This is a genomic window from Pseudomonas sp. OA65 (assembly GCF_017498305.1).
GTDB classification, from domain to species: Bacteria; Pseudomonadota; Gammaproteobacteria; order Pseudomonadales; family Pseudomonadaceae; genus Aquipseudomonas; species Aquipseudomonas zanjanensis.
This window is the reverse complement of sequence record NZ_JAGDEZ010000012.1, coordinates 55329-112044: the sequence shown is the minus strand read 5'-3', so window position 1 is coordinate 112044 and position 56716 is coordinate 55329. Positions and strand designations below refer to the sequence as shown.

Annotated in this window: 56 protein-coding genes and 1 tRNA gene (2 of these 57 only partly in view); 28 read left to right on the top strand and 29 right to left on the bottom strand. The window is 61.0% G+C overall.

All coding sequences use genetic code 11. From position 1 onward, the window contains the following. Both J3361_RS13135 and J3361_RS13130 read left to right on the top strand, forming a co-directional pair. Positions 1 to 386, top strand: partial view of an HIT domain-containing protein gene (locus J3361_RS13135; protein ID WP_207964940.1) — the 3' portion only. 40 nt of this gene lie to the left of the window's left edge; the window shows 386 of its 426 coding nt (coding positions 41-426); its start codon lies off the left edge, out of view; it ends in the stop codon at positions 384 to 386. A 3-nt stretch (positions 387 to 389) separates the two neighbouring features. Continuing rightward, positions 390 to 596 carry a SlyX family protein gene (locus tag J3361_RS13130; protein WP_060740896.1) on the top strand — a complete coding sequence of 69 codons (207 nt, stop codon included), beginning with the start codon at positions 390 to 392 and terminating at the stop codon, positions 594 to 596. A gap of 70 nt (positions 597 to 666) precedes the next feature. Here the strand turns inward: J3361_RS13130 and J3361_RS29705 are convergent, their stop codons facing one another. Further along, the gene (locus tag J3361_RS29705; RefSeq protein WP_207964939.1) at positions 667 to 1272 is read right to left on the bottom strand and encodes a cold-shock protein; all 606 of its coding nucleotides are present in this window, start codon (positions 1270 to 1272) and stop codon (positions 667 to 669) included. A gap of 396 nt (positions 1273 to 1668) precedes the next feature. Here J3361_RS29705 and J3361_RS13120 point away from each other — a divergent pair, with 396 nt between their 5' ends. From J3361_RS13120 to J3361_RS13035, 18 genes are all read left to right on the top strand, one after another. Further along, positions 1669 to 2142: a Dps family protein gene (locus tag J3361_RS13120; protein WP_207964938.1), complete on the top strand. Its 474-nt coding sequence runs from the start codon at positions 1669 to 1671 to the stop codon at positions 2140 to 2142. Positions 2143 to 2345: 203 nt separating this feature from the next. Beyond that, positions 2346 to 2687: a ribbon-helix-helix domain-containing protein gene (locus J3361_RS13115; protein WP_207964937.1), complete on the top strand. Its 342-nt coding sequence runs from the start codon at positions 2346 to 2348 to the stop codon at positions 2685 to 2687. Between the two features lie 286 nt (positions 2688 to 2973). Then, positions 2974 to 3195, top strand: a complete 222-nt coding sequence (locus tag J3361_RS13110) for a zinc ribbon domain-containing protein (RefSeq protein WP_003178589.1) — start codon at positions 2974 to 2976, stop codon at positions 3193 to 3195. 75 nt (positions 3196 to 3270) lie between these two features. Further along, a complete protein-coding gene (gene aspS / locus J3361_RS13105; RefSeq protein WP_207964936.1) occupies positions 3271 to 5046 on the top strand; it encodes an aspartate--tRNA ligase in 1776 nt (591 codons plus the stop codon). Positions 5047 to 5166: 120 nt separating this feature from the next. After that, positions 5167 to 5913 (top strand): YebC/PmpR family DNA-binding transcriptional regulator, encoded by a 747-nt coding sequence (locus J3361_RS13100; protein ID WP_018614256.1) that lies wholly within the window; start codon positions 5167 to 5169, stop codon positions 5911 to 5913. A gap of 172 nt (positions 5914 to 6085) precedes the next feature. Next, positions 6086 to 6610: a crossover junction endodeoxyribonuclease RuvC gene (ruvC, locus tag J3361_RS13095; RefSeq protein WP_014339919.1), complete on the top strand. Its 525-nt coding sequence runs from the start codon at positions 6086 to 6088 to the stop codon at positions 6608 to 6610. Between the two features lie 113 nt (positions 6611 to 6723). After that, a complete protein-coding gene (gene ruvA / locus J3361_RS13090; RefSeq protein WP_053124616.1) occupies positions 6724 to 7332 on the top strand; it encodes a Holliday junction branch migration protein RuvA in 609 nt (202 codons plus the stop codon). After that, entirely contained in the window at positions 7333 to 8394 is a 1062-nt protein-coding gene (gene ruvB, locus J3361_RS13085; RefSeq protein WP_003178599.1) for a Holliday junction branch migration DNA helicase RuvB, read from the top strand. A gap of 127 nt (positions 8395 to 8521) precedes the next feature. Next, on the top strand, positions 8522 to 8989 hold the full coding sequence (ybgC, locus tag J3361_RS13080) for a tol-pal system-associated acyl-CoA thioesterase (protein WP_186706354.1): 468 nt from the start codon (positions 8522 to 8524) through the stop codon (positions 8987 to 8989). Further along, positions 8979 to 9674 (top strand): protein TolQ, encoded by a 696-nt coding sequence (gene tolQ, locus J3361_RS13075; RefSeq protein ID WP_014339916.1) that lies wholly within the window; start codon positions 8979 to 8981, stop codon positions 9672 to 9674. The genes ybgC and tolQ overlap by 11 nt, the downstream gene beginning before the upstream one ends. A 23-nt stretch (positions 9675 to 9697) precedes the next feature. Beyond that, the gene (tolR, locus tag J3361_RS13070) at positions 9698 to 10150 is read left to right on the top strand and encodes a protein TolR (protein ID WP_162277330.1); all 453 of its coding nucleotides are present in this window, start codon (positions 9698 to 9700) and stop codon (positions 10148 to 10150) included. Next, entirely contained in the window at positions 10150 to 11229 is a 1080-nt protein-coding gene (gene tolA / locus J3361_RS13065; protein WP_207964935.1) for a cell envelope integrity protein TolA, read from the top strand. The genes tolR and tolA overlap by 1 nt, the downstream gene beginning before the upstream one ends. A gap of 17 nt (positions 11230 to 11246) precedes the next feature. Continuing rightward, positions 11247 to 12527 (top strand): Tol-Pal system beta propeller repeat protein TolB, encoded by a 1281-nt coding sequence (gene tolB, locus J3361_RS13060; RefSeq protein WP_014339915.1) that lies wholly within the window; start codon positions 11247 to 11249, stop codon positions 12525 to 12527. 52 nt (positions 12528 to 12579) lie between these two features. Beyond that, complete coding sequence (gene pal / locus J3361_RS13055) at positions 12580 to 13077, top strand: peptidoglycan-associated lipoprotein Pal (RefSeq protein ID WP_003205029.1); 498 nt, start codon at positions 12580 to 12582, stop codon at positions 13075 to 13077. A gap of 6 nt (positions 13078 to 13083) precedes the next feature. Beyond that, positions 13084 to 13917 (top strand): tol-pal system protein YbgF, encoded by an 834-nt coding sequence (ybgF, locus tag J3361_RS13050; RefSeq protein ID WP_186706352.1) that lies wholly within the window; start codon positions 13084 to 13086, stop codon positions 13915 to 13917. A 166-nt stretch (positions 13918 to 14083) separates the two neighbouring features. Beyond that, complete coding sequence (gene queE / locus J3361_RS13045; protein WP_053124607.1) at positions 14084 to 14731, top strand: 7-carboxy-7-deazaguanine synthase QueE; 648 nt, start codon at positions 14084 to 14086, stop codon at positions 14729 to 14731. Positions 14732 to 14750: 19 nt separating this feature from the next. After that, positions 14751 to 15425: a 7-cyano-7-deazaguanine synthase QueC gene (queC, locus tag J3361_RS13040; RefSeq protein ID WP_207964980.1), complete on the top strand. Its 675-nt coding sequence runs from the start codon at positions 14751 to 14753 to the stop codon at positions 15423 to 15425. Between the two features lie 63 nt (positions 15426 to 15488). Next, positions 15489 to 15564 (top strand) — tRNA-Lys (locus J3361_RS13035). Between the two features lie 302 nt (positions 15565 to 15866). Here the strand turns inward: J3361_RS13035 and J3361_RS13030 are convergent. The 6 genes from J3361_RS13030 to J3361_RS13005 all read right to left on the bottom strand — a co-directional run bounded on the left by J3361_RS13030 (position 15867) and on the right by J3361_RS13005 (position 22491). Then, complete coding sequence (locus tag J3361_RS13030) at positions 15867 to 16802, bottom strand: LysR family transcriptional regulator (protein WP_207964934.1); 936 nt, start codon at positions 16800 to 16802, stop codon at positions 15867 to 15869. Between the two features lie 116 nt (positions 16803 to 16918). Next, a complete protein-coding gene (locus J3361_RS13025; RefSeq protein WP_207964933.1) occupies positions 16919 to 18106 on the bottom strand; it encodes a cyanate transporter in 1188 nt (395 codons plus the stop codon). A gap of 332 nt (positions 18107 to 18438) precedes the next feature. Further along, positions 18439 to 19350 carry a copper homeostasis membrane protein CopD gene (gene copD, locus J3361_RS13020; RefSeq protein ID WP_207964932.1) on the bottom strand — a complete coding sequence of 304 codons (912 nt, stop codon included), beginning with the start codon at positions 19348 to 19350 and terminating at the stop codon, positions 18439 to 18441. A gap of 4 nt (positions 19351 to 19354) precedes the next feature. Beyond that, positions 19355 to 19741, bottom strand: a complete 387-nt coding sequence (gene copC / locus J3361_RS13015; RefSeq protein ID WP_207964931.1) for a copper homeostasis periplasmic binding protein CopC — start codon at positions 19739 to 19741, stop codon at positions 19355 to 19357. Positions 19742 to 19793: 52 nt separating this feature from the next. Continuing rightward, positions 19794 to 20672: a copper resistance protein B gene (locus J3361_RS13010; RefSeq protein ID WP_207964930.1), complete on the bottom strand. Its 879-nt coding sequence runs from the start codon at positions 20670 to 20672 to the stop codon at positions 19794 to 19796. Positions 20673 to 20682: 10 nt separating this feature from the next. Continuing rightward, on the bottom strand, positions 20683 to 22491 hold the full coding sequence (locus J3361_RS13005) for a copper resistance system multicopper oxidase (protein ID WP_207964929.1): 1809 nt from the start codon (positions 22489 to 22491) through the stop codon (positions 20683 to 20685). 456 nt (positions 22492 to 22947) lie between these two features. Between J3361_RS13005 and nadA the strand changes: the two genes are divergently transcribed. Further along, positions 22948 to 24006 (top strand): quinolinate synthase NadA, encoded by a 1059-nt coding sequence (nadA, locus tag J3361_RS13000; RefSeq protein ID WP_003205010.1) that lies wholly within the window; start codon positions 22948 to 22950, stop codon positions 24004 to 24006. Between the two features lie 75 nt (positions 24007 to 24081). Here nadA and J3361_RS12995 read toward each other — a convergent pair whose 3' ends face one another. The 8 genes from J3361_RS12995 to J3361_RS12960 form a co-directional block, all read right to left on the bottom strand. After that, positions 24082 to 24570 (bottom strand): RDD family protein, encoded by a 489-nt coding sequence (locus tag J3361_RS12995; protein WP_207964928.1) that lies wholly within the window; start codon positions 24568 to 24570, stop codon positions 24082 to 24084. A 93-nt stretch (positions 24571 to 24663) separates the two neighbouring features. Further along, positions 24664 to 24876 (bottom strand): cold shock domain-containing protein, encoded by a 213-nt coding sequence (locus tag J3361_RS12990; RefSeq protein WP_003175786.1) that lies wholly within the window; start codon positions 24874 to 24876, stop codon positions 24664 to 24666. Between the two features lie 394 nt (positions 24877 to 25270). Next, on the bottom strand, positions 25271 to 26395 hold the full coding sequence (gene gcvT, locus J3361_RS12985; protein ID WP_207964927.1) for a glycine cleavage system aminomethyltransferase GcvT: 1125 nt from the start codon (positions 26393 to 26395) through the stop codon (positions 25271 to 25273). Between the two features lie 31 nt (positions 26396 to 26426). Beyond that, entirely contained in the window at positions 26427 to 27803 is a 1377-nt protein-coding gene (locus tag J3361_RS12980; protein ID WP_207964926.1) for an L-serine ammonia-lyase, read from the bottom strand. Positions 27804 to 27990: 187 nt separating this feature from the next. Further along, positions 27991 to 30840 carry an aminomethyl-transferring glycine dehydrogenase gene (gene gcvP, locus J3361_RS12975; protein ID WP_207964925.1) on the bottom strand — a complete coding sequence of 950 codons (2850 nt, stop codon included), beginning with the start codon at positions 30838 to 30840 and terminating at the stop codon, positions 27991 to 27993. Between the two features lie 10 nt (positions 30841 to 30850). Then, complete coding sequence (gene gcvH / locus J3361_RS12970) at positions 30851 to 31234, bottom strand: glycine cleavage system protein GcvH (protein ID WP_207964924.1); 384 nt, start codon at positions 31232 to 31234, stop codon at positions 30851 to 30853. A gap of 428 nt (positions 31235 to 31662) precedes the next feature. After that, the gene (locus J3361_RS12965) at positions 31663 to 33171 is read right to left on the bottom strand and encodes a sigma-54-dependent transcriptional regulator (protein WP_207964923.1); all 1509 of its coding nucleotides are present in this window, start codon (positions 33169 to 33171) and stop codon (positions 31663 to 31665) included. 219 nt (positions 33172 to 33390) lie between these two features. After that, positions 33391 to 34296, bottom strand: coding sequence for a LysR family transcriptional regulator (locus tag J3361_RS12960; protein WP_207964922.1), 906 nt, complete (start codon positions 34294 to 34296; stop codon positions 33391 to 33393). A gap of 113 nt (positions 34297 to 34409) precedes the next feature. On the opposite strand from J3361_RS12960, the gene J3361_RS12955 reads away from it, so the two are divergent. Both J3361_RS12955 and J3361_RS12950 read left to right on the top strand, forming a co-directional pair. Then, complete coding sequence (locus J3361_RS12955; RefSeq protein ID WP_207964921.1) at positions 34410 to 35288, top strand: MBL fold metallo-hydrolase; 879 nt, start codon at positions 34410 to 34412, stop codon at positions 35286 to 35288. A gap of 194 nt (positions 35289 to 35482) precedes the next feature. After that, positions 35483 to 36097: an NAD(P)-dependent oxidoreductase gene (locus tag J3361_RS12950; RefSeq protein WP_207964920.1), complete on the top strand. Its 615-nt coding sequence runs from the start codon at positions 35483 to 35485 to the stop codon at positions 36095 to 36097. 9 nt (positions 36098 to 36106) lie between these two features. Here the strand turns inward: J3361_RS12950 and J3361_RS12945 are convergent, their stop codons facing one another. From J3361_RS12945 to J3361_RS12890, 12 genes are all read right to left on the bottom strand, one after another. Next, positions 36107 to 36436 (bottom strand): GlpM family protein, encoded by a 330-nt coding sequence (locus J3361_RS12945; protein WP_167352841.1) that lies wholly within the window; start codon positions 36434 to 36436, stop codon positions 36107 to 36109. A 25-nt stretch (positions 36437 to 36461) separates the two neighbouring features. Continuing rightward, positions 36462 to 37790 carry a sigma-54 dependent transcriptional regulator gene (locus J3361_RS12940; protein WP_207964919.1) on the bottom strand — a complete coding sequence of 443 codons (1329 nt, stop codon included), beginning with the start codon at positions 37788 to 37790 and terminating at the stop codon, positions 36462 to 36464. Beyond that, on the bottom strand, positions 37787 to 39688 hold the full coding sequence (locus J3361_RS12935) for an ATP-binding protein (RefSeq protein ID WP_207964918.1): 1902 nt from the start codon (positions 39686 to 39688) through the stop codon (positions 37787 to 37789). The genes J3361_RS12940 and J3361_RS12935 overlap by 4 nt, the downstream gene beginning before the upstream one ends. Before the next feature lie 216 nt (positions 39689 to 39904). Then, positions 39905 to 40639 (bottom strand): amino acid ABC transporter ATP-binding protein, encoded by a 735-nt coding sequence (locus tag J3361_RS12930; protein ID WP_072395058.1) that lies wholly within the window; start codon positions 40637 to 40639, stop codon positions 39905 to 39907. Next, the gene (locus J3361_RS12925) at positions 40636 to 41307 is read right to left on the bottom strand and encodes an ABC transporter permease subunit (protein WP_014339892.1); all 672 of its coding nucleotides are present in this window, start codon (positions 41305 to 41307) and stop codon (positions 40636 to 40638) included. Before J3361_RS12925 ends, J3361_RS12930 begins: the two co-directional genes overlap by 4 nt. Next, on the bottom strand, positions 41307 to 42053 hold the full coding sequence (locus J3361_RS12920) for an amino acid ABC transporter permease (RefSeq protein WP_018614191.1): 747 nt from the start codon (positions 42051 to 42053) through the stop codon (positions 41307 to 41309). Before J3361_RS12920 ends, J3361_RS12925 begins: the two co-directional genes overlap by 1 nt. 190 nt (positions 42054 to 42243) lie before the next feature. Next, a complete protein-coding gene (locus J3361_RS12915; RefSeq protein WP_207964917.1) occupies positions 42244 to 43158 on the bottom strand; it encodes a glutamate/aspartate ABC transporter substrate-binding protein in 915 nt (304 codons plus the stop codon). A gap of 357 nt (positions 43159 to 43515) precedes the next feature. Then, the gene (gene glpD / locus J3361_RS12910; protein ID WP_207964916.1) at positions 43516 to 45054 is read right to left on the bottom strand and encodes a glycerol-3-phosphate dehydrogenase; all 1539 of its coding nucleotides are present in this window, start codon (positions 45052 to 45054) and stop codon (positions 43516 to 43518) included. 263 nt (positions 45055 to 45317) lie between these two features. Beyond that, entirely contained in the window at positions 45318 to 46040 is a 723-nt protein-coding gene (locus J3361_RS12905) for a hypothetical protein (protein WP_207964915.1), read from the bottom strand. A 228-nt stretch (positions 46041 to 46268) separates the two neighbouring features. Beyond that, positions 46269 to 47024, bottom strand: coding sequence for a DeoR/GlpR family transcriptional regulator (locus tag J3361_RS12900; protein WP_207964914.1), 756 nt, complete (start codon positions 47022 to 47024; stop codon positions 46269 to 46271). A gap of 85 nt (positions 47025 to 47109) precedes the next feature. Next, positions 47110 to 48615: a glycerol kinase GlpK gene (glpK, locus tag J3361_RS12895; RefSeq protein ID WP_207964913.1), complete on the bottom strand. Its 1506-nt coding sequence runs from the start codon at positions 48613 to 48615 to the stop codon at positions 47110 to 47112. Between the two features lie 73 nt (positions 48616 to 48688). Further along, a complete protein-coding gene (locus J3361_RS12890; RefSeq protein ID WP_207964912.1) occupies positions 48689 to 49540 on the bottom strand; it encodes an MIP/aquaporin family protein in 852 nt (283 codons plus the stop codon). 323 nt (positions 49541 to 49863) lie between these two features. Here J3361_RS12890 and ybaK point away from each other — a divergent pair, with 323 nt between their 5' ends. Together ybaK and J3361_RS12880 are read left to right on the top strand one after the other, a co-directional pair. Next, positions 49864 to 50334 (top strand): Cys-tRNA(Pro) deacylase, encoded by a 471-nt coding sequence (ybaK, locus tag J3361_RS12885; RefSeq protein ID WP_053124560.1) that lies wholly within the window; start codon positions 49864 to 49866, stop codon positions 50332 to 50334. Between the two features lie 166 nt (positions 50335 to 50500). Beyond that, a complete protein-coding gene (locus tag J3361_RS12880; RefSeq protein WP_186706327.1) occupies positions 50501 to 51289 on the top strand; it encodes a PhzF family phenazine biosynthesis protein in 789 nt (262 codons plus the stop codon). Positions 51290 to 51396: 107 nt separating this feature from the next. Here the strand turns inward: J3361_RS12880 and J3361_RS12875 are convergent, their stop codons facing one another. After that, positions 51397 to 52506 (bottom strand): ABC transporter ATP-binding protein, encoded by a 1110-nt coding sequence (locus tag J3361_RS12875; RefSeq protein WP_207964911.1) that lies wholly within the window; start codon positions 52504 to 52506, stop codon positions 51397 to 51399. Then, positions 52503 to 53423: an ornithine carbamoyltransferase gene (gene argF, locus J3361_RS12870; protein ID WP_186706325.1), complete on the bottom strand. Its 921-nt coding sequence runs from the start codon at positions 53421 to 53423 to the stop codon at positions 52503 to 52505. The genes J3361_RS12875 and argF overlap by 4 nt, the downstream gene beginning before the upstream one ends. Before the next feature lie 402 nt (positions 53424 to 53825). Between argF and J3361_RS12865 the strand changes: the two genes are divergently transcribed. The 3 genes from J3361_RS12865 to grxD all read left to right on the top strand — a co-directional run. Then, entirely contained in the window at positions 53826 to 54113 is a 288-nt protein-coding gene (locus J3361_RS12865) for a hypothetical protein (protein WP_053124551.1), read from the top strand. A 131-nt stretch (positions 54114 to 54244) separates the two neighbouring features. After that, a complete protein-coding gene (locus tag J3361_RS12860; protein ID WP_207964910.1) occupies positions 54245 to 56353 on the top strand; it encodes a molybdopterin oxidoreductase family protein in 2109 nt (702 codons plus the stop codon). A gap of 89 nt (positions 56354 to 56442) precedes the next feature. Continuing rightward, on the top strand, positions 56443 to 56716 hold the 5' portion of the coding sequence (gene grxD, locus J3361_RS12855; protein ID WP_003204956.1) for a Grx4 family monothiol glutaredoxin. It continues 68 nt past the right edge of the window; only the first 274 of its 342 coding nucleotides appear in the window; its start codon is at positions 56443 to 56445; the stop codon falls past the right edge of the window.

Here is a 56716-nt window from a genome sequence, read left to right as displayed (position 1 = left end):
CTATCGGCGATTTCCCGTTGTGCCGTTTGCTCTTGTCCAACGACTCCAACTACCCGTGGTTCATCCTCGTGCCGCGGCGGGAAGATATCAGCGAATTATTTCAATTGGATGACGCTGATCAACAACAACTGTGGAAAGAAACCACGTCGCTGGCCGAAACCCTCAAGGATTCGTTCGATGCGGATAAGATGAACGTTGCAACCTTGGGTAACGTCGTCAGTCAATTGCACATGCATGTCATCGTGCGCAAGCGCGATGATGCCGCCTGGCCTGCGCCGGTCTGGGGCAAGCATCCGGCCCAGCCTTATAATGCGGGGCAGGTCGCGGCCATTCGCGAACGGTTGCGAGTGGCCCTGGCCGATGATTTCAAGTTTCTGGAGGGCTGAACCATGAACCTCGAAGAACGCGTAACCGATCTGGAAAGCCGCCTGGCGTTCCAGGATGACACCATCCAGGCATTGAACGATGTGCTGGTGGCGCAGCAGCGGGTGGTCGAGCGTCTGCAGCTGCAAATGGCGGCGTTGCTCAAGCGCCAGGAAGAAATGGCCGGGCAATTCGAGTCGTTCGAGGAAGAAGCGCCGCCGCCTCACTACTGACGTGGGCCGATTTCCAGGCATTAAAAAACCGCGAGCAGCCAGGCTGCATCGCGGTTTTTTTACGCTTGGATCAGCGGCGCGGCAGCGCGGCGATCACATCTTCGGCTTGCAGGCCCTTGTCGCGGTTCATCACGGAGAACTCCACGCGCTGGCCTTCCACCAGGACGCGATGGCCTTCGCCACGAATGGCCCGGAAATGCACGAAAATGTCATCGCCGGAGTCGCGGGAGATGAAGCCGAAACCCTTGGACGTGTTGAACCACTTCACCGTGCCGGTATCGCGGTTGGACATGTCGTAGTTCTGCGCAGCGGCGGCCGGCGACGACTTCTTGTAGAAGCTGACGGCCAGGTGCAGTGCCACGGCGAACAGCGCCGCGGCCAGGCTGAACAGGATGGCCGGTTGGCCGCCGATTTCCGGCATGGGTGCCAACAGGGCCAGGGTTTGCAAGGCAACGGCCAGCACCAGCAGGGCGCTGACAAGGTTTTGCAGTTGGTGACGTGGACCTTTGTTCCAGTAAGGGATGACAGGCGCAAGGGTCAGGTTGAGCAGGCCGAAAAAGGCCAGGTACAGTGCATCGGGATGTTGCAGGTAAGGTGTGGCTTCGGAACCCAGGCTAGGGATGAAGGACAGCAGCAGGGCAGCTGCGCCCATTAGCAAGTGGACGATTTTCAACATTTTGATTGGCTCACGGTTAAGACAGATCACAAGGAAGAGCGGGTCGGGGACGGTTCGCTTCGAAACAATGAGAGGCGTTGGACACGTACCCGAATCAGCCTATGCGCTACGCTCGGGAAAATAAGCGTAGCGACACACTGCCTATTTAACAGCAAAGCTGGAGCCTTCTCAAACCCGTTACGGGCGCGCACCGCGCTGTTCGTCGGCCAGAAAAGCTTTGCCGATGTTCGAGGGTGCCAGGCAAGCGGCGTCGAATTGCGCAAGGTGTCGGAACCGTGAGTCGCCCTGGCTTGTCGGTTCTGGAGGGCTGGCGATCTGTCGCAGGCCGCAGGCGGCCAAAACCACTAGAGTGGGTAGGGCTGTTGTCGAATTCATCACCCTCGGGAGATCAAGCAAATGGCAATTGATATCGGTATCAGTGAAGAAGACCGCAAGTCCATCGTCGACGGGCTGTCGCGCCTGCTGTCGGACACCTACGTGCTGTACCTCAAGACCCACAATTTCCACTGGAACGTCACAGGGCCGATGTTTCGGACCCTGCACCTGATGTTCGAGGAGCAATACAACGAGCTGGCCCTGGCGGTGGACCTGATTGCCGAGCGAATCCGCGCCCTGGGCTTCCCGGCTCCGGGCGCTTACTCAGTGTATGCGCGCTTGTCCTCCATTAAAGAAGAGGAGGGCGTGCCGGCCGCCGAAGACATGATCCGGCAACTGGTGGAGGGCCAGGAAGCGGTAACACGTACGGCCCGTGGCATCTTTCCTTTATTGGACAAGGTCAGTGACGAGCCCACCGCTGACCTGTTGACCCAGCGCATGCAGGTTCACGAAAAGACCGCGTGGATGCTGCGCGCGTTGATCGAAGGCCAATAATCGAGCGGATGATGACCGGGCGTGGGGCGCATTGCCTGCATCTGCTGTGTAGGACCGCGTAATTCGTCGCCGGCCAGCTGTTGGCTTGTCCTACGTCCATGGTCATAAAGTCGTCTAGAACTGGCGATGCCGTTGAGCTTCTATAGAGCCACGGATGGGTTGTTCCAACCCAGAGGCTCGTATGGCAAAGGAGTGTCAACGGTATGATTCAAGGAAAAGACCCCGGAGAGGCGCGGCGGGGGCGTTTTCAGCCCATCAGCGTCGACCCGTTCGTCCAAGGGTTCGATATGCAACTGGCCCGGCCCCTGGCCCGATCCATTCGTCTGAACGGGTTCGCCACCTGTCTGCGGCTGGAACAGGTCTATTGGGAGATCCTCGGCGACATGGCCGAGCTCAACCGCTGCTCCATCAGCACATTGCTGTCCCATGTGGACAGGGAAGTGCACCTGCGGCATGGCGGGGTACGCAATTTCAGCGGGTTGGTGCGTGTGGTCTGCGTGGTGCACAGCTTGAAAGAGGCGGGAATGGATCATCGTGTGGTCTAGCCCCGTCAATGGTTGCGAGCGCGGTGTCCCCCAGGGGAATGAGTTCATTCGTGGCGAGGGAGCTTGCTCCCGCTGGGCTGCGCAGCAGCCCTCTTTGTGAGCGCTTCGCACTCAAGCGGGAGCAAGCTCCCTCGCCAGGATGAGTCGCGCAAGCCGTTAATGAACAAAAGGATCGGCAATGACTGTGCGGTCTTACGGCTGCACAGGCCGCATTTAATGGATATAATCCCGCTCTTTGCCGCAAAGCCTGCCTTTGCGCGTGTAACCTGATCGCCGAGACAACCCCATGCCGATGTACGACTATCAATGTGCTTCCTGTGGTCATCAGATGGAAGCCATTCAAAAGATCAGCGCGGCACCGCTGGTCGACTGCCCTGCCTGCCAGGCGCCGGAGCTGAAGAAGATGCTGTCCATGCCAGGTTTCCGCCTCGGTGGTACCGGCTGGTATGAAACCGACTTCAAGACCGGCGCCAAGAAAAACCTGGCCGGTGGCGACAAAGCTGATTGAGTTGAATACGCGCGAGTTCTTGCACGGGCAGGGCCTCCAACCGAATGTCGAATTACGAGAAGTGAAACCACTACCATGATGCGCAGCCATTATTGCGGCCAACTGAACGAAAGCCTGGAAGGTCAGGAAGTTACTCTTTGCGGATGGGTCCATCGTCGCCGTGACCATGGCGGGGTGATTTTCCTCGATATCCGTGATCGTGAAGGCCTGGCCCAGGTGGTGTTCGATCCGGACCGCGCTGAAACCTTCGCCACCGCCGACCGCGTGCGCAGCGAATACGTCGTGAAGATCACCGGCAAGGTGCGCCTGCGCCCGGCCGGCGCCGGCAACGCCAACATGGCGTCGGGCATGATCGAAGTGCTGGGCTACGAGCTGGAAGTGCTCAACGAAGCGGAAACCCCGCCGTTCCCGCTCAACGAATACTCCGACGTGGGCGAGGAAACCCGCCTGCGCTACCGCTTCATCGACCTGCGTCGCCCGGAAATGGCCGAGAAGCTGCGCCTGCGTTCGCGCATGACCACCAGCATCCGTCGTTACCTGGACGAGAACGGCTTCCTCGACGTCGAGACGCCGATCCTGACTCGCGCCACGCCGGAAGGCGCCCGCGACTACCTGGTGCCGAGCCGTACCCACCCTGGCAGCTTCTTCGCCTTGCCGCAATCGCCACAGCTGTTCAAGCAACTGCTGATGGTGGCTGGGTTCGATCGCTACTACCAGATCGCCAAGTGCTTCCGCGACGAAGACCTGCGTGCCGACCGTCAGCCTGAGTTCACTCAGATCGACATCGAGACCAGCTTCCTCGACGAAAAAGACATCATGGGCCTGACCGAGGGCATGATCCGCAACCTGTTCAAGGAAGTGCTGGGCCTGGAGTTCGGCGAGTTCCCGCACATGACCTTCGAAGAGGCCATGCGTCGCTACGGTTCCGACAAGCCGGACCTGCGTAACCCGCTGGAACTGGTGGACGTGGCCGACCAGCTCAAGGACGTCGAATTCAAGGTGTTCAGCGGCCCGGCCAACGACCCGAAATGCCGTATCGCCGCCCTGCGTGTTCCAGGCGGCGCGAGCATGCCGCGCAAGCAGATCGACGACTACACCAAGTTCGTCGGCATCTACGGTGCCAAGGGCCTGGCGTACATCAAGGTCAACGAGCGCGCCGCCGGTGTCGATGGCTTGCAATCGCCGATCGTGAAGAACATTCCGGAAGCCAACCTCAACGTGATCCTCGATCGCGTCGGTGCGGTTGACGGCGACATCGTCTTCTTCGGCGCCGACAAGGCCAAGATCGTCAGCGAAGCCCTGGGCGCGCTGCGGATCAAACTGGGCCACGACCTCAAGCTGCTGACCTGCGAGTGGGCACCGATGTGGGTCGTTGACTTCCCGATGTTCGAAGAAAACGACGACGGCAGCTTCTCTGCGCTGCACCACCCGTTCACCGCGCCGAAGTGCTCGCCGCAAGAGCTGGAGGCCAACCCGGCCACCGCGCTGTCGCGCGCCTACGACATGGTCCTGAACGGCACCGAGCTGGGTGGCGGTTCGATCCGTATCCATCGCAAGGAAATGCAACAGGCGGTGTTCCGCCTGCTGGGCATCAGCGAAGCGGAGCAGGAAGAGAAGTTCGGCTTCCTGCTCGATGCCCTGAAATACGGCGCGCCGCCCCACGGTGGCCTGGCCTTCGGCCTGGACCGCCTGGTGATGCTGATGACCGGCGCCCAGTCGATCCGTGAAGTGATCGCGTTCCCGAAAACCCAGAGCGCGGCCGATGTCATGACCCAGGCGCCGGGCGTGGTGGACGCCAAGGCGTTGCGCGAGTTGCACATCCGCCTGCGTGAACAGCCAAAGGCTGAGTAAGGCTGGCACCTGAGAGGGCGCATCTTCGGATGCGCCTTTTCATTGGTGTCGATATTTCTGATTGCCGGCCACTGCGTGCGCGCAGGGCGGGCAATGTTCCAAAAAGAAACGGAGCGAGTTATGGCAGGTCATTCCAAGTGGGCGAACATCAAGCACCGCAAAGAACGTCAGGATGCCAAGAGAGGCAAGATCTTCACCAAGTGGATCCGTGAGCTGACGGTCGCGGCCCGCCAGGGCGGCGGCGATCCGGGTTCCAACCCGCGCCTGCGCCTGGCCCTGGACAAGGCCTTGGGTGCCAACATGAGTCGCGACATCATCGACCGGGCCATTGCCCGTGGCGCCGGTGCAACCGAGGCGGATAACGTTGAAGAGCTGACCTACGAAGGTTACGGCCCGGGCGGCGTGGCGGTGATGGTCGAATGCATGACCGACAACCGCAACCGTACCGCCGCCGCCGTGCGTCATGCATTCAGCAAATGCGGTGGCAACCTAGGCACCGATGGCTCGGTGGCCTATCTGTTCGAACGCAAGGGGCAGATCAGCTTCGCCCCGGGCCTCGATGAGGATGCCCTGACGGAGGCGGCCCTGGAGGCCGATGCCGATGATGTGGTCAGCCATGAAGACGGTTCGTTCGACGTGTTCACGTCGTTCGCCAGCTTCTATGCCGTGCGCAACGCCCTGGAGGCGGCCGGCTTCAAGCCAGCCGACGCGGAAATCGTCATGCAGCCGACCACCAGTGCCGAACTGGACCTGGAAGGTGCTGAAAAGGTGTTGAAGCTGATCGACATGCTGGAAGACCTGGATGACGTGCAGAACGTTTATTCCAACGCTGATATTCCGGAGTCGGTGGCTGAACAGCTGGGCTGATAGCGTTGTGGGAACAACGATCTCGTTCGGTTATGCGTAGGTGCTTTATGTGGGAGCGAGCCTGCTCGCGATAGCGTTGGTCCAGCTTGCAAAAATGTTTGCAGTGATACCGCTATCGCGAGCAGGCTCGCTCCCACAGGTTCAAACAACTCCCCTTCAAACCGCAGGCGCTATGACTTTAATCCTTGGTATCGACCCTGGTTCGCGCATCACCGGCTACGGTGTGGTTCGCGATACCGGGCGCGGCTGCGTGTACGTTGCGTCGGGTTGCATCCGCACCGGTGCAGGTGAACTGCACGAGCGTTTGCAGATCGTTTATCGCGGCGTGCGCGAAGTCATCCAGACCTACGGCCCGGTGACCATGGGCATCGAACGGGTCTTCATGGCGCGCAACGCCGATTCGGCCCTGAAGCTGGGGCAGGCCCGGGGCGCGGCCATTGTGGCGGGCGCCGAAGAGAACCTGGAGATCGCCGAGTACACCGCGACCCAGGTCAAGCAGGCCGTCGTCGGCACGGGTGCGGCGAACAAGGAGCAGGTGCAGATGATGGTGATGCACTTGTTGAAACTGGTCAGCAAGCCACAGATCGATGCTTCCGACGCCCTGGCCATCGCCATTTGCCATGCCCACACCCGTTCCAGCCTGTTGCCCCATGGCTTGGGAACCGCACGCAGTCGTGGCGGGCGCCTGCGTCTCTGATAGCATCAGCGCTTCATTCATGAACCCGAGCCCGTTGCGCCTGTATCGTCGGCCTGAATGCTCGTGTTGTTACTCGCCAGCCCGCGGGCTGGCTAAGCCCAAGGATCTGAAACGTGATTGGACGCTTGCGCGGCACCCTGGCTGAAAAACAGCCGCCGCACCTGATTCTGGATGTAAACGGCCTGGGCTATGAGCTGGAAGTGCCCATGACCACGCTGTATCGCTTGCCGTCGGTCGGCGAGCCGCTGACCCTGCACACCCATTTGGTCGTGCGCGAGGATGCGCAGTTACTCTATGGTTTCGTCGGCAAGCGCGAGCGGGATTTTTTCCGCGAGCTGATCCGCCTCAATGGCGTCGGCCCGAAACTGGCCCTGGCCTTGATGTCGAGCCTGGAAGTCGATGAACTGGTGCGCTGCGTGCAGTCCCAGGACACCTCGGCCCTGACCAAGGTCCCGGGGGTGGGCAAGAAAACCGCCGAGCGCCTGCTGGTCGAACTCAAGGACCGCTTCAAGGCCTGGGAGGCGGTGCCGGCCATGTTCGCCCTGGTGCCGAACCAGCCGGATGCGCCGGTGCCGGCGGTCAGCGCCGAAAACGATGCGGTCACCGCGCTGATCTCCCTGGGCTACAAGCCTCAGGAAGCCAGCAAGGCGATTTCCGCCATCAAGGAAAAAGGCCTGAGCACTGAAGACATGATTCGCCGTGCCCTGAAGGGAATGATTTAAGTGATTGAAGCTGACCGTCTGATCGCCGCCACGGGCGCGCCCCGTGACCGCGAGGAAATCCAGGATCGCGCGATTCGTCCTGTCAGCCTGGCCGACTACATCGGCCAGCCGACCGTGCGCGAGCAGATGGAGCTGTTCATCCAGGCTGCCCGTGGGCGTAGCGAATCGCTGGACCACACCCTGATCTTCGGCCCGCCGGGCCTGGGCAAGACCACCCTGGCCAACATCATTGCCCAGGAAATGGGCGTCTCGATCAAGAGCACATCGGGGCCGGTGCTCGAGCGGCCGGGCGACCTGGCGGCGCTGCTGACCAACCTTGAGCCCCATGACGTGTTGTTCATCGACGAAATCCATCGGTTGTCGCCGATCGTCGAAGAAGTGCTGTACCCGGCGATGGAAGACTTCCAGCTCGACATCATGATCGGCGAAGGACCGGCGGCGCGCTCCATCAAGCTCGACCTGCCACCGTTCACCCTGGTGGGCGCCACCACCCGCGCCGGCATGCTGACCAACCCGCTGCGGGACCGTTTCGGTATCGTCCAGCGCCTGGAGTTCTATAACAACGCCGACTTGGCGACGATCGTCAGCCGCTCGGCGGGCATTCTCGGGTTACCGCTGGACCCCGACGGTGCCTATGAGATTGCCCGGCGTGCCCGGGGCACGCCGCGGATCGCCAACCGCCTGCTGCGCCGGGTCCGGGATTTTGCCGAAGTCCGGGCCAAGGGCCACATCACCAAGCCGATTGCCGACCTGGCGTTGAACCTGCTGGACATCGACGAGCGAGGCTTCGACCATCAGGACCGGCGCCTGCTGCTGACCATGATCGAGAAGTTTGACGGTGGCCCAGTGGGCGTGGACAGCCTGGCGGCGGCCATCAGCGAAGAACGCCACACCATTGAGGATGTGTTGGAGCCTTACCTGATCCAGCAGGGCTACATCATGCGCACCCCACGCGGGCGCGTGGTGACCCGCCATGCCTACCTGCACTTTGGCTTAAACATCCCGACACGAATGGGCGAGATGCCGGTGGTAGACGAATTCCTCGATGCCGTGGACGATTGAACGCGCTCTGTACGCCGACTTTTTTCCGGTTCGTGCTGTCCCAGACGACGCCTGGAGCGTCAATGCGTTCGAGAATGAAAAAACAGTTGCCTGGCCGATTGGCAACCTGAGGAGTAAGCACTAGAGTATGCGCGCGCAAAACGGGCTGGAGTCGTTCGCACATCGCTGTCGCGTTTATTACGAGGACACCGATGCTGGCGGCATCGTCTACTACGTCAATTACCTCAAGTTTATGGAACGGGCTCGAACCGAACGGCTGCGGGAACTGGGTTTTGCCCAATCCGCGCTGGCAGGGGAGGACCTGTTATTCGTCGTGCATTCCAGCGAAGCGCGCTACCACGCGCCGGCGCGACTGGACGACGAGCTGATGGTAAGTGCCGATGTCATCGAATTGAACCGTGTCAGCCTGCGTTTCAAGCAGCAGGTCAGGCGGGCTACGGATAACGTGCTGCTCTGTGAAGGGCAGTTTTTGGTGGCCTGTGTGCGCACCCATAGTTTGAAACCCCGGGCCATTCCCGAAGCTCTACGCGCGGCCTTTGCCGGCGTGAGCGGCGCGGGTACACACTCAGAGCAGGAGATAAAGCGTGGAAGCTAACGTCGTCGACCATTCCTCCATGTGGAGCCTGGTCAGCAATGCCAGCGTCGTGGTGCAACTGGTAATGCTGACCCTGGTAGCCGCATCGGTGACCTCATGGATCATGATCTTTCAGCGCAGCAACATGCTGCGCGCCGGTCGCCGTGCCCTGGAGAGCTTCGAAGAGCGCTTCTGGTCCGGCATCGACCTGTCCAAGCTGTATCGCCAGGCCGGCAGCAACCCGGACCCGGATTCGGGCGTCGAGCAGATCTTCCGTGCCGGTTTCAAGGAGTTCTCGCGCCTGCGCCAGCAGCCGGGTGTCGACCCTGAAGCGGTGATGGAAGGTGTGGCCCGTGCCATGCGCGTCGCCATTTCCCGCGAGGAAGAAAAACTCGAACAGGGCCTGTCGTTCCTGGCCACCGTCGGTTCGGTCAGCCCGTACATCGGTCTGTTCGGTACCGTGTGGGGGATCATGAACTCCTTCCGCGGCCTGGCTTCCGCCCAGCAAGCGACCCTGGCCACCGTGGCCCCGGGCATCGCCGAGGCACTGATCGCCACCGCCATCGGTCTGTTCGCGGCCATCCCGGCCGTTATCGCCTACAACCGCTTCGCTGCCCGCAGCGAAATGCTGACCGGCCGTTACTACACCTTCGCCGATGAATTCCAGGCGATCCTGCACCGCAAAGTGCACACCAGCGAAGAATAAGCAGGTATTTCCCAATGGCTTTAATCGCTCGAGCCCGAAAAAAGCGCAAGCCGGTTGCCGAGATGAACGTGGTGCCCTACATCGACGTGATGTTGGTGCTGCTGGTCATCTTCATGGTGACCGCGCCCATGCTCAATCAGGGCGTGAAGGTCGATCTGCCCAAGGTTTCCAGCGAAGCCTTGCCGCAGGACAACAACACCCAGGTACTGACCATTTCGATCAAGGCTGACAAGACCTATTACTGGAACCTTGGCAGCGAAGTCGATACCGAGAAGCAGCAGGACCGGGCCATGACCTTGCCGCAGATGACCGACGCGGTGACCAAGATCATCAATGCCGGCAACAGCAACGGCAAGCGCACCCAGGTCTTCATTCGCGGCGACAAGACCGTCGACTACGGTGCCGTGATGGGCGCCATGGGCGGCCTGCAGAAAGCCGGGGTCGGTAATGTTGGCTTGATCACCGAGGCCCCCTGATGCAGCAACAGCGAGAGCCGTCCGCCTCGGAAAGCTACTTCTGGCCCAGTGTCCTGGCCATCGGCCTGCATGTGCTGGTGTTCGGCATGCTGTTCGTCAGTTTTGCCATGACCCCGGAGCTGCCGCCGGCCAAGCCGATCGTGCAGGCGACGTTGTACCAGCTCAAGTCGAAAAGCCAGGCCACTACGCAGACCAACCAGAAGCTTGCCGGTGAGGCGAAGAAATCCGCCGCGCGCCAGACCGAAGTCGAGCAGATGGAACAGAAGAAGGTCGAGCAGGAAGCGATAAAGGCCGCGGAACAAAAGAAAGAGGAAGCGGCTCAAAAGGCCGAGGAAGCCAAGAAGGCCGATGAAGCGAAGAAAGCGGACGAGGCGAAAAAGGCTGACGAAGCCAAGAAAGCCGACGACGCGAAGAAAGCCGCCGAGGCCAAGAAGGCAGAAGAGAAACAATTGGCTGATATAGCCAAGAAGAAAGCCGAAGAAGAAGCCAAGAAAGCCGCTGAAGAAGAGGCCAAGAAAGCGGCCGCTGAAGAAGCGAAGAAAAAGATCGTCGAGGACGCCAAGAAGAAAGCGGCCGAAGACGCCAAGAAGAAAGCTGAAGCTGACGAGGCGAAAAAGAAAGTCGCCGAAGACGCGAAGAAGAAAGCCGCCGCCGACGCCGCCAAGAAAAAGGCCCAGGACGCAGCGCGTAAATCCGCCGAAGACAAAAAGGCCCAGGCCTTGGCAGATTTGCTTTCCGACACGCCTGAGCGCCAGCAGGCCTTGGCCGACGAACAGGGCGATGAAGTCGCCGGCAGCTACGATGATCTGATTCGCGCCCGAGCGGCGGAAGGCTGGGCTCGTCCACCTTCGGCGCGCAAAGGCATGACGGTAGTATTGCAAATCGGCATGTTGCCCGACGGTACGGTTACCTCGGTCAGCGTCGCCAAGTCCAGTGGTGACGGTCCGTTCGATGCTTCGGCGGTCGCAGCGGTCAAGAACATTGGGCGTTTGACGGAAATGCAAGGAATGAAGCCGAGCGACTTTGCTCCCTATCGTTCATTCAAGATGACATTCACACCTGAGGATCTAGCCTTGTGAGAAACCTTCTTCGATCAATGCTGGTCGTTATCTGCTGCCTGGCAGGGATAGCGGTAGCAGAGGAAAAGAACATCCTGGTCACCAGCGGCAGCGACCGGGCCACCCCGATCGCCGTCGTACCGTTCGGCTGGCAGGGCGGTAGCGTCCTGCCGGACGACATGGCGGAAATCATCGGCAACGACCTGCGCAACTCGGGTTACTACGCGCCGATTCCGAAGCAGAACATGATCAGCCTGCCAACCCAGGCCAGCGAAGTCATCTACCGTGACTGGAAGGCCCTGGGCGCCCAGTACATCATGGTCGGTAGCATCGTTCCGGCCGGCGGCCGCCTGCAGGTGCAGTACGCCCTGTTCAACGTCGCCACCGAGCAGCAAGTGCTGACCGGCAGCGTGTCGGGCAGCGTCGATCAGTTGCGCGACATGGCGCACTACATCGCCGACCAGTCGTTCGAGAAACTCACCGGCATCAAGGGCGCGTTCTCCACCCGCATGCTCTACGTGACGGCCGAGCGCTTCTCCGAGAACAACACCCGCTACACCCTGCAGCGTTCCGACTATGACGGCGCGCGTGCGGTGACCCTGCTGCAATCGCGCGAGCCGATCCTGTCGCCGCGCTTTGCCCCCGATGGCAAGCGCATCGCCTATGTCTCGTTCGAGCAGAAGCGTCCGCGCATTTTCGTGCAGCACATCGACACCGGTCGTCGTGAGCAGATCACCAACTTCGAAGGCCTGAACGGCGCGCCAGCCTGGTCGCCGGACGGTTCGCGCCTGGCGTTCGTGCTGTCCAAGGACGGCAACCCGGACATCTACGTGATGAACCTGGCTTCGCGTTCGATCTCCCGCGTTACCAACGGCCCGGGCATCAACACCGAACCGTTCTGGGGCAAGGATGGCTCGACCATCTACTTCACCTCCGACCGCGGCGGCAAGCCACAGATCTACAAGACCAGTGCCGGTGGCGGCGGTGCCGAACGCGTAACTTTCGTCGGTAACTACAACGCCAACCCTAAACTGTCGGCGGACGAAAAGACCCTGGTCATGATCCATCGCCAGGATGGCTTCACCAATTTCAAGGTGGCGGCCCAGGATTTGCAGCGCGGTAGCGTAAAAATCCTCACTGATAGCACTCTGGACGAGTCACCTACTGTTGCGCCCAACGGCACCATGGTAATCTACGCCACCCGCCAGCAGGGCCGGGGAGTCTTGATGCTCGTGTCCATTAATGGACGCGTGAGGCTCCCGCTTCCTACCGCTCAAGGCGAAGTCAGAGAACCGTCCTGGTCCCCTTACCTGAACTGACGCGGCGCAATACGTTTTACTTAACACACTGGGGTTCATTAGGAGTTTCACGATGGAAATGCTGAAGTTTGGTAAATTTGCTGCGCTGGCTCTGGCCATGGCTGTAGCTGTAGGTTGCTCGTCCAAAGGCGGCGACAATGCCGGTGAAGGCGCTGTTGATCCAAACGCTGGTTACGGCGCTAACACCGGTGCAGTTGACGGCTCCCTGAGCGAAGAAGCTGCTCTGCGCGCAATCACCACCTTCTACTTCGAATACGACAGCTCGGACCTGAAGCCAGAAGCCATGCGCGCTCTGGACGTTCACGCCAAAGACCTGAAGTCGAACGGCGCTCGCGTTGTTCTGGAAGGCAACACCGACGAACGTGGTACTCGTGAGTACAACATGGCACTGGGCGAGCGTCGTGCGAAAGCCGTTCAACGCTACCTGGTACTGCAAGGTGTTTCCCCAGCTCAGCTGGAACTGGTTTCCTACGGCGAAGAGCGTCCAGTTGCTACCGGCAACGACGAGCAGTCCTGGGCTCAAAACCGTCGCGTCGAACTGCGTAAGTAATTCGTCATGCGAACGTGCCGTCGTGCTGTAACTGTTCTGGCTCTCAGCCTCGCGCCGCTTGCGGCGTGGGCTGCGGTTCCTGTGGTCGATAACGATGCCGGCTATAACAATAGCGGGAGCAGTTATCCGCCTGCAGGTTACGGTACGAACGGCGCCTATGCCGGGGGAGGGGTTTCGACCCCTGTCTCGGCACAGGGCCAGCTGTTCAACCAACTGCAGCAAATGCAGGATCAGATCTCGCGCCAACAAGGTGTGATCGAAGAACTGCAAAATGATATCTCGCGCATGAAGCAGGAAAGCCTGGAGCGATACCAGGATCTTGATCGGCGCATAGGAACCGGCGTTGCACCTGCCGCGACTCCTGAAAATTCTCCTGCCGGTGGCGACTTGAACGCCCCCGGTGCAGCCGCAGGCGCGGGGGCAGCCGCTCCGGCAGCACCTGCCGCCGGTGGCGAACCGGCTGATCCGGCGAAGGAAAAGCTCTATTACGATGCTGCCTTCGACCTGATCAAGGCCAAGGATTTCGACAAGGCCAGCCAGGCCTTTGCCGCTTTCCTGCGCAAATACCCAAACAGCCAGTACGCGGGCAATGCCCAATACTGGCTGGGCGAAGTGAACCTGGCCAAGGGCGACCTGCAAGGTGCCGGCCAGGCGTTCGCCAAGGTGTCGCAACTGTATCCCAAGCACGCCAAGGTGCCGGATTCGCTGTACAAGCTGGCTGACGTAGAGCGCCGCCTCGGTCACACCGACAAGGTGAAAGGCATTCTGCAGCAGGTGGTGGCCCAATACCCGGGTACATCCGCCGCCCAGCTGGCCCAGCGCGATCTGCAACGCATGTAAGCCGGCTTGAGCTGTTTTGAAGAAACCCGCGCCTGTCGCGGGTTTTTTCGTTAGAATTCACGCCCTTTTTATGAAACACGCTTTTTGGGATCTGCGCGTTGGCGGGGTTCCTTGAAGTGCCTGACGGAGGCGGACAGCCTGTTTAGCTGTTACGCCCGTGGCGACTATGCAAGACACATTGAGAATCACCGAAGTTTTTTACTCGTTGCAGGGTGAAACGCGAACGGCTGGGCTGCCCACGGTATTCGTGCGCCTCACCGGTTGTCCGCTGCGTTGCCAATACTGTGACAGCGCCTACGCCTTCAGTGGCGGCACCGTGCGAACCCTCGACGATATCCTGGAACAAGTGGCCGGTTATCGTCCGCGTTATGTCTGTGTCACGGGCGGCGAGCCCTTGGCGCAACCCAACGCTATCCCCTTGCTCAAGCAGTTGTGCGATGCCGGTTACGAGGTTTCGCTGGAAACCAGCGGCGCCCTGGATATCTCGGCCGTCGACCCGCGCGTCAGCCGCGTTGTGGACCTGAAAACCCCAGGCTCCAAGGAAGCGCATCGCAACCGCTATGAAAATATCGAACTGCTGACGCCCAACGACCAGGTCAAGTTCGTGATCTGTTCGCGGGAGGATTACGACTGGGCTGTGTCCAAGTTAATCCAGTACGGGCTCGATCAGCGGGCCGGCGAAGTGTTGCTATCGCCGAGCCACCACGATTTGAGCGCCCGGGACCTGGCGGATTGGGTGGTGGCGGATAACTTGCCGGTGCGCCTGCAATTGCAGCTGCATAAATATCTTTGGAATGACGAGCCGGGGCGCTGAGATGACTGAACATACGAACATGGCTGAAAAACGTGCGGTCATCCTGTTGTCCGGTGGCCTGGATTCGGCCACGGTCGTGGCCATGGCCCGTGCCGAGGGTTATCGCTGCTACACCATGAGTTTCGACTATGGCCAGCGCCACCGCGCCGAGCTGCACGCCGCCGAACGGGTGGCCCGGGACTTGGGCGCAGTGGAACACAAAGTCATCGGCTTGAACCTCAACGGTATCGGCGGTTCGGCCCTGACCGACAGCTCCATCGACGTGCCCGAGGCTCCAAGTGAAGGCATTCCGGTGACCTATGTGCCGGCGCGTAACACGGTGTTCCTGTCCTTGGCGCTGGGCTGGGCCGAAGTGCTGGGCGCCCGCGACATTTTCATTGGCGTCAATGCCGTGGATTACTCCGGCTACCCGGACTGCCGCCCGGAGTTCGTCGAAGCGTTCGAACGCATGGCCAACCTGGCGACCAAGGCCGGCGTGGAAGGGCAGGGTTTCCGCATCCAGGCGCCGTTGCAGAATCTCAGCAAGGCCGACATCGTCAAGGCGGGCGTGAAGCTTGGCGTGGACTACGGGCTTACCGTTTCCTGCTATCAGGCCGACGATCAGGGCCGCGCATGCGGCAAATGCGACAGCTGCCGCCTGCGTGCAGAAGGCTTTGCGGCGGCGGATGTGAGCGATCCAACCCGTTATTTTTGATTTATTTCAAATTAAGTGTTGAATAGTCCTTAGAAATCAGTATTATACGCGCCACCACACAGCGGGTCGTTAGCTCAGTTGGTAGAGCAGTTGGCTTTTAACCAATTGGTCGTAGGTTCGAATCCCACACGACCCACCATTTTTTGCTGTTTTAAAAGTCTGGAAGGCCCACGAAAGTGAGGATTTCCGGATTTTTTTTTGCCCATGAAAAAGCCCACCCTCCGAAGTCAATGCCGTTCACTTAAGGCAATCGGCAAACCCGTGGCGAGGGAGCTTGCTCCCGCTGGGCCGCGAAGCGGCCCCAAAACCTGCCAAGTGCGGCGTATCAGACACCGCACCCGCCGGTTTACGACTGCTTCGCAGCCGAGCGGGAGCAAGCTCCCTCGCCACAGGGTCATCATTTTTCTTAAGTGAACGGCATTGCACCCTCCGAAGGGGGGCTCAGAGCAGGCCCTCCTCGGCGCATACTTTCATGATCTGCTCGCGAAGCCAGATGTTGGCGCTGTTCTGGTTCGCTTTTTCGCTCCATATCATGTCCAGGGTAAAGTTCGGTAAGCCCGTGGGTGGCTGGCGTTCGCCGAATCGTTCTTGATCGCAGATCAATGCCTGGATGCGTCGGGGCAGTGTCAGGATAAAGTCGGTTCCAACGATCAGGTTCAACGCTGCTACGTAGCTGTTGGCTCTTGCGACTATCTTTCGGCTGTAACCCTGTTGAGCGAGCCAGCCATCGATCATGTTGGTGTCAGACGTCCAAGGTGTTGGAAATACGTGCTGGCGGGCGACAAACGCTTCCAGGCTGAAACTTTCTTGCGGCGCTGGGAAATTTTTATCGAGCACGCACACCAACTCGTCTTCGAGCAGCACCTGCGAGCGCAGACCCTTGACGTCGCCATGGAAGTGCGGCCCGAAACAGACGACAAGATCGAAGCGATCCTCTCGCAGTGCATCAACTGGAATATCCCGATGAAATTTCGTCGTGTTGATGACCACCGCAAAGCGCTTGCCGATGAAGCGTTTGACCAATTTGGGCAGGATCAGCAGTTCGAAGTATTCCGGCGCACAGAGGTTGAAGGTGATTTCTTCCTGATTCGGATCGAATGTCTGGAAACCGGAATGGCATTGATTGATTGCCTCTAGAACCCCCAGTATCTGGCCATACATGGCGGTGGCTTTATGAGTGGGGCGCATGCCGGAGCGGCTATTGATGAACAGCTCGTCTTCGAAACTGGTGCGCAGTTTCCTCAGGCAGTAGCTCACGGTTGACTGACTGACGCATAAGGCCTCGGCGACCTGGGTGACGCTGCCCTGTTCGTACACCGCCACAAAAACCGTCAGGTCTTGCATGTCCAGCTTTCTGAGTTGGTTACTGACCAGCATCAGCTCTTCTCGGCGTCATCCCTGCGTCTCTCTTTGTCCTGATGAAAGTCTCCATTTATACAGGAGCCTGGGGCTTTTATCCTTCAAGCAGGTGCTGGGCTCGCGACAAGCGCTGCTTAGTCGATATGCCGCGCGTATTGCTTGGGGTTGAAGCGCAGGACCATCAGCAGCATCAACGCCATGACGGCAGTGAGTGACCACCAGGCCCATTCGAAGCTGCCCAACTGATCGCGAATCATCCCGGCAATCAATGGCGAGAGCCCGGCGATCAGGTAGCCGATGCCCTGCACGAATGCGGTCAAGCCACCGGCCCGTCGTGGGTTGTCCAGGTGGTCGAGGGAGACGATCAAACTCATTGGGAACAGGCCGCCGATGCCCAGGCCCAAGAGGCAAGGCCACAACAGGCTAAAGCGTTCCGGGCTGAGGATCAGGCCGCAGAAGCCGCCGATGATCAGGGCCAGCAGGACGCTGAGGACCAGGCGTTTATCCCGGCTACGGTTGGCAATCGCCGGGGTGACGAGGCCGGACAGCACTTCCATGGCCGTGAGGAACCCCAGCAGCAGGCCCGCGTGTTGCTCGCTCCAGCCCTTCTCCACATAGTAAGGGGCCAGCCAGGCCAGTACACAGGTGTAGGAGGCGGTGCCCAGGCCGAAGAAAATCGCCAGCAGCCAAGCTCGGGAATTGCTGAAGAATGACGCTTGCTGCCGCACAGGCGCTCCGGGCAACGGGGTCACGGCTGCACGCTGGGCGTACCAGCAACCCAGTGCGATCAATGCCAACAGTGCCCAGATCGCCAGGCCGATGCGCCAGCTGCCAGTTTGCGACAGGACAAACGGCGAAAACGATGCGGCAAGCGCTGCCCCGCCCATGATCGACGTGACATACAAACCCATGAACAGCGAGACGTTGTCGGCGTAGCGCGACTTGATCAGCGCTGGCATCACCGCCTGGATCAACGCGATGCCGAGCCCGGCCAACACTGCGCTGACGATCAGCTCGGCGGCGCTGTCCAGGTACAAGCGCGATGCGGTGGCGATACCAATAATCAACAGCGACAGCACGATGGTGCGGTGCTCGCCGATGCGCAGGGCGATGCGCATGCCCAGGAACATCGCCAGGCCCATCGCCATGACCGGCAGCATGGTCAACAGCGAGGCGGTGCTGAAGCTCAGGGGGACCTCGCCGCGAATGGCGGATAACAGCGGCCCGACGGCGGCCATCGAGGGCCGCAGGTTCAGCGCTACCAACACGATGCTGACCATTAGCCAGACGGCATGGGTGCTTGAGGTTCGAACGTTTTCCATGACAGGGCCTTGGCTGGATAAAGCTTCATTTAGGCCAGGGCACCTAGCGATGGGCAAACTGAAAACTGGCAGGGCTTATCGAATAATTAAATGCCACCACCCGGCCTTTGTGGCGAAGGCGCTTGCTCCCGCTGGGCTGCATGTAGGAGCTATGCAGAAGCTATGCAGGAGCTATGCAGAAGCTGTGTGGAGCTGTCGAGTGCAACGAGGCTGCGATCTTTTCCCAGGCACTTGAGTCCCAAGCGAAAGATCAAGATCAAAAGATCGCAGGCTTCGCCAGCTCCTACAGAAGCCCGCGGGAGCAAGCTCCCTCGCCACGGATTGAGTGCCGGTCATTCCATCCCGGGGCTCAACGTCCCCAACCAAGCCACCAACCCCAGGATGACCACCGCCACGGAAAACTCCAGAACCATGCTGCGCCGCAGGGCATTCACCGCAACCCGGTGTTCGCCGCTCTGCCGGGCATTTTCCAGGAGTGGGCTCAGGTGAAAACGGTTCAACGCAGCGAACACCAGCATGGCCGTGAACAAGATAAGTTTGAGTGCCAGCAACTGACCATAAAGGCTGTCGAGCACCTCGACGATACTGGGGCCAACGATGAACAAATAATTGACCACCCCCGTCACGCCGATAACCACCACGATCACCGCTCCGGCGGTTTCAAATCCGGTCAATGTCCTGGCCAGTACCGCCAACTGCGGTTCGACCTGGCGGAGCAGCAGGGCAAACGCGGCCAAGGCACCGACCCAGCCACCGGCCGCCCACAAGTGCAGGAAGTCGGTGATGAAGTGCCAGCTACGGCGGCTGCCTTCGTCCATGGCGCCGTGGCCGGCCCAGGCCAACGTCGCCAGCGCCAGGGCCCCGCACAGTGTGACCAGGCCGAGGCTGACGGTCGGCCAACGCTGATTGAGTGTCACGGCGAAACCGGCCAGCACCAGCGCCGCCATGCGCAGTATCCAGGTCCAGCCGACATCGGTCTCCAGCACCATCATTTCAATGTGCGGCCACAGTTCGGCCCACTCCGAAACACCGCTCATGGCCCAGGCCATGCACGCCATGGCCGCCAGGGAAAGCAACCCACCGAGCACTGCCGTGGTCACCAGCAGCGGTGCGAAAGGCAACTGGGTACCCGACACCCGCTCCTGGCCTCGCAGGCTATAGAGGCCAAACGCGGCCAGGCCGAACAGCAACATCAGATCCAGGTACAGGGCAAAGCGCAGGGCAATGTTGATTGAGTCGCTCATCAACTCACTTCACCTTGAACGTGACGTTACCGGTGATAGGGTGAGTGTCGGACGACACCGCGCGCCACTGGACCTGATAAGTGCCGGCGGTGAGGGGCGAGTTCGGTGTGATGACCATGGTTTTCGGGTCGTCGCTGCCGGACACCTTGGCCGGCATCGGCATGGGCGCATGCGCCGCCATGCCGGGCATCGCGGTCATCATCAGCTTGGCGCCGGAAAACTTGGTCAGCAGGGTTTCGGAGAAATGCAGCTCGATCTTTGCCGGTGCCGCCCCTTCGGCGCCTTCGGCGGGTGTAGAGGACAGCAGTTTCGGGTGGGCCTGGGCCAGGCCACTGACCAGCAGGCCGGCGGACAAGGCAACGGCGACAACAGCGTTTTTGATGAATGACATGCAAGGACTCCTACAGCTTGGTTTTTAGTTTTTTAGTGAAGCAGGTCAGCGGTCAGAACCACATGCGCACGCCCAGTACCAGGCGCGCTTCGCTGCGGTCTTCGCCTTCTTCCCGGGCGTAGTCGGCAGTGTTGCCGTAGACCCGATTCCAGGTGACGCCAATGTAGGGTGCGAATTCGCGGCGTATTTCGTAGCGCAGCCGCACGCCCAATTCGGTGTCCGACAACCCTGAACCAATGCCACGGGCAGGATCGTTCTTGCCATAAAAGTTGGCTTCAGCGGTGGGCTGCAGGATCAACCGATTGGTTAACAAGATGTCGTAGTCGCCTTCCAGTCGCGCCGCGCTTTGGCCGCCTTCACCAAGGAACGCGGTGGCCTCCGCTTCGAAGTTGTACAGGGCCATGCCTTGTACGCCGAAGGCAGCCCAGGTTTGCGAGTCGCCCGGCTTGAAGTCTTGGCGTACACCGGCCACCACGTCCCACCAAGGACTGATGGCGTGGCCCCACAGGGCTTGAAGCTCCGCCTCTTCGGTCTTGCCGTTGAGGCGTTCACCTTCGGAGCGCAACCACAAACGGTCGATGTCGCCGCCGATCCAGCCGGAAGCGTCCCAGCTCAGGGCGCTCCCGTCATCGGCGTCCTGCCATTCCAGTTGGTCGATGAGGAAAAACGAATGGATGGCGCTGTCATGCACCGCGTGTCCGCCATGATCCTCGTAGACGGCGGCGCGGTCGGCGGCGGTCAGCTCCGGGATCGGCGTGCGGCTGCTGGTCGGCGCTGATTGCATGGGTTCCATGCCCTGCATCGAGTCCATGCCTTGCATCTGGCTATGGTCCATCCCGGGCATGTCATTGCTCGCGGCCCAGGCCGAGAGGCTGCTGCCAAAAGCAAGAATGGCCAGGGGCAGGGCGGGGTATTTCACGATAGGGGTCATGGTCGCTTCCTCATTCCTGCACCCGAACTTCACGGAACATGCCCATCTCCATGTGATACAGCAGATGACAGTGGTACGCCCAGCGCCCGAGGGCATCGGCGGTGACGCGGTAACTGCGCTTGGCGCCCGGTGGCACGTCGATGGTGTGCTTGCGGACCATGAACTGGCCGTTCTCGTCCTCCAGGTCGCTCCACATGCCGTGCAGGTGGATGGGGTGGGTCATCATGGTGTCGTTGATCAGCACGATGCGCAGTCGTTCGCCGTACTTGAGCAGCAGTGGCGCGGCGTCGGAGAATTTCACGCCGTTGAACGACCAGGCGAATTTCTCCATGTGCCCGGTCAGGTGCAGCTCGATCGTACGGCCCGGCTCGCGGCCGTCGGGGTCGGGGAAGGTGCTGCGCAGGTCGGCGTAAGTCAGCACTTTGCGGCCATTGTTGCGCAGCCCCATGCCCGGGTCGTCGAGCTTGGGCTTGACGCTCATGGCTTGCATGTCCACCAGGGGGTTGTCGTTCTCGGTGTCGGGATGCGACTGCATGCCGTCCATGCCTTGCATGGCACCGTGATCCATACCGGCCATGTCACCCATGCCCTGCATCTGGCTGTGATCCATGCCTTGCATCACGCTGTCGTCCATCCCGGCCATGCCCTGCATCGAGCCGTGGTCCATGCCTTTCATTTCGCCCATGCCGCCGTGATCCATGCCACCCATGCCCATGTCGTCCATGGTTACCAATGGCCGCGGGTCCAGGGGTGGCACCGGTGCCGACAACCCGGCCCTGGTCGCGAGGGTGCCGCGGGCGTAGCCGGTGCGGTCCATGGACTGGGCGAACAGGGTGTAGGCCTCCTGGGTCGGTTCGACGATGACGTCATAGGTTTCGGCCACGGCGATCCGCAACTCGTCGACGCTCACCGGTTTGACGTATTGGCCGTCGGACGCCACCACTGTCATCTTCAAGCCGGGAATGCGCACGTCGAAATAGCTCATGGCCGAGCCGTTGATGAAGCGCAGGCGTAGACGTTCGCCTGGCTTGAACAGACCGGTCCAGTTCATGTCCGGCGCCTGGCCGTTCATCAGGTAGGTGTAGGTGGCACCGCTGACGTCGGCCAGGTCGGTGGGGTTCATCTTCATCTCGGCCCACATCTTGCGATCGGCCACGGTACTGGCCCAGCCGTTCTTGCCCACATCGTCGATGAAGTCGCCGACGGTGCGTTTGTTGTAGTTGTAGTAGTCCGACTGTTTCTTGAGCTTGCGAAGGATGGCGCCGGGGTCTTCGTCGGTCCAGTCGGTGAGCATCACCACGTAGTCCCGTTCGTACTGGAAGGGTTCGGGTTCCTTGGCATCGATCACCAGCGGGCCGTAGACCCCGGACTGTTCCTGGAAACCGGAATGGCTGTGGTACCAATAGGTGCCGTTCTGCCGGACCTTGAACTGATACACGTACATACCGTCAGGCTCGATGCCCTTGAAGCTCAGCCCCGGAACGCCGTCCATGTTGGCGGGCAGCAGGATGCCGTGCCAGTGGATGGAGGTGGTGTCCTTCAAGCGATTGCGTACCCGCAGGGTCACGGTGTCGCCTTCACGCCAGCGCAACAGCGGGCCGGGGATGCCGCCGTTGATGGTCTGGGCGGTGCGGGGGCTGCCGGTGAAATTGACCGGACTTTCGCCGATGAACAGGTCGAACTCGGTGTCGGTCAATACGCTGGGCAGGCCCGAGCCGGTGACTGCCCAGACCGGCGCACGCCACAAGCCCAGGCCGCCGAGGATGCCGCCGGCAGTCAGGCCCTTTACGAAGGTTCGCCGGGAAGTTTTTGTTTGCATGGGATGAAAATCCGTCTGTCGATTCGCAGTGAGCACCGGTTCCCCAGTGTCGCGTTGAAAAGAAGATGACATAAGCCGGCGGAGCGGGTGATTACATTTCAGTCAGCTTGCCGGACGTGAATGCAGGGGCGCTTTTGTGGCGAGGGAGCTTGCTCCCGCTGGGCCGCGAAGCGGCCCCGAGATCTGCCATCCTAATCTGCCAGTCTGTTGTTCCCGGCCTTTTTGGGGCCGCTTCGCAGCCCAGCGGGAGCAAGCTCCCTCGCCACGGGGGGCTGCGTCCTGGCTTGTGGGCTGACACAGGTCAGAATGATCTTTTGCATCGACGGGATATTCTGTAGCCTTGCCGGCTTCACGCTGTCCCGTGCCTGATACCCACTTTCCCGGCGGTACCCGAGTGGTCCGGAGCCGGGTGTATACTCGACTTTCGCGCTAAACGCGCTTGCAGGTCTTGCGAACATGACGCAAATTTCCGAACGCCTTCTGGTCCAGGCCCACCTCGACGCCAAGCAGCCCAAGCCGCTGACGGCCGAGCAAGAGGCCTGGTATCGCGCCGCCATCGCCGCTGAGCTCAAGGCTCAGGACGCGGTGCTGGTCGCGCACTTCTACTGCGACCCGATCATCCAGGCCCTGGCCGAAGAAACCGGGGGCTGTGTCTCCGATTCCCTGGAAATGGCCCGCTTCGGTAATGCCCATCCGGCCAAGACCGTGGTGGTGGCCGGGGTCAAGTTCATGGGCGAGACCGCCAAGATCCTCAACCCCGAAAAACGCGTGTTGATGCCGACCCTGGAGGCCACCTGCTCCCTGGATCTGGGTTGCCCGGTGGACGAGTTCTCGGCGTTCTGCGACCAGCATCCGGAGCGCACCGTGGTGGTTTATGCCAACACCTCGGCGGCGGTCAAGGCCCGTGCCGACTGGGTGGTGACGTCCAGTTGCGCGCTGGAAATCGTCGAAAGCCTGATGGACAACGGCGAGACGATCATCTGGGGCCCGGACAAGCACTTGGGTACTTACATCCAGCGCAAGACCGGCGCCGACATGCTGCTCTGGGACGGTGCCTGCATCGTCCATGAGGAGTTCAAGTCCAAGCAGTTGGAAGACATGAAGGCGCTGTACCCGGACGCCGCGATCCTGGTGCACCCGGAGTCGCCGACCTCGGTGATCGAACTGGCGGATGCCGTGGGCTCCACCAGCCAGTTGATCGCCGCGGCCCAGACCCTGCCGAACAAGACGCTGATCGTCGCCACCGACCGGGGCATTTTCTACAAGATGCAGCAGCTGTGCCCGGACAAGGTCTTCATCGAGGCCCCAACCGCTGGTAACGGCGCGGCATGCCGCAGTTGCGCGCATTGCCCATGGATGGCGATGAATACACTGGAACGGACGCTCAAGAGCTTGCAGGAAGGCGCCAACGAGATCTTCGTCGACCCGGCACTGATTCCCCAGGCGATTCGTCCGCTCAAGCGCATGCTGGACTTCACCCAGGCGGCGCGGATGAAGTTGGCGGGTAATGCTTAAAGGCAGCTTCGAGCTGCGAGCCGTAAGCTGCAAGCTAGGTCACAATCGCTTAGCTTGTAGCTTGTAGCTTGTAGCTTATTTTTTGCTTTTTGGAATCCGCACCAGCTGCGTATCCGAGTAGATGTCATGCCAGCTGCGCTGGCGCTTGTCGAACAGCGCCCAAATGAAGCCCAGCCCCACCAGCAGCAATGACGCAATCGACACCACGAACCGCAACAGCGCCTGCCACAGACTGATGGCGGTGCCGTCGGCATTTTGCACACGGATGCACCACACCTGCATGCCCAGGGTCTGGCCGTTGTGGGTCCAGAATTTGGCGAAGAAGCCGAACAGCACGAACAGCAGCACGGTAGACAGCAGCGGATCGCCGTCCAGGGCACCGGCTTCGGTCAGGGCGCGCATTTTTTCTTCGCCGATGATCGCCATCTGGATCATTTTGTAGGCACCGCTGGTGACGATCAGCAGCGCTGTGCACAGCAAGAAGTCATAAAACATCGCAGCCAGACGACGGCCCAGGCCGGCGGGAGGAAAGTCACCTTGAGGGGTGAGCAAGTGTTTCGACATGACGGCCTCGAACAAAAAAGAAGCCATTTTACGGATTTACGCCCATAAAAAAGCCCCTGATATCAATCAGGGGCTTTTTAGTTCGCGAAAGCCTTAGGCTTCGGCTTGAACCTCGTCAGCCTGCATGCCTTTCTGGCCTTGCACGGCAACGAAAGTGACTTTCTGGCCTTCTTTCAGGCTCTTGAAGCCGTTGCCCTGGATGGCACGGAAATGCACGAACAGATCCGGACCGCTTTCAGGTGTGATAAAACCAAAACCCTTCTCGTCGTTGAACCACTTGACGGTACCGCTCTGACGTTGAGACATTTTCTTATTTCCTTTGACGCTAAAATTGATGACAGCCTCTTTCACATGAAAGAGTACTGGGGCTGGGTTGCAGGAAAGTAAGAGACGTCGAACGGGATGTAGCGAACTTCATAAGCTACTGCCCAGGTCACGATTCCAAGCGACCCATGCAAACACAGTGACCAAACTCTACGCCAACTTCGAATGAAAAAACAACCCCCCGGAAGGCCCTGTATTTGCTCAGCTTGCCAGCATTTACGCCGCTTGCGCAGCGGGGGTTATTCGATAGGCTAGTTCAATTGTTTGCCCACGTTATAAAGATCGATCCCCTCTAAAGATATGCACCTTTTTATGGCGATTGCGTTACACATTAGTGCACGTATAACGCAATCGCGTTACTTATAGAAACAACCAATCAGCCGCGGTAGTAGCGCTGTGGAACGAATGGCATTTTGCTTACAAGCAAAGGCACCTTTTTCCCACGCACGATGGCCCAGACGGGCGTATCCAGGGCCACATAGGCACTGTCGAGGTAACCCATCGCCAACGGAGCGCCCAAGGTCGGACCGAAACCGCCGCTGCACACAGAGCCGATAGTGTCGCCGGCTTCGTTAACGATCTCCGCACCTTCACGCACCGGTGTGCGTTCCTGGGGCAGCAGGCCGACGCGTTTGCGGCTCACGCCGCCCTGTTGTTGGGCGAACACCGTCTCGGCCCCGGGGAAACCACCGGCGCGGGCACCATCGGCACGGCGCACTTTGGAAATCGCCCACAGTAGGCTGGCTTCGATCGGTGTCGTCTCGGTGTTCATGTCGTGGCCGTAGAGGCACAGGCCGGCTTCCAGGCGCAGGGAATCACGGGCGCCAAGGCCGATAGCCGCGACTTCCGGCTCAGCCAGCAGGGCGCGGGCCAGTTTTTCCGCATCCGCGGCGGGTACCGAAATTTCGAAACCGTCTTCGCCGGTGTAGCCCGAACGGCTGACAAAGCAGTCCACGCCCAACAGCGTGACGCGCTGGAACTGCATGAAGGTCATCTTCGCCACGTCCGGCGCCAGGCGTGCAAGCACAGTGACGGCGGCCGGGCCTTGCAGGGCGAGCAGGGCTCGGGCTTCGAACAGCGGCTCGATGCTGCACTGGTCGCCGATTTTCCCTTGCAGGTGAGCCAGGTCCTGATCCTTGCAGGCAGCGTTGACCACCAGGAACAGTTCGTCATTGCCCAGGTTGGCGACCATCAGGTCGTCGAGGATGCCGCCGTTCTCGTTGGTGAACATGGCGTAGCGCTGCATGCCCACCGGCAGGTCGATGATGTCCACCGGCACCAGGGTTTCCAAGGCCTTGGCAGCACCTGCGCCAATCAGGCGGATCTGGCCCATGTGGGACACATCGAACAACCCAGCCTGATCGCGGGTGTGCTGGTGTTCTTTCATCACACCCAATGGGTACTGCACCGGCATGTCGTAGCCAGCGAACGGCACCATGCGGGCGCCGAGTTCAAGGTGCAGGGCGTGCAGCGGGGTTTTCAACAGTTGTTCGGTGGACATATCAACTCCTGGAAAATGAAAATGACGCGCGTCAGCATTCGATGATGTTGACCGCCAGGCCGCCGCGGGCGGTCTCCTTGTATTTGCTTTTCATGTCGGCGCCGGTCTGGCGCATGGTGCGGATGACTTTGTCGAGGGAGACGAAGTGATGCCCGTCGCCGCGCATGGCCATGCGTACCGCGTTGATGGCCTTCACCGAGCCCATGGCGTTGCGTTCGATGCACGGCACCTGCACCAGGCCGCCGATCGGGTCGCAGGTCAGGCCGAGGTTGTGTTCCATGCCGATCTCGGCGGCGTTTTCCACTTGCTGCACAGTGCCGCCGAGCACTTCGCACAAGGCGCCGGCGGCCATGGAGCAGGCCACACCCACTTCCCCCTGGCAACCGACTTCGGCACCTGAGATGGAAGCGTTTTCCTTGTACAGGATGCCGATGGCGGCAGCGGTCAGCAGGAAGCGCACCACGCCGTCCTCGCTGGCGCCGGGGATAAAGCGCATGTAGTAATGCAACACAGCCGGGATGATGCCCGCGGCCCCGTTGGTCGGGGCGGTGACCACGCGCCCGCCGTAGGCGTTTTCTTCGTTGACGGCCAAGGCGTACAGGTTGACCCAGTCCAGCACCGACAGCGGATCGCGCAGGGCGGCTTCGGGGTTCTTGCACAACTGGCGGTGCAACGCCGCGGCCCGGCGCTTGACCTTCAGCCCGCCCGGCAGAATCCCTTCGTTGCGGCAGCCCGCCGCCACACAGTCCTGCATCACCTGCCAGATCTTCAGCAGGCCGGCGCGGGTCTCGGCTTCGGGGCGCCAGGCGCTTTCGTTGGTCAGCATCACTTGGCTGATGGACAAGCCATAGGTGCTGCAATGGCCCAGCAGGTCCTTGGCACTTTTGAACGGGAAGGTCAGGGGCGTGACGTCTTCGACGATGCGGTCGGCGCCAGCGGCGTCTTCGTCCACGACAAAGCCGCCGCCGACCGAGTAGTACTCGCGGCTGCGCACTTGCAGTCCGGCGGCATCGAAGGCGCGGAAGATCATGCCGTTGGGGTGAAAGGCCAACGGCTTGCGGATCATCGCCAAGTGCAGCTTTTCATTGAATTCGATGGAGCGTTCGCCGAGCAGGTTCAGGCGACCGTTGCTGCGGATCTCCTGGAGCCGGGCGTTCACCGTCTCGGTGTCCACGGTGTCGGGGTGTTCGCCCTCCAGGCCCAGCAGTACGGCCTTGTCACTGCCGTGGCCCTTGCCGGTGGCCCCGAGCGAGCCATAGAGCTCGACCTTGACGCTGGTAATGCTTTCAAGCAGGTCGTCACGGCGCAGCCCCTCGACAAAACGGGCTGCGGCACGCATCGGGCCGACGGTATGGGAACTGGAAGGGCCGATACCGATCTTGAACAGGTCGAACACGCTTAACGACATGGTGTTTCTCCGGTTTCTTTTTATGAGATCGACGGTTTACAAGATTTGAAAACAGATTCCCTGTGGGAGCGAGCCTGCTCGCGAAGGCGGCGTGTCAGTTGACATCTGATTGGCTGACACATCGCCTTCGCGAGCAGGCTCGCTCCCACAAGGGAAGTCGGAGGGCGGATGGACCGCCCCCTCATGGTCAAGCGTAGCTTTCGATCGACGGGCAGGCGCAGACCAGGTTGCGGTCGCCGAACACGTTGTCGACCCGGCCTACCGGCGGCCAGTACTTGCCTTCGATCAACGATGCCACCGGGTACACCGCCTGTTCGCGGCTGTACGGGTGAGTCCAGTCGCCGACCAGTTCCGCCGCGGTGTGCGGGGCGTTCTTCAGCGGGTTGTCGTCTTTGTCCAGGCTGCCATTTTCCACCGCGCGGATTTCTTCGCGGATGCAGATCATGGCCTCGCAGAAGCGGTCCAGCTCTTCCTTGGATTCGCTTTCGGTCGGTTCGATCATCAACGTACCGGCCACCGGGAACGACATGGTCGGGGCGTGGAAACCGAAGTCGATCAGACGCTTGGCCACGTCATCGACGCTGATGCCGCTACTGTCCTTGAGCGGACGCAGGTCGAGGATGCATTCGTGGGCCACCAAACCGTTGCTGCCGGAGTAGAGCACCGGGTAGTGCTCTTCCAGGCGACGGGCGATGTAGTTGGCGTTGAGGATCGCCAGTTGCGAGGCGCGCTTGAGGCCCGCGCCGCCCATCATGCGGATGTACATCCAGGTGATCGGCAGGATGCTCGCGCTGCCGAACGGCGCCGCGCACACCGCGCCTTCCTTGCGTTCCATGTTGGCGTGGCCCGGCAGGAACGGTGCCAGGTGCGACTTGACGCCAATCGGGCCGACGCCCGGGCCGCCACCGCCGTGGGGAATGCAGAAGGTCTTGTGCAGGTTCAGGTGCGACACGTCGCCGCCGAACTTGCCTGGGGCGCAGAGGCCGACCATGGCGTTCATGTTGGCGCCGTCGATGTACACCTGGCCGCCGTTGTCATGAATGATGCCGCAGATTTCACGGATGCCTTCTTCGAACACACCGTGGGTGGACGGGTAGGTGATCATCAGCGCGGCGAGGTGTTCGCGGTGCTCGATGGCCTTGGCCCGCAGGTCTTCGATGTCGACGTTGCCACGGGCATCGCAGGCGGTCACGACTACGCGCATGCCGGCCATATTGGCGGTGGCCGGGTTGGTGCCGTGGGCCGAGGAGGGGATCAGGCAGATGTCGCGACGGTCTTCGCCACGGCTCTGGTGATAGGCACGGATCGCCAGCAGGCCGGCGTATTCGCCTTGGGAACCGGCGTTGGGTTGCAGCGACACCGCGTCATAGCCGGTGGCGGCGCAGAGCATGGCTTCCAGTTCGTCGGTCAGTTGCTGGTAACCGGCGCTTTGCTCGGCCGGGGCGAACGGGTGCAGGGCGCCGAACTCGGCCCAGGTCACCGGGATCATTTCGCTGGCGGCGTTGAGTTTCATGGTGCAGGAACCCAGCGGGATCATGGTGCGATCCAAGGCCAGGTCCTTGTCGGCGAGCTTGCGCAGGTAGCGCATCAGCTCGGTTTCGGAGTGGTAGCGGTTGAACACCGGGTGGCTGAGGATCGCCGATTGGCGCACCAGTTCGGCTGGGATGCGGCTTTGTACGTTGGCGGCCAGTGCGGCGAAGTCCGGCAGTGTTTTGCCGTCGGCCAACAGGCTCCACAGCGCTTCGATGTCAGCTTGGCTGGTGGTCTCGTCCAGGGACAGGCCCAGGCGTTCAGCGTCCACCACGCGCAGGTTCATGCGTTGGGCGCGAGCCTTGTCATGCAGGGTGGCGGTTTGCGCGCCGGTGTGCAGGGTCAGGGTGTCGAAGAAGCTCTCTTGCTCGACGTTCAGGCCCAACGTGGCCAGGCCCTTGGCGAGAATCGCGGTCAGGTGATGGATGCGATTGGCGATTTGTACCAGGCCCTTGGGACCGTGATATACGGCGTACATGCTGGCGATATTGGCCAGCAACACCTGGGCGGTGCAGATGTTGCTCGTGGCTTTCTCGCGGCGGATGTGTTGTTCGCGGGTCTGCATCGCCAGGCGCAGGGCCGGCTTGCCGAAACGGTCCACGGAAACGCCGACCAGACGGCCCGGCATGTCGCGCTTGAACGCGTCTTTGGTGGAGAAATAGGCCGCGTGCGGGCCGCCGAAGCCCAGCGGCACGCCGAAGCGCTGGGCGCTGCCGATGGCGACGTCGGCGCCGAATTCGCCCGGCGGGGTGAGCAGGGTCAGGGCCAGCAGGTCAGCGGCGACGGCCACCAGGGCGTTGGCGGCGTGGAAGCGTTCGGTCAGTTCGCGGTAGTCGAACAGGTCGCCATTGCTGGCCGGGTATTGCAGTAGGGCGCCGAAGAAACCGCTGACGTCGCTCAGTTCGCGCTCATCGCCCACCACCACGTCGATGCCCAGGGGCTCGGCACGGGTGCGCAGCACGTCGAGGGTTTGCGGGTGGCTGTGGACGGACGCGAAGAACGCGTTGCTGCCCTTGTTCTTGCTCAGGCGCTTGCAGAAGGTCATGGCTTCGGCAGCGGCGGTGGCTTCGTCGAGCAAGGAAGCGTTGGCGATCGGCAGGCCGGTGAGGTCGCTGATCAGGGTCTGGAAGTTCAGCAGTGCTTCGAGACGGCCCTGGGAAATTTCAGGCTGATACGGGGTGTAGGCGGTGTACCAGGCCGGGTTTTCCAGCAGGTTGCGCAGGATCGGCGCCGGCGTATGGCAGTTGTAGTAGCCCTGGCCGATGTAGGTCTTGAACAGCTGATTCTTGCCAGCGATGGCCTTGATCGAGGCCAGTGCATCGGCTTCGCTCTGGCCGTCGCCCATGTCCAGCACGCTGGTGCCCTTGATGCTTTCCGGGATGACGCTGGCGCTCAAGGCCTCCAGGGAATCGTAGCCCAGGCGTTCGAGCATGGCTTGCTCGTCGCTTGCACGCGGGCCGATGTGACGGGCGATGAATTCGTTGGCGGTGCCGAGATTAACGGTCATGGGGCGCTCCTCAGGCTTCGGCGTTGGCTTTGATCAGGCGGTCGTAGGCGTCTTGGTCCAGCAGTTGGTCCACTTCGGCGGCGTTGGCCGGGTTGAAACGGAAAAACCAGCCTTCGCCCATAGGATCTTCGTTGACCAGTTCCGGATTGCTTTCCAGGGCCGGGTTCACTTCGAGCACTTCACCGTCCAATGGCATGTAGACACCGCTGGCGGCTTTCACCGATTCCACGGTGGAGGCTTCGGCACCCTTGTCGTAGCTTTGCAGTTCCGGTAACTGAACATAGACCACATCGCCCAAGGCGTTTTGGGCAAACGCAGTAATACCGACAGTAACGCTGCCGTCGGCTTCGGTGCGCAGCCATTCGTGATCTTCAGTGAAACGCAACTCGCTCATGGAAACTCCTGGGGCCAGATTCGTCTGGTGGACGCGAAGAAAGGCGCGGGGCTTGGCCCGGCCGAATGGCAATACCCATAGCAAGAATGCGGCCAATGTCATTAATGGCTTATATATCAAGGATTTGAATGGTTTCGACAAGACCTGGAGTGACTTCTCTGTAGCGAAATCGCTACAGCTCGGCGCCTGGAAAAAATCATTGTGGGATCAAAGCCTTGCACCATGCAGGTTAGCGCGGCGTGTAGCGATATCGTTCCGCTGTAGCGCTTTCAGTACAGTGGAGGTCGTTTTTGACCAATTCCAAATACGCTGCAGATCAAATGTGGGAGCGAGCCTGCTCGCGATAGCGGTGCGTCAGTCAACATCTCTATTGGCTGTCACACCGCTATCGCGAGCAGGCTCGCTCCCACAGGAGGGTTGTGGTGGGCTTATGGCTTGTTGGAAATACCGTACTTGCGCAACCGATGGGCAATCGCGGTATGGGAGGTCTGCAGGCGGCTGGCCAACTGGCGGGTGGACGGGTAGTTGGCATACAAACTTTCAAGCAGGTGCTTCTCGAAGCTTTCCACAGCCTGTTCCAGGCTCTCGACTTCCACATCACCCTGGCGCGCCACCGAGGTGCCGGCAATGTCGAGGTCGCCGATGTCCACCAGGCTGCTTTCGCAGATGGCGGCGGCGCGGAAGATCACGTTCTGCAATTGCCGTACGTTGCCCGGCCAGCGGTTGCCCAACAGTGCCGGATACGTGCCGGGAGCGAGGCGGCAGACCGGGCGCTGGATCTGCGCGCAGGCCTGCTGCATGAAATACCGCGCCAGCAGCAAGATGTCCTGGCCGCGTTCACGCAGCGGCGGCACTTCGACATTGAGCACGTTCAGGCGATAAAACAGGTCTTCGCGGAACGAGCCTTCACTGACCATTTTCTCCAGGTTGCGGTGGGTGGCGCTGAGGATCCGCACGTTGACCTTGACTTCCCGGTCGCCGCCCACCCGGCGGAAGCTGCCATCGTTCAAGAAACGCAGCAACTTGGCTTGCAAGTACGGCGACATCTCGCCGATTTCATCGAGGAATACCGTGCCCTGGTTCGCCAGCTCCATCAGTCCCGGCTTGCCGCCTCGTTGCGCTCCGGTGAAGGCGCCGGGGGCATAACCGAACAGTTCGCTTTCCGCCAGGTTCTCCGGCAGCGCGGCGCAGTTCAGGGCCAGGAACGGTGCGCTGTGACGAGCGCTGATGGCGTGGCAAGCCCGGGCCACCAGTTCCTTGCCGGTACCGGTTTCGCCCTGGATCAGCAGCGGTGCATCCAGAGCCGCGACCCGCTGGGCCCGGGCCTTGAGGGTACGGATCGCCGGGGATTCGCCCAACAGTGCATCGAAACCTTCGGCGTGGTCGTGGTGCAGGGCCGACAAGCGTTCACCGATGCGGTTGGGCTGATACAACGTCAGCAGCGCGCCGGCGTCGGTGATGGGCGTGGCGTCCAGCAGCAAGGTCTGGCCGTTGAGGGTGACCTCCCGCAACGGCAGGCGGAAACCATTTTCCAGTAGGGTGCCGAGCAATGCCTCGTCACTGAACACCTCCGCCACGCTTTCCCCGGCCGGTTCACGACCGTACAGGGCGATCAGTGCCGGGTTGGCCAGCAGCACCTTGCCAACGCTGTCCAGGGCCAGCACCGGGTCGGTCATGGCGGCGAGCAAGGCATCGAGCTGCAAGTGCCGACGCTGGCCCGGCAGGATGTCCACCACCGTGACCGCCTGCACGCCGCGCACGCTGAACAGCGCCTCGCGCAATTCGTCGAGCACTTGCGGGCTGAGGGTCGGGGCGTCGATGTAGACGTTGGGCGGCACCATCTCCACCGCATCCAGATTGAGATTGCGCCCACCGAGCAAGGCCAGGACTTCCTGGGTGATGCCGACGCGGTCGATGAAACTGACGTGGATACGCATGGGGCGGTTTAGGGTTCTGGAGTGCGGAGGGTGGCCAGTATGCCTTGGGGCGGGCTGTTGGTGAAATCCCGACGCAGCCTTGAGAGCAACGGTGACCCCCCTGTGGGAGCGGGCTTGCTCGCGAAGGCGGTGTATCAGTCGACATCTAATTGGCTGACACTCCGCCTTCGCGAGCAAGCCCGCTCCCACAGTGGCGGTCGGCGGTGAGGCGGCTATCGTTTAGAGCCCCACATCCCACTCGGGCATCTCGGGAAACTTCAGCACCAAAAAATCCAGCAAGCTGCGCAGCGCCGACGGCATGTGCTTACGTGAGGCATACACCGCATACATGTTCATCCGGCGCGGTTCGGCGTGGGGCAGCAGGCGAATCAGCTCGCCATTCTTGAGGTGGGCGCCGGCCTGGTAGCTGGGCAGCATCGCCACGCCCGCGCCGGCTATCGTGGCCTGGAGCAAGGTGCTGGCTTCGTTGGCGCTGATATTGCCTTGCACCGGCACCGCGACCGGCTCGCCGTCCTGCTCGAAATGCCACAGGCTCTTGCCCACGTAGGAGTGGGTCAGGCAGTTGTGCCGGCTCAGGTCCTCCACGCGCAGCGGTGTCGAGTGCTCACGCAGATACTGCGGCGAGGCGCAGATCACCGAGCGGCAGACCGTAAGGCGGCGGGCGATCAGGTTCGGGTCCAGGTCGTTGCTCATGCGGATCGCCAGGTCGATGCGCTCGTCCACCAGATTGACGGTGCGGTCTAGCATCTGCAGGTCGACGCTCACCCCGGGGTAGCGCTTCACGTATTCGGCCATGGCGCTCGCCAGTTGGGCCTGACCGAACGAGGTGCTGGCACTGATGCGCAACATGCCCCGTGGCGCGTCGTCCGGGGCGCCGACGGCGGCTTGCATGTCGCCGGACAACTCCAGCATTTGTCGGCAGCGCGGCAGGATCTCCGTGCCGGCGGCGGTCAGGCTCAGTTTGCGCGTGGTGCGGTGCATCAGTCGGGCACCGACCCAATCCTCCAGTTCCGCCAGGTAGCGCGACACCACCGGCCGCGACAGGTCCAGATGCTCGGCCGTCGCCGACTGGCTGCCCAGGTCCACCACCGTGACGAACACCCGCATTGCTTGTAGACGATCCATGATTTGCCCGCTTTCAGAAACAAACTATGTCCCAGCATCGCATTTTTTGTAACGAGTCAGGCAACTAAGCTCAGTCTCATCCCCTGACGGGTTTTTGGACAACGGAGCACACCATGACCGGATTTATCCCACTCAAGCGCCTGCTGCTGGCAACCGCCGCCCTGGCCTTCACCGCCCAGACCTGGGCCACCGACCTGACGCTCGACGTCTACAACCCCGGTGCGGCGGCGGTTTTCCCGGTGACGTCGGTGCTGGTCAGTGGTGAGAAAGAGGCGATCCTGGTGGACGCCCAGTTCGGCAAGACCCAGGCCGAGCAGGTGGTGGAAAAAATCCGCGCCAGCGGCAAGCGATTGACCACGATCTACATCAGTCATGGCGATCCTGACTACTATTTTGGCTTGGAAACCCTCACCGCCGCGTTCCCTGAAGCCAAGGTGCTGGCTTCGGCGCCGACCGTCGAACACATCAAGCAGACCATGGACGGCAAGCTGAAATACTGGGGGCCAATCTTGAAGACCGATGCACCGGCCAAAGCCATCGTGCCCCAGGTACTCAAGGGCGACAGCCTGACCCTGGAGGGCCAGCACTTGCAGGTTGTCGGCCTCGATGGCCCGCAACCGGACCGCAGTTTCGTGTGGATTCCATCGATCAAGGCGGTGGTGGGCGGTGTCGTGGTGGCGGAGAACATTCATGTGTGGATGGCCGACACCCAGACGCCGAAGTCTCACAAGGATTGGCTGGCGACGCTGGATCACATTGAAAAGCTGCAACCGGCCACGGTCATTCCCGGCCATTACCTGGGTGAAAACGCCCGTTCCCTGGCCCCGGTGCGTTTCACTGCCGATTACATCAAGGCCTTCGACGAAGAAACCGCCAAGGCCAAGGATTCCGCTGCGCTGATCCGCGCCATGAAACTACGCTATCCGAACTTGGGTGAAGACAGTTCCCTGGAACTCAGTGCCAAGGTGGCGAAAGGCGAGATGAAGTGGTGACAAACGATCTGTAACTCGAGCGCTGTTGTGGCGAGGGGATTTATCCCCGCTGGACTGCGCAGCAGTCCCCTGATGCATCAATCGCTGCGATTGCTCAGGCCGGACGCAGGGGGTTGCTACGCAACCCAGCGGGGATAAATCCCCTCGCCACAAGAGCATGTATTTCTGACATCGCTAATTCATTGGAGAATCACATGAGCAAAATCGCAATCATCGGCGCCACCGGGCGTGCGGGTAGCCAGCTATTGGAAGAGGCCCTGCGCCGTGGTCACAGCGTGACGGCCATTGCCCGCAACACCGCGAAAATCGGCGAAAGGGCCGGGGTGGTCAGCAAGCAGTTGGACGTGTTGGACAGCGAGGCGCTGACCGCAGCCATCACCGGCCACGACGTGGTGATCAGCGCCGCGCACTTTGCCAGCGTGCCGGCCGACAAGGTTATCGCACCGGTGAAAGCCGCCGGGGTCAAGCGCTTGCTGGTGGTCGGCGGGGCCGGTTCGTTGCTGCTGCCGGACGGCTCTCGTGTGATCGACAGCGACGGCTTCCCGGAAGAATACCTGGCCGAAGCCAGCGCCGGAGCCTTGTTCCTGGATGTGCTGCGTCAGGAACAAGACCTGGACTGGACCTTCCTCTCGCCTTCGGCGGAGTTTGTTGAAACCGAGCGCACCGGGCAGTTCCGAGTGGGCAAGGACCACCTGCTGTTCGATAACACCGGACGCAGTTGGATCAGCTTTGCCGACTACGCCATTGCGATGATCGATGAAGTGGAAACGCCGCAGTTTTCGCAAAAGCGGTTTACCGTCGGTTATTGATCACAGGGATCAGCCGTGAAGCCGCACCCAGACGCTGACCAGCACCGTCGCCGCCATCAGCCAGGCGACGGCTGCTACGGCCAATGAGGCTTCGAGGCGCATGCGGTCGACCATCACGTACAGCGTTGCGAGATAGACGAAGTACGGAATGATCGACCACATGCCAAACACGATGGTGGTCTTCAGGTCGTCCACCGAGCGGCCCTTGCCGACGATGTAGTGGGCGATCAGGGCGAAGGTGGGGAACAGCGGCACCAATCCGGCGATGTAGTAATTCTTGGTCTTGGCGAGCATCGCCAGGATGACCACCACGGCGGCACCCAGCGCCGCCTTGAAAATCAGGTCCACAAATTCATATCCCGGGTCAGTGGCTCAGGCCATATTTTTTAACTTTGTCGAACAGTGTGGTCTTGGCCATGCCCAGTTCCTGGCTGGCCTGGGTCAGGTTGCCGCCGCTGCGCTGCAAGGCGTCCACCAGCAGGTTGCGTTCGAAGGCTTCCACCGCTTCGGCGAAGGCCAGGCCTTGGCTGGCGCCGCCGGCGCCGGAGCGCTTGAACGCCGGCAGGCCCAGGGCGTAGCGCTCGGCGACGTTGCGCAGCTCGCGTACGTTGCCCGGCCAGTCGTGGCTCATCAGGTTCGACAGGGTCTGGTTGTCCAGCTCCGGCACCGTGCGGTCGAAGCGCAGGGACGACTGCTGGAGGAAATGCTCGAACAGTTGCAGGATGTCTTCGCGCCGCTCGCGCAGGGGCGGCAGCTCCAGGGTCACCACGTTAAGGCGGTAATACAGGTCGCTGCGGAACTGCCCGGAGCGGCCCATTTCGTCCAGGTCGGACTTGGTGGCGGCGATCACCCGGCAATCCACGGCCACGCTCTGGTTCGACCCCAGCCGCTCCAGGGTGCGTTCCTGCAACACGCGCAGCAACTTGATCTGCAAGGGCAGGGGCATGCTCTCCACTTCATCGAGAAACAGTGTGCCGCCATCAGCGTGCTCGATCTTGCCGATCCGGCGTTTGCCGGCACCGGTGAAGGCATTGGCCTCGTGGCCGAAAATCTCGCTTTCGAACAGGTTTTCCGGCAAGCCGCCGCAGTTCAGCGCGACGAACTGCTTGTCGTGGCGCCGACTGAAATCGTGCAGGCAGCGGGCGACCAGTTCCTTGCCGGTGCCGGTTTCGCCTTCGATCAGCACGTTGGCCGAGGTGTCGGCGACGTTGGCGATCAGCGCGCGCAGGTGTTGCATGGCCGGCGAGCGACCAATGATCCGGCCTTCCAGGGAATCGCGTTCGGCCAGTTGCCGCCGCAGCGATGACACTTCCCGGGCCAGGCTGCGCTGCTCCAGGGCACGGCGGGCAACGTCGACCAGGCGTTCGGGAGAGAAGGGCTTCTCCATGAAGTCATAGGCGCCTTTTTGCATGGCGTCGACCGCCATGGAAATGTCGCCGTGGCCGGTGATCAGCACTATCGGCAGGCTGCGGTCCCGCGCCTTTAGACGGGTCAGCAATTCCAGGCCGTCGATGCCCGGCAGGCGAATGTCGCTGATGACGATGCCGGCAAAGTTATCGTCGACCCGCTCCAGGGCCTCTTCGGCGCTGCCCACGCCGATGCAGGGAATGTCTTCCAGGCTCAAGGCCTGCTGGCAGCCCAGCAGGACGTGGGGGTCGTCTTCGACGATCAGTACGCTCAGGTCGTGGTTCATAGCGGCTCGGCAGGTAAAAGGCGGACCAACGGTAGGTGGAGGACAAACGTCGTGCCACGCTCAAGCGGGTACTCGACGCCCAGGTGCCCACCCGCGGCGGCAGCCAGGCTCGCCGAGAGCGTCAGCCCCAGGCCCAGGCCCTGTTCGCCAGGCTTGGTGGTGAAGAACGGTTCGAACAAATGCTTGCGGGCTTCAGGATCGATGCCGTGGCCATTGTCGCGCACCCGCAGGCGATATTTGCCGTCGGCAGCCTGGCCTTCGAGCCACAGTTTCGGCTCGGGTTGCGTCTGCATGGCGTCCAGGGCATTGCCGATCAGGTTCACCAGGATCTGCTCCAGGCGGGTCTGGTCGATTTGCAATTGGACGTCATCGAAACCGCTGTGGATCTGGATGTCCAGGTTTTCCAAGCGTCCGCCCAGCAGTTGCAAGGCGGCTTCGACGGCTTTGCCCAAGCTCGCCCGGCCCTGGTCATCGCCGCGCCGGGCGAAGGCGCGCAGGCTGGCGGTAATCCGGCCCATGCGGTCGATCAATTCGTTGATGGTCTTGAGGTTGGTGCTGGCGATGTCCAGTTGGCCGCGCTCCAGGAAGCGCACGGTGTTGCCGGACAAGGTGCGCAGCGCCGCCAGCGGCTGGTTGAGCTCATGGGCAATACTGGTGGACATCTGGCCGATGGCCGCCAGTTTGCCGGCCTGGACCAGTTCGTCCTGGGCCCGGCGCAAGGTCTCTTCGGCCTGGCGCCGCTCGCGGATCTGGCCCTTGAGTCGTTCGTTGCTGGCGCGCAGGTCGGTGGTGCGTTCGGTAATCCGACGCTCCAGCTGATTGTTGGCCTCCTGCAGGGCTTCCCGGGCGGCGAGGCGAGTGGCGATGACCTTGCGCCGTTCGTTCCAGGCGATCAGCAGGAACGCCACCAGGGCGAAGGCCACGGCCACCAGGATGCCTTGGTTGATCGCCTGGCGACGCAGGTCTTCAAGAGGCGTCAGCAGGGTGAAATTCCATGGGGTATCGCTCAACGGCCGGGTCTGCGACAGGTAGCTGATGGCGCGCTCGTCGGACACCAGTTCGGTGTTGGCCGGGAAGGTCAGCTTCTCCATGCCTTCGGCCAGGCGCTCCCGGGCCAGGGGCACCAGTTCGTTCAGAGGAAACCAATAATATTGCAGGCTGCGGGCCAGGCGTTCCTTGGTCTCGTCGCTCAGGGGGCGCACCGACTTGAGCCGTCGCGCCGGGTCGCTGGACAGGATGATGATGCCGTTTTCATCGCTGACGAACGCTTCCAGCCGCGCCCGCTGCCAGCGCTCCTCCAGGGCCTCGAGGCGCACCTTGACCACGGCGACGCCGATGATCTTGCCTTGTTGCTCCAGGCCATGGGCCAGGTAGTAGCCAGGTTCGCCATTGGTGCTGCCGATGCCGTAGAACCGTCCGGGCTGGCCGCGCACGGCGTTCTGGAAGTAGGCGCGGAAGGACAGGTCTTCGCCCAGGTAACTGTCGACATCACGCCAGTTGCTGGTGGCCATGACTCGGCCGGTGGTGTCCATGACGTAGATGGCCCGGCTGCGACTGCGGCGGTTCAGGCCTTCGAGGTATTCGTTGACGGTCTTGCGATGCTCGGGCGTCGGGTCGTCGAGCAGTTGCGAGACACTCGATTCAAGCTCCAGCAGGCTGGGCAGGTAGGTGTACTTGCTGATCTCGCTTTCGACCGCACGGGCGTGCAGTTCCAACTGGCGCTCGCCATTCTCGGCGAGGCCGCGTACGCCATAGTGCTCGCTGGTCCAGAAGCCGAGGTAGCCCAGGCCGATCATCAACGCAATGACCAGTGGCGGCAGGAACAGATGGCGGATCAGGCGGGGTTTCACGGCGAGTGATGGCGGCGCGGCGCGATAAAGGGTGGGGTCGCATTTCATCACAGAAGCCTTGGGTCAACCAGTGTGGCGGCGGTCGTCCTTCGAACGCGGTCCTGTGGCGAGGGAGCTTGCTCCCGCTCGGCTGCGAAGCAGTCGCAAAACGGTTCATGCGGTATGCCAGATACATTGCATTTGCCGGTTTTGGGGCCGCTGCGCGACCCAGCGGGAGCAAGCTCCCTCGCCACAAGGATCAGCGCGCCTAAAGAAGGCGACGCTTTAGTGCTGCAGGATTTTCTCGAGGAAATGCTGCGCGCGTTCGGAGCGGGCGCTGATGTCGCCGAAGAACTCTTCTTTGGCGCAGTCTTCGATGATCTGGCCCTGGTCCATGAAGATCACCCGGTTCGCCACTTTACGGGCGAAGCCCATTTCGTGGGTCACGCACATCATGGTCATGCCTTCGTGGGCCAGCTGCACCATCACGTCGAGCACTTCGTTGACCATTTCCGGGTCAAGGGCCGAGGTCGGTTCGTCGAACAGCATCACCACCGGGTCCATCGCCAGCGCACGGGCAATCGCCACGCGCTGCTGCTGGCCGCCGGAGAGTTGGCCCGGGTGCTTGTGGGCGTGGGCCGACAGACCAACGCGCTCAAGCAATTGCAGGCCTTTCTTGGTGGCTTCTTCCTTGCTGCGGCCCAGCACCTTGATCTGCGCGATGGTCAGGTTCTCGGTGATGGTCAGGTGCGGGAACAGTTCGAAATGCTGGAACACCATGCCCACGCGCGAACGCAGTTTCGGCAGGTTGGTCTTCGGGTCGGCGATGGACGTGCCATCGACCACGATGTCGCCTTTCTGGAACGGCTCCAGGGCGTTCACGCACTTGATCAGCGTGGACTTGCCCGAACCCGACGGCCCGCACACCACCACAACCTCACCCTTGCTGACCTCGGTGCTGCAATTGGTCAGTACCTGGAAGTCCCCATACCACTTGTTGATGTTCTTGATAGAGATCATACGGCGAACCTTTTTTGCAGACGCTTGACCAGCAGCGAGGCGGCAAAGCTGATTGTGAAGTACACGAGACCTGCGATGATCAGGAACTCATTGGAGCGGCCGATGATGTCGCCATTGGCCCGCGAAGCATTGAGGAAGTCCACCAGGCCGACCGTGTAGACCAGCGAGGTGTCCTGAAACAGGATGATGCTCTGTTGCAGCAGCAGCGGGGTCATCTTGCGAAACGCCTGGGGCAGGATGATCAGGCGCATGACCTGGCCATAGTTCATGCCCAGTGCCTGTGCCGCGCCCATCTGGCCCTTGGGGATCGACTGCACGCCGGCCCGGACGATTTCGCAGAAGTACGCCGCCTCGAACATCATGAACGCCACGACGCAGGAGCCGAACGCACCGATCGGCGTGTCTTCGCCGGTGATCCAGCGCAGCACGAACGGCACCGCCAGGTAGAACCAGGTGATGACCAGCAGCAGCGGGATCGAGCGGAAATAGTTGACGTAGGCGCCAGCGATATTGGAGACCAGCTTGTTGTGGGACAGGCGCATCAGCGCCAGGATCGTCCCCAGGATGATCCCGCCGACGACACCCAGGGCCATCAGCTTGAGGGTCATCACCATGCCGTTCCACAAGCCGGGAATGGCCGGGATGATGCCAGTGAAGTCGAATTCCATTATTTACCCCCCACGGAGATCAGGCCGGGCACCGCGACTTTCTTCTCGACCATGCGCATGAGCAGCATCAGGCTCATGTTCAGGGTGAAGTAGATCAGCGTCGCCAGGGTAAAGGCTTCGAACAGGTTGGCCGAGAACTCGGCGGTCTGCTTGGTCTGCGCGAGCAGTTCCATCAAGCCGATCAGCGAGGCCACGGAGGAGTTCTTGAAGACGTTGAGGAATTCCGAGGTAAGCGGCGGAATGATGATCCGGTAGGCCTGGGGCAGCAGCACGTTCCAGTAGATCTGCGGCAGCTTGAAGCCCATGGCGCGGGCGGCGGATTCCTGGCCACGCGGCAGTGCCTGGATGCCGGTGCGTACCTGTTCGCAGACCCGGGCGGCAGTGAACAGGCCCAGGCACACCACGACGCTCAGGTAGGCCGAGGTGGTCGGGTTCAGGTCCTGCTTGTACCACTCCTGCATATCGGCGGGCAGCAGGTCCGGCACCAGGAAGTACCAGATGAACAGCTGAACCAGCAGCGGCACGTTACGGAAAAGCTCCACGTAGCACGTGGCGATACCCGACACCAGCCGGTTCGGCACGGTACGCATCACACCCAGGATCGAACCCAGCAGCAGGGCGATGATCCAGGCGACGACGGCGATGGCGATGGTCCAGCCCAGGCCGGCCACGTACCAGTCGAGATAAGTCTCGCTGCCCACGCCGGTGGACTTGAAGAACACGCCCCAGTCCCAGTTGTAATTCATTAGGGTCTCCCCTCAGATCGTTCGATATACAAATGCCCGCCTGGGGAAACTCCGTTCCCGCCCGGCTTGGAGGCCAGGCACACGCGATCGGCTCGACAGCCACCGGTTCGAGTGTTTCCAGATTTGCCAGCAGGGAGTGACCATCCCCTGAAAGGGCCGGGCCCCTTCAGGAGATAAGGTTAGTCAGAAATCAGGATTTCTTTTCGTCAGCCGCTTTGTCGGTCGGGGTGGCGATCAACTTCTTGAGCTCTTCGCTCATCGGGAAGTTGAGGTTCAGGCCTTTTGGCGGGATAGGCTGCATGAACCATTTTTCGTAGATCTTGTTGATCTCGCCCGAAGCGTAGGTGGCCTTGATGGCGTCATCGACAACCTTTTTGAACGGCTCGTCGCCCTTGCGCATCATGCAGCCGTAGATTTCGTAGGACTGTGGGGTGCCGGTGACGGCCCAATCATCGGCCTTCTTGGCCTTGGCGGCTTCGCCGGCCAGCAGGGCGTCGTCCATCATGAACGCGACGGCACGGCCCGATTCCAGCATCTGGAAGGATTCGCCGTGGTCCTTGGCAGAGATGACGTTCATGCCCATTTGTTTGTCGGCGTTCATGGACTTGAGGATGCGCTCGGACGTGGTGCCGGCGGTGGTCACGACGTTCTTGTCCTTGAGGTCGTCGAAATCCTTGTACTTGGAGTCTTTCTTGGACAGCAGCTTGGTGCCGATCTCGAAGATGCCAACGGAGAAGGCGACTTGCTGCTGGCGCTCGACGTTGTTGGTGGTGGAGCCGCACTCCAGGTCCACGGTGCCGTTCTGCACCAGCGGGATACGGGTTTGCGAGGTGACCAGGTTGTACTTGACCTGCAGGTTCGGTACGTCGAGCTCTTTCTTCAGGGCTTCGACGACTTTCAGCTGGATGTCATGGGCGTAGCCGACCGGCTTGCCGGAAGCGTCTGCGATGTAGGAGAACGGAATGGAAGCGTCGCGATGCCCAAGCGTAACGACGCCGGACTCTTTGATCTTTTTCAGTGTGCCGGTCAGTTCGGCTGCGAAAACCGGCGTGCTGATCAGAGCGGCAGCAATGGCTGCGCCCAGGAGATGGGGAACGATACGCATCGATGTTTCCTCGACATTGTTTTTTTTATTTCGGCCGGTTCGTCGGCCCTGAGTACTTCGAGATGCCTGGCAGCTCCTGGTGTGTTGGCGTACAGGCATTCGTCTCGAAAAGTGTAGAGCATGAGTCGTGCCAGGCCAGTCGTGTCTGGCTAACTAATTGTTTTCTAAGATAATTAATGTTCTGTTTCAGGTTTTGTGCGGGCTGCGTTATCCGGTTAGCCGAACCGACTGATGGGTCTTGTTCGGAAAACCGAATGGCTTGCGCACCACTAATCCCTGTGGGATTAGTGGTGTGTTCCAGAATGCGAAAGCCCCTGGATCGCGAGATCCAGGGGCTTTTGGTTTGGCGGGGTGCGGTTACGCCGCTTCGATCTTGCGGCGATTGTGCTCGACCTTCTCCAAGTACTGCTGCAGCTTCTGTTGCTCGGCCGCGGTGGTGAACAAACCCAGCTTGCTGCGGCGCCAGAGAATGTCCTGGGCATCGACGGCCCACTCGTCGCTGCACAGATAATCGACTTCGCGGGTGTAAAGGCCTGCACCGATGTGCTCGCCCAGGTCGCCCAGGTCATGCACGCCTTCGAGCATGCGCCAAGTTCGGCTGCCATAGGTGGTGGCCCAGCGGCGGGCGATGTCGGTGGGCAGCCAGTCGAACTTGTCCCGCAGCGCCGAGCACAGTGCTTGCGGAGTGGTCATGTTTTCGCCGCCGGGGAGGGCTTCCACGGCGGTCCAGCTCCCGCGCATCTGTGTGAAATAGGGGGCCAGTTGCGCCATGGCTGATTCGGCCAGTTTGCGATAGGTGGTCAGCTTGCCGCCGAATACCGACAGCAACGGGGCCTCTTGACCGCCGCCGGACAGCGCCAGGGTGTAGTCCCGGGTCACGGCCGATGGGTTGTCGGATTCGTCGTTGCACAGCGGACGTACACCGGAATAGCTGTGCAGGATATCGTCGCGGCTGATTTGCTTCTTGAAGTGAGCGTTGACCACTTTCAGCAGGTAATCGGTTTCGCCTTCGGTGATCGCCACTTTGGCCGGATCGCCGGTATATTCGCGATCCGTCGTTCCGATCAGGGTGAATTGGTTCAGGTACGGAATGGTGAACACGATGCGCTGATCTTCGTTTTGCAGAATGTGCGCATGTTCGCCTTCGTAGAGTTTCGGCACGATCAGGTGGCTGCCCTGGATCAGGCGGATGCCATAGGGCGATTCCAGCTTCAGGTCATCGCGAATGAACTTGGCCACCCACGGGCCGGCGGCGTTGACCAGCGCCTTGGCGTGGATCGAAAACAGGCTGCCGTCGGCACGTTCCAGGTGCAAGTGCCACAGGCCTCTGATGCGGCGGGCATTCACGCAACGGGTGCGGGTGTGGACATGCGCGCCTTTCTCCCGGGCGGCCATGGCATTGAGCACCACCAGCCGCGCGTCATCGACCCAGCAGTCGGAATATTCGAAGCCTTTGGTGATCTCGCTTTTCAGTGCGCTGTCGGCTCCGAACTTCAGGCTTCTGGAGCCGGCGAGTTGCTCGCGTTTGCCCAGGTGATCGTAGAGGAACAGGCCGGCGCGAATCATCCAGGCCGGGCGCAGGTGCGGACGGTGGGGCAGCACGAAACGCATTTGCTTGACGATGTGCGGGGCCTTGGTCAGCAGAACTTCGCGTTCGGCCAAGGCTTCGCGTACGAGGCGGAATTCATAGTGTTCAAGGTAGCGCAGGCCGCCGTGGATCAGCTTGCTGCTGGCCGACGAGGTATGACTGGCCAGGTCGTCCTTTTCACAAAGGAACACCGAAAGACCGCGACCGGCAGCGTCCGCGGCAATCCCCACGCCATTGATACCGCCACCAATGACGGCGACGTCATAGATCTCGGCGAGAGGGGGCGTAGGCAAGGTAGAAGTGGGCATCGGCTGGCCTCGGGTTCTTTTTCACAATATTTGAATTCGAACATAAATGTTCATTTGCGAAAATACTAGCCCATAAGCACAGTCACGACCAGTCGAATTCGATTGAAATTACTGATCGAATGCGGCTGAAAGGAAAATTTACGAACATGAAGCAGGATTGGCAGTGCTGCCAGCGTTTTTTATGAGGGGACGCAGAGGTTAGCGTTTTCAAGCGAAAGGCAGGTCGGCGACGCTAAAGGCGCGTCGCCGGTGTTTGCTCAGGTTCAACCGCGAGTGACTTGCAGCACGGCAGGAAGCGAGGTTAGGAGTTGGTTATCATCATTCCCGGCGTAATACGTAATCCGTATTTCGCCGCCATCCTCGGTGAGGTTCAGGACACTGGGGAAAATGACCGCGGATAGGTCCTGTCCTACGCCAAAACGCTCCATATACATCACTCTGCCGTCGCGTCCGTAGCTTGTCCAGCGAGCATTGACGTGCACAGTTCTGGGGAAGTAAACGGTGAGTCCGGGAGCGGGAATCTTGTCAGGATTCAGTTGGCCTCCAATTGCGTCCGGCACTTCTGGAGGTGGGTTCGATGATGTTTCTTCCGGCACAAAATGAAGCGTGTTGACCGCTGATTCCATGGTTTGGCCGGATGCAGGGTAAACCTGATAACTGACATTGGCGATTGCCACGGGCCCCGGAGGCGTTCCAGGATCTGCGCGCAGGACGTCCTTTGGCACAACGAATTCGAGAAAACGCCCGGTGTCTCTTACCGACAATTTAGCGGAGCAACTGCTCTCTTCGCTCCCGCCTAACCATGACAGCTGGACGGTATCGTTTTCAGCCATGCCCGAATAGACCGCTACGCGGACAATGACGCCTGATTCGGCAACTGCGGGTAAATCGAGTACTCCGCTCTCCGGGGACAGTTCCATAACCACCGGGCGATCAAGGAGATGAGTACCGGGAAGATAACGCAGGCCTTTTGTTGGATCAGTCATAGTAGTAACCCCACAACTTTATTAAGTAATGGCAGCTACTACGTGCCAGGGTCATTGGGCAATACCGCTCCGTTTTACACGGAGCGAGTCGCCAAACGAATGCAGGATCGAGACAGGACCATCCTGTTTTGAGAGCCTTTCGAAGTAGGCGCTGAATGAGTCGACAACTTGGCTACTTTGAAGCTAGCGCAGGATTCATGTCTGTGAAGTCGGATCGACAGACGGACCTCAGACCACCTCCAGCCGAATCTTGTGCTGGGTCAGTAGTTGCGCCAAGGCCGGCACCGGTTGCTGGTCGGTCACCAGGCAGTCGATCAGGCTGATCGGCCCCAGGCGGACCATGGCGTTGCGCCCGAATTTGCTGGAGTCGGCCGCCAGCAGCACTTTACGGGCATTGGCGATGATGGCTTGGGAAACCCGCACTTCCTGGTAGTCGAAGTCCAGCAGGCTGCCATCTTCATCGATCCCGCTGATGCCCACCAAGGCGAAGTCGACCTTGAACTGGTTGATGAAGTCGACGCTGGCCTGACCCACCACACCGCCGTCCCGTCGCACGTTGCCGCCAGCCACCAATACTTCGAAATCGTCCTTGGCGCTGAGGATCGAAGCGACGTGCAGGTTGTTGGTGATCACCTTCAGATGGTTGTGATTGAGCAACGCCCGGGCGATGGATTCGGTGGTGGTGCCGATGTTGATGAACAGCGAGGCGTGATCGGGGATCTGGGCGGCGATGGCTTCGGCGATGCGTTGCTTCTCGTCGCGCATCTGGTCCGCGCGCATGGCGTAGGCGGTGTTTTCCACGCTTGAGTCGTAGGCGGCGCCGCCGTGGTAGCGGCGCAGCAGGTTCGCCTCCGCCAGTTGATTGATGTCGCGGCGGATGGTTTGCGGGGTGACGACGAATAACTGCGCCATTTCCTCGATGCTGACATAACCGCGTTCGCGGACCAGTTCGAGGATTTGTTGCTGGCGGGGAGGCAGATTCATGGGGCTTCCTTTGGGCTGCCATACAAAATTTGCCCATGATGCCGCAGGAATCTACTTCCGACCAGTTTCAGAACCTTATCGGGCCTTATTCAGCGTCTTCGTGGGGTTCCCAGTCGCGGGTGCGGCTGACCGCTTTTTGCCAGCCGGCATAGAGTTTTTCTTTCGCCGGCTCGTCCAGTTGCGGTTCGAATTCGCGCTCGATCACCGCTTTGCCCCGCAGTTCCTCCAGGCTGCCCCAGAAGCCGCACGCCAGGCCGGCCAGGTAAGCAGCACCCAAGGCTGTGGTTTCGCGCATTTTCGGCCGCTCGACCTGGGTGCCGAGGATGTCGGCCTGGAACTGCATCAGGAAATTGTTCGCCACCGCGCCACCGTCGACGCGCAGGGCCCGGAGGCGTTCGCCCGAATCCTGCTGCATGGCATCGAGTACGTCGCGGGTCTGGTAGGCAATCGACTCCAGCGCTGCGCGAATGATGTGATCGACCCGTACGCCGCGGGTCAGGCCGAACAGCGCGCCACGGGCATAGGGGTCCCAATACGGCGCGCCGAGGCCGGTGAAGGCGGGCACCAGGTACACACCGTTGCTGTCCTTGACCTTGTTGGCGAAGTATTCGGTGTCCAGGGCGTCGTTGATGATCTTCAGTTCATCACGCAGCCATTGGACCGTGGAGCCGCCATTGAATACGGCGCCTTCCAGGGCGTAGGCCACTTCGCCACGCGGGCCGCAGGCGATGGTGGTGAGCATGCCGTGATTGGATTTGACGGCCTTGCTGCCGGTGTTCATCAGCAGGAAACAGCCGGTGCCGTAGGTGTTTTTCGCCTGGCCCGGCTCCACGCACATCTGGCCGAACAGGGCAGCCTGCTGGTCACCGGCGATGCCACCGATGGCGATGCCGCTCTTGGTGCGCCCATAGATTTCCGAGGACGATTTCACTTCCGGGAGCATTTCCCGTGGGATGTCGAGGATCTCGAGCATCTTCGTGTCCCACTCCAGCGAGTGGATATTGAAGAGCATCGTGCGCGAGGCGTTGGTGTAGTCGGTGACGTGGACCTTGCCGCCGGTGAATTTCCAGATCAGCCAACTGTCGACGGTGCCGAACAGTAGCTCACCGTTGCGTGCGCGCTCGCGGCTGCCTTCGACGTTGTCCAGTATCCACTTGAGCTTGGTACCGGAGAAGTACGGGTCGGTGACCAGGCCGGTGGTCTGGCTGATGTATTGCTCGTGGCCGTCGCGCTTGAGCTGTTGGCAGATCTCGGTACTGCGCCGGCACTGCCAGACGATGGCGTTGTAGATCGGTCGGCCGGTGGTCTTGTCCCAGACCACGGTGGTTTCCCGCTGATTGGTAATGCCGATGGCGGCCACCTGGTCATGGTGCAGGCCGGCCTGGGCCAGGGCTTCGACCATGACCGCGCTCTGGGTGGCGAAGATTTCCATCGGGTCGTGTTCGACCCAACCGGCCTGTGGGTAATGCTGGGCGAATTCACGCTGGGCGGTGCAGACCACGTTGGCGTCACGGTCGAAGATGATCGCCCGCGAGCTGGTCGTACCCTGGTCGAGGGCAATGATGTAATTCTTGTTCTGGATATCGGTCATGTCGATTGCCTTGGGACGTAAAAGGAAGAAGCCACGGCGCAGGTTCGATGGGCAAGAGCCTGCGTCGACTGTTTCAGGATGTTCTGGGCTTGCCGTCAATGGCCGGTGTTGCATCCTTTGTAGCAGTTATGGCGCTGGGCAGGTGGCGGGCAATCAACCCGCGATAAGCCGCAGCACCGAGGCACGCACCGACGATCGGCGCAAAAACCGGAACCAGGAAGTACGGGATATCGCGTCCACCCGTGAGGGAAATTTCACCCCAGCCTGCGAAGAAAGTCATCAGTTTAGGACCGAAGTCTCGCGCCGGGTTCATCGCAAAACCCGTCAGCGGCCCCATGGAGCTGCCAATCACGGCAATCAGCAGGCCGATCAGCAACGGCGCCAGTGGGCCACGGGGCAAGCCGTTGTTGTCATCGGTCAGGGACATGATCACCCCCATCAGAATGGCAGTGATGATTGCTTCCACGAGAAAGGCTTGGCCGGTGGACAGTGCCGCGTGCGGGTAGGTGGAGAACACCGAGGCCAGCTCCAGGCTCGCTTCGGTGCCGCGAACCATCTGCCGGGACTGTTCGAAATCGAAGAATAAATTGCTGTACAGCGTGTAGACCAGAAGGGCCCCGCAGAAAGCGCCTGTTACTTGAGAAATGATGTAGAAGGGCAGTTTGCGTTTTTCGAAGTCGGTGAACAGGCACAGGGCGATGCTGACGGCGGGGTTGAGGTGAGCGCCGGAAATGCCCGCGCTCAGATAGATTGCCATGCTGACACCGACGCCCCAGATGAGGCTGATTTCCCACAAGCCGAAACTCGCACCCGCGACCTTGAGCGCCGCGACGCAACCGGTGCCGAAAAAGATCAGCAGGCCAGTTCCCAGGAATTCGGCCAGGCATTGGCTGGACAGGGGCGGCTGTTGTAAAGCAGTTGTCATTCAAACCTCGGTTTTTTGTTGTTTTGCAGCGCGTTCGATACAGCACGATTGCGCGATGTCCACCGAGACAGGATCCCCATCCTGATCTCGGGTTGCAGCTTGAGACATGCAATGTGACTTTCAGTTTCGAAAAAATATAGACAAGAAACGCTGGTGTCAAAGGTCGAAAGTGAACCGTCGGTCACATTTCAACTATTCGCGCGGTGAATGACTCTCCCGTTGGCGAGGCGTCACCGCTTCTCACAGTGCGGTCCCGAAGCCTTTTCACAGGCGATGGCTTAGAATCCGCTCACTCTTTTTGAATTTCCTTGTCAGGAGCGGTCATGACACCCGCGTTGGATCTGCTAAAGAAAGTGCGCGCCGAACATCGCATCCACAGCTATGAACACGATCCCAAGGCTGCTTCCTATGGCTTGGAGGCGGCGGAAAAGCTCGGGCTGGATCCCGCGCAGGTGTTCAAGACGCTGTTGGCGGCCAGTGAAAAAGGTGAGCTGCTGGTGGCGGTAGTGCCTGTGGCCGGGAGTTTGGATTTGAAAGGCCTGGCCCATGCCGCTGGCGTGAAGAAGGTCGAGATGGCCGATCCCGCCGCCGCGCAGCGTTCGACCGGTTATCTGCTCGGCGGCATCAGCCCGTTGGGGCAGAAGAAGCGCCTTCGCACGTTTATCGACAGTTCCGCACAGCCGCTCGCCAGCATGTTTGTCAGTGCGGGGCGGCGAGGCTTGGAAGTCGAGCTGGCGCCTTCGGTATTGAAGGAACACACCGGGGCGGCGTTTGCCGATATTGGGCGGGCTTGATAGAGCGGGTGGCTGCTGCGCAGCCAAGCGGGAGCAAGCTTCCTCGCCACAAGGATGCGTCGTGTTTTTATCGTGCGCTGTAGGGTGAAAATTCTGCTGATCTGTCTCTGGATAAGCCTTGCCGCTGCACCCATGCTGGCGCATCAGAAAAATAAGGAGAAGGGCCATGCAGCTTGCGTTTCATCAGGTCGATGCATTCAGTGACCGGCCGTTCGGCGGTAACCCGGCGATGGTCTATCGGCTCGACGGCTGGCTTGCCGATGACTTGATGCAGAAGATTGCCGCCGAACATAACCTGGCTGAAACCGCGTTCCTGGTGCGTGAAGGCCAGCATTGGCATATCCGCTGGTTCACCCCCACCACTGAAGTCCCGCTGTGTGGGCACGCCACGTTGGCCAGCGCTTATGTGCTGTTCGAGGTCTATCACGAACCCGTCGAGCGCCTGGATTTCATCTGCCGGTCCGGTTCGCTGAGCGTGACGCGCGAGGGTGATCGGTTGTGGCTGGATTTTCCGGCCGTCGTGCCGGCCGAGCTGGGCGCCTCCTTGGCGGTGCAGAGTGCCTTGGGCGTCGAAGCGGTGGATGTGCTGAGCTCCAATGAACTGTTCGTGGTGCTGGAATCGGAGCAAGCGGTGCTCGATTGCAAGCCGGACATGGCGGCCCTGGCGAAACTGCCCTGGCCTGGCGCGATCGTCACCGCGCCGGGAAGCAAGCATGATTTTGTCTCGCGCTATTTTGCCCCGGCGATCGGTATCAACGAAGACCCGGTGACTGGCTCGACCCATTGCAGCCTGATTCCCTATTGGTCCAAGCGCCTGGGCAAGCATGGACTGACGGCTTATCAATGCTCGGCCAGGGGAGGGGCGTTGTTTTGCCGGCTGGAGGGGGAGCGGGTGAAGATTGGCGGGCATGCGACGTTGGTGGCGAGTGGGACGTTGATGTTGGGGGCGCACTGACTTTTGTGGGAGCGGGCTTGCTCGCGAAGGCGGTGTGTCAGCTACATTGATGTTGAATGTGCTGCCCTCTTCGCGAGCAAGCCCGCTCCCACACTGGGGGTGCGTTATCAGTTGGCCGCGCTGTAGCGCCGCACACCGCTATCCACCGGCGGGATCTGTGCCGCCGTACTGCCCGAGGCCTGGAACAGCACCAGGTGCTCAGCCGCCACGCGGATGCCGACAGTGGCGCCGACCTGATGGTCGGCATGGCTGGGGAAGATCGATTCCAATTGCGCGCCTGTGGGCAACTGCAGGCGATACAAGGTTGAGGCGCCCAGGAAGGTCTTGCCGATGATTCTACCGGTGAGCGGGCTGTCCGGCGCATAGACGATATCGTCTGGGCGCAGCAGCACGTCCACCGCACCGCCGATGGGCCAGGTGTAGGCGCGGTTGCCACGCAGGATGCCCAGTTCGGTCTGCACCGATTCCGGGCTGTCGAGCTGGCCACGAATGAAATAGCCCTGGCCAATGAAACTGGCGACGAATGGCGTCAGCGGTTCGTGGTACAGGTTGTAGGGCGTGTCCCACTGTTCCAGGCGACCTTCCTTGAAAACACCGACATGGTCACTTACGGCGAAGGCTTCTTCCTGGTCGTGGGTCACCAGGATCGCGCTGGTGCCACGGGCCTTGAGAATGTCCCGCACTTCATGGCTGAGCTTGCGTCGCAGCTCGCCATCGAGGTTGGAGAACGGCTCGTCGAGCAACAGCAGCTGCGGTTCCGGCGCCAGCGCACGGGCCAGGGCCACGCGTTGTTGCTGGCCGCCAGACAGTTCATGGGGAAAACGCTTGCCCAGGTGCTTCAGGTTGACCAGTTCCAGCAGCTCTTCGACGATGCGGTCCTTGTCCGGATGCTTGCGAATGCCAAAGGCAATGTTCTGTGCCACGCTCAGGTGGGGGAACAGGGCGTAATCCTGGAACACCATGCCGATGCGGCGCTTTTCCGGGGCGAGGGTGAAACCGGCGCGGGAGATGGTTTCCCCGGCCAGTTGGATTTCACCCTCATGCACCGGTTCGAAGCCGGCGATGGCGCGCAACGTCGTGGTCTTGCCGCAGCCGGACGAACCGAGCAGGCAACCGATATCGCCGGCATTGAGGTGCAGGTTGAGGTTCTGCACGACCCGCTGGTCCTGATAACCGCAGGCCAGATTGTGCAAGTTCAGCAGCAGGGCGTGGCTCATGCGTGGTGATACGCCGGCTCGACCAAGAATTCGAGCAGGGCCTTTTGCGCGTGCAGGCGATTTTCGGCCTGGTCCCAGGCTACCGAACGCGGGTCATCCAGCAGGTCCATGCTGATTTCCTCGCCACGGTGGGCCGGCAGGCAATGCATGAACAATACGTCGGCATCCGCCAAGTCGAGCAGGGCCCGGTTGACCTGCAGTGGCGCGAACAGCTCCAGGCGCCTGGCGGTCTCTTCTTCCTGGCCCATGGAGGTCCAGACGTCGGTGCTCACCAGGTGCGCACCGGCCACGGCCTGTTTCGGATCGCGGACGATGGACACTCGGTCCCCGGCCTTGGCCAGCAGCTCGGCATTGGGGTCAAAGCCTTCAGGGCAGGCAATGCGCAGCTGGAAGTCGAATTGCATCGCCGCTTCTATATAGCTGTTGCACATGTTGTTGCCATCGCCGATCCAGGCCACGGTCTTGCCCTGGATCGAGCCACGGTGCTCGAGGAAGGTCTGCATGTCGGCCAGCAGTTGGCAAGGGTGCAGGTCGTCGGACAGGCCGTTGATCACCGGTACGCGGGAATGGGCCGCGAACTCGGTCAGGGTGCTGTGGGCAAAGGTACGGATCATCATCGCGTCGAGCATGCTCGACATGACGATGGCGCAGTCGCTGATGGGTTCGCCACGGCCCAGTTGGGTGTCACGGGGCGACAGGAAGATCGCCTGGCCGCCCAGTTGGATCATGCCGGCTTCGAAAGAGATGCGCGTGCGGGTCGATGACTTCTCGAAGATCATCCCCAGCACGCGGTTTTTCAAGGGCTCGAACAGTACGCCGCGGTTACGCAGGTCCTTGAGCTCCACGCCTCGACGGATCACGCCGAGCAACTCATCGGGCGTGAAATCCATCAGGGAGAGAAAGTGCCTTGCGCTCATGATTGACTACCTTTTTGTAACTGACCGCAGATGCTCAAAGCCTTGTTTAATGAAAAAACGGGCGAGACCTGCGGCAAAAGCCGCACGGGGCGACGAAATAGGGGAAGGCGCGATCTTATAATTAAATGTCGCGTCTTACCAATAGGGCTACGGTTTTTGGGGAGTTCAGCGAGGCCGTCGCAAGACTGCGATGGCAAATTTGTGGCCGGTTTCCTGACAGCAGCGACCCATTTGTACACTGGCGTTGCTCGCCTTGGCAATCAAGCGTGGCGGGCGCGTGATGGAGGATGGTCGGTTTTGTCATGCCATTGCGTCCTTTCGCCTGTCTGCCGGTGGCTGTGAAATATTTCCTAATGCAAAGGCCTGGGTTATAAATGAGCCACAGCGGCACAGGAGCCCGAAATGGATTCGAAAGAGCAACAACTGATGGAATTGCTGGGGCTGACCGCACGCTCGCTGACGCACCTGACGGCTTCGGTGACGTCCATGTCATTCGAATTGCTGCGCAGCGATGATGAGGTGACCAAGGCGGCCGGTCGACGGATGATCGATCGCATGGCCACGATCAGCAGTGGCCTCGACGAGCATTGGCGTTTGATTGGCGAGCTGACCGGTGTGCCCATCGCCCAGGAACAAGTGGAAACCATCGAGGAAATCCAACTCTTGGCGCCGCCCCCCGAAGGCCCTTGATCGCACCTCATCGGCGGGCCTGATGCCCGGCAATTCACAGGACGAACGTCGCTGGCGCTGCCGGGAATCAAGCGCCATAGTTTTATTCCCGCGGCCGAAAGTGCCCGCCACGAATAAAACAGAGACTGGCCATGACCAAGACTCTCCACCACCGTGCGTGCCATCTGTGTGAAGCCATCTGCGGCTTGACCCTCGAAACCACCGAAACCGACGGCCAGGGCCTGGCAATCACTTCTATCAAGGGCGATGCGCTGGATACCTTCAGTCGCGGTCATATCTGCCCCAAGGCAGTGGCCCTGCAGGATATCCAGAACGATCCGGACCGCCTGCGCCAACCCATGCAGCGCGTCGGCACCGAATGGCAACCCATCGCCTGGGACGACGCCTTCGCGTTGGTGGCCGAGCGTCTGGCGGACATCCAGGCGCGTCACGGCCAGAACGCGGTGGCCGTCTATCAGGGCAACCCCAGCGTGCATAACTATGGGCTGATGACCCACAGCAACTATTTCCTGGGGCTGTTGAAGACCCGCAGCCGTTTTTCGGCCACCTCGGTGGACCAACTGCCTCATCATTTGACCAGTCACCTGATGTACGGTCACGGCCTGCTCCTGCCGATTCCGGACATCGACCACACCGATTTCATGTTGATCCTGGGCGGCAATCCACTAGCTTCCAACGGCAGCATCATGACCGTGCCAGACGTGGAGAAGCGCCTCAAGGCGATTCAGGCCCGTGGCGGCAAAGTGGTGGTGGTCGATCCACGCCGTAGCGAAACGGCGGCCATCGCCGACCAGCATGTCTTCGTCCGCCCGGGTGGCGATGCCGCGCTGCTGTTCGGCTTGCTCAACACCTTGTTCAGCGAAGGCTTGACCCGTGACAGTCATCTGCCGGTGGACGGCCTGGACGAGGTGCGGGCGGCCGTTGCTTCCTTCACGGCTGAAGCGATGAGTCCGCTCTGTGCGGTGCCGGCCGTGCAGATCCGGCAGTTGGCCCGGGACTTCGCCGCCGCGCCGTCAGCGGTGTGTTATGGGCGGATGGGGGTGTCGACCCAAGCGTTCGGTACGCTGTGCCACTGGCTGATTCAGGTGATCAACCTGGTCACCGGCAACCTTGATCGGGTGGGCGGTGCGCTGTGCACCGAGCCGGCGGTGGACTTGGTGGCCACCACCTCGGGCGGGCATTTCAATCGTTGGCAGAGCCGGGTGTCCGGGCGTCCTGAATATGCGGGGGAATTGCCGGTGTCGGCCCTGGCCGAGGAGATGCTCACCGAGGGCGAAGGCCAGATTCGTGCACTGGTGACCGTGGCCGGTAATCCGGTGCTGTCCACGCCCAACGGGCGGCAACTGGAACAGGCCCTGGATGGGCTGGAGTTCATGGTCAGCGTCGATTTGTACATCAACGAAACCACCCGTTACGCCGACCTGATCCTGCCCTCGACCTCGGCCTTGGAAAACGATCACTACGACACCACGTTCAACCTGTTTGCGGTGCGCAACGTCACACGTTTCAACCGGGCGATCCTGCCCAAGCCCGACGGGGCGCTGCACGATTGGGAAATCTTCGTCGGCCTGGCCAAGGCCTTTGCTGCCCGGACCGGCAAGGAACTCAAGCCGACCATGCCGCCGGCACAGATGATCGATTTTGGCCTGCGCAACGGGGCGTATGGCGACGCTTCGCCGCACAAGCTGTCCCTGGCGACCCTGTTCGACCATCCCCATGGCATCGACCTCGGCGCGCTCAAGCCCAATCTGGCCCCACGATTGAAAACCGAAAACCAGCGGGTGCAGGCCGCGCCGGCAGTGATCCTCGCTGACCTGGCGCGGTTTGCCGCGTTGCAGGCGCCGGAACCGGACGAGTTGCTGATGATTGGCCGCCGCCATGTGCGCAGCAACAACTCCTGGATGCATAACTTCCACCGACTGGTGAAGGGCAAGCCGCGTCATCAGTTGCTGATGCACCCGGATGACCTTGCTTCTCGCGGCCTTGTCGACGGGCAGAGGGTGACGGTCAGTTCGCGGGTGGGGGCCATCGACGTCGAGGTGCTGGGCAGCCTGGATATGATGAAAGGCGTGGTCAGCCTGCCCCACGGCTGGGGCCATGCCCGGCCGGGGGTGCAGATGGCCATCGCCAGCGGACAGCCAGGCTCCAGCGCCAACGACCTGACCGATGACTGTCAGCTCGATGAGTTGTCCGGCAACGCAGCGCTTAACGGCGTACCGGTGAAGGTGGCGGCTGCGTAAAATTGTCTCTGGAGCAGGTTCGGCTTTCCGTTACAATGCGTCACCGTGTCGACAACTTAAGTCGCAAAAGTTTTAAGCCGAGGTGCTCCATGGATATCATCGAAACGATTAAAGACCAGATTGCCAACAACACCATCCTGCTTTACATGAAAGGCTCGCCGAACGCGCCACAGTGCGGTTTCTCGGCCAAGGCTGCCCAGGCGGTGATGGCGTGTGGCGAGAAGTTTGCCTACGTGGACATCCTGCAGAACCCGGAAATCCGCGCCAACCTGCCTAAGTACGCCAACTGGCCAACCTTCCCGCAATTGTGGGTGGGTGGTGAACTGATCGGTGGTAGCGACATCATGACCGAGATGGCCGCCG

Coding starts and splice junctions, on each gene's coding strand:
- argF (WP_186706325.1), bottom strand. CDS start 53,423: ATGAGCGCAAGGCACTTTCTCTCCCTGATGGATTTCACGCCCGATGAG.
- ybaK (WP_053124560.1), top strand. CDS start 49,864: ATGACACCCGCGTTGGATCTGCTAAAGAAAGTGCGCGCCGAACATCGC.
- J3361_RS12940 (WP_207964919.1), bottom strand. CDS start 37,790: ATGAACCACGACCTGAGCGTACTGATCGTCGAAGACGACCCCCACGTC.
- aspS (WP_207964936.1), top strand. CDS start 3,271: ATGATGCGCAGCCATTATTGCGGCCAACTGAACGAAAGCCTGGAAGGT.
- J3361_RS12905 (WP_207964915.1), bottom strand. CDS start 46,040: ATGACTGATCCAACAAAAGGCCTGCGTTATCTTCCCGGTACTCATCTC.
- J3361_RS29705 (WP_207964939.1), bottom strand. CDS start 1,272: ATGTTGAAAATCGTCCACTTGCTAATGGGCGCAGCTGCCCTGCTGCTG.
- J3361_RS12955 (WP_207964921.1), top strand. CDS start 34,410: ATGACCGGATTTATCCCACTCAAGCGCCTGCTGCTGGCAACCGCCGCC.
- J3361_RS12900 (WP_207964914.1), bottom strand. CDS start 47,024: ATGAATCTGCCTCCCCGCCAGCAACAAATCCTCGAACTGGTCCGCGAA.
- J3361_RS12980 (WP_207964926.1), bottom strand. CDS start 27,803: ATGTCGTTAAGCGTGTTCGACCTGTTCAAGATCGGTATCGGCCCTTCC.
- J3361_RS12930 (WP_072395058.1), bottom strand. CDS start 40,639: ATGATCTCTATCAAGAACATCAACAAGTGGTATGGGGACTTCCAGGTA.
- ybgF (WP_186706352.1), top strand. CDS start 13,084: ATGCGAACGTGCCGTCGTGCTGTAACTGTTCTGGCTCTCAGCCTCGCG.
- J3361_RS13100 (WP_018614256.1), top strand. CDS start 5,167: ATGGCAGGTCATTCCAAGTGGGCGAACATCAAGCACCGCAAAGAACGT.
- J3361_RS12950 (WP_207964920.1), top strand. CDS start 35,483: ATGAGCAAAATCGCAATCATCGGCGCCACCGGGCGTGCGGGTAGCCAG.
- J3361_RS12875 (WP_207964911.1), bottom strand. CDS start 52,506: ATGAGCCACGCCCTGCTGCTGAACTTGCACAATCTGGCCTGCGGTTAT.
- J3361_RS12860 (WP_207964910.1), top strand. CDS start 54,245: ATGACCAAGACTCTCCACCACCGTGCGTGCCATCTGTGTGAAGCCATC.
- ruvC (WP_014339919.1), top strand. CDS start 6,086: ATGACTTTAATCCTTGGTATCGACCCTGGTTCGCGCATCACCGGCTAC.
- gcvT (WP_207964927.1), bottom strand. CDS start 26,395: ATGTCCACCGAACAACTGTTGAAAACCCCGCTGCACGCCCTGCACCTT.
- nadA (WP_003205010.1), top strand. CDS start 22,948: ATGACGCAAATTTCCGAACGCCTTCTGGTCCAGGCCCACCTCGACGCC.
- J3361_RS13120 (WP_207964938.1), top strand. CDS start 1,669: ATGGCAATTGATATCGGTATCAGTGAAGAAGACCGCAAGTCCATCGTC.
- J3361_RS12935 (WP_207964918.1), bottom strand. CDS start 39,688: ATGAAATGCGACCCCACCCTTTATCGCGCCGCGCCGCCATCACTCGCC.
- J3361_RS12920 (WP_018614191.1), bottom strand. CDS start 42,053: ATGAATTACAACTGGGACTGGGGCGTGTTCTTCAAGTCCACCGGCGTG.
- J3361_RS12960 (WP_207964922.1), bottom strand. CDS start 34,296: ATGGATCGTCTACAAGCAATGCGGGTGTTCGTCACGGTGGTGGACCTG.
- J3361_RS12880 (WP_186706327.1), top strand. CDS start 50,501: ATGCAGCTTGCGTTTCATCAGGTCGATGCATTCAGTGACCGGCCGTTC.
- J3361_RS12925 (WP_014339892.1), bottom strand. CDS start 41,307: ATGGAATTCGACTTCACTGGCATCATCCCGGCCATTCCCGGCTTGTGG.
- J3361_RS13130 (WP_060740896.1), top strand. CDS start 390: ATGAACCTCGAAGAACGCGTAACCGATCTGGAAAGCCGCCTGGCGTTC.
- J3361_RS12995 (WP_207964928.1), bottom strand. CDS start 24,570: ATGTCGAAACACTTGCTCACCCCTCAAGGTGACTTTCCTCCCGCCGGC.
- J3361_RS12915 (WP_207964917.1), bottom strand. CDS start 43,158: ATGCGTATCGTTCCCCATCTCCTGGGCGCAGCCATTGCTGCCGCTCTG.
- ybgC (WP_186706354.1), top strand. CDS start 8,522: ATGCGCGCGCAAAACGGGCTGGAGTCGTTCGCACATCGCTGTCGCGTT.
- J3361_RS12965 (WP_207964923.1), bottom strand. CDS start 33,171: ATGCGTATCCACGTCAGTTTCATCGACCGCGTCGGCATCACCCAGGAA.
- J3361_RS13030 (WP_207964934.1), bottom strand. CDS start 16,802: ATGCTGGTCAGTAACCAACTCAGAAAGCTGGACATGCAAGACCTGACG.
- queE (WP_053124607.1), top strand. CDS start 14,084: ATGCAAGACACATTGAGAATCACCGAAGTTTTTTACTCGTTGCAGGGT.
- glpK (WP_207964913.1), bottom strand. CDS start 48,615: ATGACCGATATCCAGAACAAGAATTACATCATTGCCCTCGACCAGGGT.
- copC (WP_207964931.1), bottom strand. CDS start 19,741: ATGTCATTCATCAAAAACGCTGTTGTCGCCGTTGCCTTGTCCGCCGGC.
- J3361_RS13110 (WP_003178589.1), top strand. CDS start 2,974: ATGCCGATGTACGACTATCAATGTGCTTCCTGTGGTCATCAGATGGAA.
- J3361_RS12890 (WP_207964912.1), bottom strand. CDS start 49,540: ATGACAACTGCTTTACAACAGCCGCCCCTGTCCAGCCAATGCCTGGCC.
- J3361_RS12990 (WP_003175786.1), bottom strand. CDS start 24,876: ATGTCTCAACGTCAGAGCGGTACCGTCAAGTGGTTCAACGACGAGAAG.
- tolA (WP_207964935.1), top strand. CDS start 10,150: ATGCAGCAACAGCGAGAGCCGTCCGCCTCGGAAAGCTACTTCTGGCCC.
- J3361_RS13115 (WP_207964937.1), top strand. CDS start 2,346: ATGATTCAAGGAAAAGACCCCGGAGAGGCGCGGCGGGGGCGTTTTCAG.
- queC (WP_207964980.1), top strand. CDS start 14,751: ATGGCTGAAAAACGTGCGGTCATCCTGTTGTCCGGTGGCCTGGATTCG.
- glpD (WP_207964916.1), bottom strand. CDS start 45,054: ATGCCCACTTCTACCTTGCCTACGCCCCCTCTCGCCGAGATCTATGAC.
- J3361_RS13005 (WP_207964929.1), bottom strand. CDS start 22,491: ATGCAAACAAAAACTTCCCGGCGAACCTTCGTAAAGGGCCTGACTGCC.
- gcvH (WP_207964924.1), bottom strand. CDS start 31,234: ATGAGCGAGTTGCGTTTCACTGAAGATCACGAATGGCTGCGCACCGAA.
- J3361_RS13010 (WP_207964930.1), bottom strand. CDS start 20,672: ATGACCCCTATCGTGAAATACCCCGCCCTGCCCCTGGCCATTCTTGCT.
- copD (WP_207964932.1), bottom strand. CDS start 19,350: ATGAGCGACTCAATCAACATTGCCCTGCGCTTTGCCCTGTACCTGGAT.
- pal (WP_003205029.1), top strand. CDS start 12,580: ATGGAAATGCTGAAGTTTGGTAAATTTGCTGCGCTGGCTCTGGCCATG.
- tolB (WP_014339915.1), top strand. CDS start 11,247: ATGCTGGTCGTTATCTGCTGCCTGGCAGGGATAGCGGTAGCAGAGGAA.
- J3361_RS13025 (WP_207964933.1), bottom strand. CDS start 18,106: ATGGAAAACGTTCGAACCTCAAGCACCCATGCCGTCTGGCTAATGGTC.
- gcvP (WP_207964925.1), bottom strand. CDS start 30,840: ATGACCGTTAATCTCGGCACCGCCAACGAATTCATCGCCCGTCACATC.
- J3361_RS12865 (WP_053124551.1), top strand. CDS start 53,826: ATGGATTCGAAAGAGCAACAACTGATGGAATTGCTGGGGCTGACCGCA.